Source organism: Scatolibacter rhodanostii (assembly GCF_900197595.1).
Taxonomy (GTDB): domain Bacteria; phylum Bacillota; class Clostridia; order Oscillospirales; family Acutalibacteraceae; genus Scatolibacter; species Scatolibacter rhodanostii.
In genome coordinates, this window is sequence record NZ_FZLO01000001.1 from 922,744 (window position 1) to 980,414 (window position 57,671).

At 38.3% G+C, this 57,671-nt stretch carries 50 protein-coding genes and 1 pseudogene (3 of these 51 cut by a window edge); 13 read left to right on the forward strand and 38 right to left on the reverse strand.

The window, feature by feature from the left end:
- On the forward strand, positions 1-2 hold a 2-nt sliver of the coding sequence (locus CS931_RS04195) for a response regulator transcription factor (RefSeq protein WP_099204481.1). 676 nt of this gene lie to the left of the window's left edge; just 2 of its 678 coding nucleotides fall inside the window; its start codon lies off the left edge, out of view; the stop codon is cut by the window's left edge — 2 of its three bases fall inside, at positions 1-2.
- On the forward strand, positions 1-1,657 hold the 3' portion of the coding sequence (locus tag CS931_RS04200; RefSeq protein WP_099204482.1) for a sensor histidine kinase. 2 nt of this gene lie to the left of the window's left edge; only the last 1,657 of its 1,659 coding nucleotides appear in the window; only part of the start codon is in view: it crosses the left edge, with 1 base visible at position 1; the stop codon is at positions 1,655-1,657. The genes CS931_RS04195 and CS931_RS04200 overlap by 4 nt, the downstream gene beginning before the upstream one ends.
- A gap of 77 nt (positions 1,658-1,734) precedes the next feature.
- Here the strand turns inward: CS931_RS04200 and CS931_RS04205 are convergent, their stop codons facing one another.
- Genes CS931_RS04205 through CS931_RS04220 form a run of 4 tightly spaced genes read right to left on the reverse strand, consistent with a single transcriptional unit; the run spans position 1,735 to position 6,204 of the window.
- Positions 1,735-4,182 (reverse strand): ATP-dependent Clp protease ATP-binding subunit, encoded by a 2,448-nt coding sequence (locus CS931_RS04205; protein ID WP_099204483.1) that lies wholly within the window; start codon positions 4,180-4,182, stop codon positions 1,735-1,737.
- A gap of 7 nt (positions 4,183-4,189) precedes the next feature.
- A complete protein-coding gene (locus tag CS931_RS04210) occupies positions 4,190-5,230 on the reverse strand; it encodes a protein arginine kinase (RefSeq protein ID WP_242964894.1) in 1,041 nt (346 codons plus the stop codon).
- Positions 5,223-5,738, reverse strand: coding sequence for a UvrB/UvrC motif-containing protein (locus tag CS931_RS04215; RefSeq protein WP_099204484.1), 516 nt, complete (start codon positions 5,736-5,738; stop codon positions 5,223-5,225). Before CS931_RS04215 ends, CS931_RS04210 begins: the two co-directional genes overlap by 8 nt.
- A 13-nt stretch (positions 5,739-5,751) precedes the next feature.
- On the reverse strand, positions 5,752-6,204 hold the full coding sequence (locus CS931_RS04220; RefSeq protein ID WP_099204485.1) for a CtsR family transcriptional regulator: 453 nt from the start codon (positions 6,202-6,204) through the stop codon (positions 5,752-5,754).
- A 172-nt stretch (positions 6,205-6,376) separates the two neighbouring features.
- Here CS931_RS04220 and CS931_RS13040 point away from each other — a divergent pair, with 172 nt between their 5' ends.
- Positions 6,377-6,505, forward strand: a complete 129-nt coding sequence (locus CS931_RS13040) for a hypothetical protein (RefSeq protein WP_278277650.1) — start codon at positions 6,377-6,379, stop codon at positions 6,503-6,505.
- Positions 6,506-6,863: 358 nt separating this feature from the next.
- Positions 6,864-6,989: a hypothetical protein gene (locus CS931_RS13045; protein ID WP_278277651.1), complete on the forward strand. Its 126-nt coding sequence runs from the start codon at positions 6,864-6,866 to the stop codon at positions 6,987-6,989.
- Positions 6,990-7,190: 201 nt separating this feature from the next.
- Here the strand turns inward: CS931_RS13045 and CS931_RS04225 are convergent, their stop codons facing one another.
- The 8 genes from CS931_RS04225 to CS931_RS04260 form a co-directional block, all read right to left on the reverse strand.
- Positions 7,191-9,002: a carbohydrate-binding domain-containing protein gene (locus CS931_RS04225; protein WP_099204486.1), complete on the reverse strand. Its 1,812-nt coding sequence runs from the start codon at positions 9,000-9,002 to the stop codon at positions 7,191-7,193.
- An 18-nt stretch (positions 9,003-9,020) separates the two neighbouring features.
- Positions 9,021-9,686: a DUF4956 domain-containing protein gene (locus tag CS931_RS04230; protein ID WP_099204487.1), complete on the reverse strand. Its 666-nt coding sequence runs from the start codon at positions 9,684-9,686 to the stop codon at positions 9,021-9,023.
- Positions 9,679-10,410 (reverse strand): polyphosphate polymerase domain-containing protein, encoded by a 732-nt coding sequence (locus tag CS931_RS04235; RefSeq protein WP_099204488.1) that lies wholly within the window; start codon positions 10,408-10,410, stop codon positions 9,679-9,681. Before CS931_RS04235 ends, CS931_RS04230 begins: the two co-directional genes overlap by 8 nt.
- Before the next feature lie 193 nt (positions 10,411-10,603).
- A complete protein-coding gene (locus CS931_RS04240) occupies positions 10,604-11,845 on the reverse strand; it encodes a sensor histidine kinase (RefSeq protein ID WP_099204489.1) in 1,242 nt (413 codons plus the stop codon).
- Positions 11,842-12,528 (reverse strand): response regulator transcription factor, encoded by a 687-nt coding sequence (locus CS931_RS04245; protein ID WP_099204490.1) that lies wholly within the window; start codon positions 12,526-12,528, stop codon positions 11,842-11,844. The genes CS931_RS04240 and CS931_RS04245 overlap by 4 nt, the downstream gene beginning before the upstream one ends.
- A 235-nt stretch (positions 12,529-12,763) precedes the next feature.
- Positions 12,764-14,422: an FAD-dependent oxidoreductase gene (locus CS931_RS04250; RefSeq protein ID WP_099204491.1), complete on the reverse strand. Its 1,659-nt coding sequence runs from the start codon at positions 14,420-14,422 to the stop codon at positions 12,764-12,766.
- A gap of 4 nt (positions 14,423-14,426) precedes the next feature.
- The gene (locus tag CS931_RS04255) at positions 14,427-14,753 is read right to left on the reverse strand and encodes a rhodanese-like domain-containing protein (RefSeq protein ID WP_099204492.1); all 327 of its coding nucleotides are present in this window, start codon (positions 14,751-14,753) and stop codon (positions 14,427-14,429) included.
- Between the two features lie 272 nt (positions 14,754-15,025).
- Entirely contained in the window at positions 15,026-15,484 is a 459-nt protein-coding gene (locus CS931_RS04260) for an 8-oxo-dGTP diphosphatase (protein ID WP_099204493.1), read from the reverse strand.
- Positions 15,485-15,655: 171 nt separating this feature from the next.
- Between CS931_RS04260 and ybaK the strand changes: the two genes are divergently transcribed.
- The 7 genes from ybaK (at position 15,656) to CS931_RS04295 (ending at position 24,806) form a co-directional block, all read left to right on the forward strand.
- Positions 15,656-16,129: a Cys-tRNA(Pro) deacylase gene (gene ybaK, locus CS931_RS04265; protein ID WP_099204494.1), complete on the forward strand. Its 474-nt coding sequence runs from the start codon at positions 15,656-15,658 to the stop codon at positions 16,127-16,129.
- A gap of 192 nt (positions 16,130-16,321) precedes the next feature.
- The gene (locus CS931_RS04270; protein ID WP_099204495.1) at positions 16,322-18,262 is read left to right on the forward strand and encodes an AraC family transcriptional regulator; all 1,941 of its coding nucleotides are present in this window, start codon (positions 16,322-16,324) and stop codon (positions 18,260-18,262) included.
- 225 nt (positions 18,263-18,487) lie between these two features.
- On the forward strand, positions 18,488-18,952 hold the full coding sequence (locus CS931_RS04275) for a MarR family winged helix-turn-helix transcriptional regulator (RefSeq protein WP_099204496.1): 465 nt from the start codon (positions 18,488-18,490) through the stop codon (positions 18,950-18,952).
- A 75-nt stretch (positions 18,953-19,027) separates the two neighbouring features.
- Entirely contained in the window at positions 19,028-21,259 is a 2,232-nt protein-coding gene (locus CS931_RS04280; RefSeq protein ID WP_099204497.1) for an ABC transporter ATP-binding protein, read from the forward strand.
- A complete protein-coding gene (locus CS931_RS04285; protein ID WP_099204498.1) occupies positions 21,256-23,154 on the forward strand; it encodes an ABC transporter ATP-binding protein in 1,899 nt (632 codons plus the stop codon). The genes CS931_RS04280 and CS931_RS04285 overlap by 4 nt, the downstream gene beginning before the upstream one ends.
- A 173-nt stretch (positions 23,155-23,327) precedes the next feature.
- Complete coding sequence (locus CS931_RS04290) at positions 23,328-24,221, forward strand: diacylglycerol/lipid kinase family protein (protein WP_099204499.1); 894 nt, start codon at positions 23,328-23,330, stop codon at positions 24,219-24,221.
- Positions 24,222-24,266: 45 nt separating this feature from the next.
- Entirely contained in the window at positions 24,267-24,806 is a 540-nt protein-coding gene (locus CS931_RS04295) for a nitroreductase family protein (protein WP_099204500.1), read from the forward strand.
- A gap of 163 nt (positions 24,807-24,969) precedes the next feature.
- Here CS931_RS04295 and leuD read toward each other — a convergent pair whose 3' ends face one another.
- The 10 genes from leuD to CS931_RS04345 all read right to left on the reverse strand — a co-directional run bounded on the left by leuD (position 24,970) and on the right by CS931_RS04345 (position 34,163).
- Complete coding sequence (leuD, locus tag CS931_RS04300; protein ID WP_099204501.1) at positions 24,970-25,458, reverse strand: 3-isopropylmalate dehydratase small subunit; 489 nt, start codon at positions 25,456-25,458, stop codon at positions 24,970-24,972.
- 17 nt (positions 25,459-25,475) lie between these two features.
- Positions 25,476-26,738 (reverse strand): 3-isopropylmalate dehydratase large subunit, encoded by a 1,263-nt coding sequence (gene leuC, locus CS931_RS04305; protein ID WP_099204502.1) that lies wholly within the window; start codon positions 26,736-26,738, stop codon positions 25,476-25,478.
- 27 nt (positions 26,739-26,765) lie between these two features.
- Positions 26,766-27,539 carry a hypothetical protein gene (locus tag CS931_RS04310; protein ID WP_099204503.1) on the reverse strand — a complete coding sequence of 258 codons (774 nt, stop codon included), beginning with the start codon at positions 27,537-27,539 and terminating at the stop codon, positions 26,766-26,768.
- A gap of 459 nt (positions 27,540-27,998) precedes the next feature.
- Positions 27,999-29,198: a MalY/PatB family protein gene (locus CS931_RS04315; RefSeq protein WP_099204504.1), complete on the reverse strand. Its 1,200-nt coding sequence runs from the start codon at positions 29,196-29,198 to the stop codon at positions 27,999-28,001.
- Positions 29,188-29,808 (reverse strand): cytidylate kinase-like family protein, encoded by a 621-nt coding sequence (locus tag CS931_RS04320; protein ID WP_099204505.1) that lies wholly within the window; start codon positions 29,806-29,808, stop codon positions 29,188-29,190. Before CS931_RS04320 ends, CS931_RS04315 begins: the two co-directional genes overlap by 11 nt.
- Positions 29,805-31,013 carry an amidohydrolase gene (locus tag CS931_RS04325; RefSeq protein ID WP_099204506.1) on the reverse strand — a complete coding sequence of 403 codons (1,209 nt, stop codon included), beginning with the start codon at positions 31,011-31,013 and terminating at the stop codon, positions 29,805-29,807. The genes CS931_RS04320 and CS931_RS04325 overlap by 4 nt, the downstream gene beginning before the upstream one ends.
- A gap of 2 nt (positions 31,014-31,015) precedes the next feature.
- Complete coding sequence (locus tag CS931_RS04330) at positions 31,016-31,771, reverse strand: amino acid ABC transporter ATP-binding protein (protein WP_159459736.1); 756 nt, start codon at positions 31,769-31,771, stop codon at positions 31,016-31,018.
- 21 nt (positions 31,772-31,792) lie between these two features.
- Complete coding sequence (locus CS931_RS04335; protein ID WP_099204508.1) at positions 31,793-32,497, reverse strand: amino acid ABC transporter permease; 705 nt, start codon at positions 32,495-32,497, stop codon at positions 31,793-31,795.
- Entirely contained in the window at positions 32,485-33,222 is a 738-nt protein-coding gene (locus tag CS931_RS04340) for an amino acid ABC transporter permease (protein ID WP_099204509.1), read from the reverse strand. Before CS931_RS04340 ends, CS931_RS04335 begins: the two co-directional genes overlap by 13 nt.
- Positions 33,223-33,260: 38 nt before the next feature.
- Positions 33,261-34,163, reverse strand: a complete 903-nt coding sequence (locus CS931_RS04345) for a transporter substrate-binding domain-containing protein (RefSeq protein WP_099204510.1) — start codon at positions 34,161-34,163, stop codon at positions 33,261-33,263.
- Positions 34,164-35,280: 1,117 nt separating this feature from the next.
- Between CS931_RS04345 and CS931_RS04355 the strand changes: the two genes are divergently transcribed.
- The gene (locus tag CS931_RS04355) at positions 35,281-35,823 is read left to right on the forward strand and encodes a hypothetical protein (RefSeq protein WP_370738179.1); all 543 of its coding nucleotides are present in this window, start codon (positions 35,281-35,283) and stop codon (positions 35,821-35,823) included.
- Between the two features lie 756 nt (positions 35,824-36,579).
- Here CS931_RS04355 and CS931_RS04365 read toward each other — a convergent pair.
- Entirely contained in the window at positions 36,580-37,869 is a 1,290-nt protein-coding gene (locus CS931_RS04365) for an RNA-binding domain-containing protein (RefSeq protein WP_099204512.1), read from the reverse strand.
- A 489-nt stretch (positions 37,870-38,358) separates the two neighbouring features.
- On the opposite strand from CS931_RS04365, the gene CS931_RS04370 reads away from it, so the two are divergent.
- Positions 38,359-39,777 (forward strand): site-specific integrase, encoded by a 1,419-nt coding sequence (locus CS931_RS04370; protein WP_099204513.1) that lies wholly within the window; start codon positions 38,359-38,361, stop codon positions 39,775-39,777.
- A gap of 514 nt (positions 39,778-40,291) precedes the next feature.
- Here CS931_RS04370 and CS931_RS04375 read toward each other — a convergent pair.
- The 15 genes and pseudogenes from CS931_RS04375 to CS931_RS04445 form a co-directional block, all read right to left on the reverse strand.
- Entirely contained in the window at positions 40,292-40,918 is a 627-nt protein-coding gene (locus CS931_RS04375) for a hypothetical protein (protein ID WP_099204514.1), read from the reverse strand.
- Positions 40,919-40,951: 33 nt separating this feature from the next.
- Positions 40,952-42,694 carry an ATP-binding protein gene (locus CS931_RS04380; protein WP_099204515.1) on the reverse strand — a complete coding sequence of 581 codons (1,743 nt, stop codon included), beginning with the start codon at positions 42,692-42,694 and terminating at the stop codon, positions 40,952-40,954.
- Positions 42,694-43,719 (reverse strand): SIR2 family protein, encoded by a 1,026-nt coding sequence (locus CS931_RS04385; protein ID WP_099204516.1) that lies wholly within the window; start codon positions 43,717-43,719, stop codon positions 42,694-42,696. The genes CS931_RS04380 and CS931_RS04385 overlap by 1 nt, the downstream gene beginning before the upstream one ends.
- Positions 43,720-43,782: 63 nt before the next feature.
- Positions 43,783-44,442 (reverse strand): MAE_28990/MAE_18760 family HEPN-like nuclease, encoded by a 660-nt coding sequence (locus tag CS931_RS04390; protein WP_099204517.1) that lies wholly within the window; start codon positions 44,440-44,442, stop codon positions 43,783-43,785.
- A complete protein-coding gene (locus tag CS931_RS04395) occupies positions 44,439-45,539 on the reverse strand; it encodes a DUF262 domain-containing protein (protein ID WP_099204518.1) in 1,101 nt (366 codons plus the stop codon). The genes CS931_RS04390 and CS931_RS04395 overlap by 4 nt, the downstream gene beginning before the upstream one ends.
- 10 nt (positions 45,540-45,549) lie before the next feature.
- A complete protein-coding gene (locus tag CS931_RS04400) occupies positions 45,550-47,175 on the reverse strand; it encodes an Eco57I restriction-modification methylase domain-containing protein (RefSeq protein WP_099204519.1) in 1,626 nt (541 codons plus the stop codon).
- 13 nt (positions 47,176-47,188) lie between these two features.
- The gene (locus CS931_RS04405; RefSeq protein ID WP_099204520.1) at positions 47,189-50,179 is read right to left on the reverse strand and encodes an Eco57I restriction-modification methylase domain-containing protein; all 2,991 of its coding nucleotides are present in this window, start codon (positions 50,177-50,179) and stop codon (positions 47,189-47,191) included.
- A complete protein-coding gene (locus CS931_RS04410; protein ID WP_099204521.1) occupies positions 50,166-50,357 on the reverse strand; it encodes a helix-turn-helix domain-containing protein in 192 nt (63 codons plus the stop codon). The genes CS931_RS04405 and CS931_RS04410 overlap by 14 nt, the downstream gene beginning before the upstream one ends.
- A gap of 657 nt (positions 50,358-51,014) precedes the next feature.
- Positions 51,015-51,209: a helix-turn-helix domain-containing protein gene (locus CS931_RS04415; protein WP_099204522.1), complete on the reverse strand. Its 195-nt coding sequence runs from the start codon at positions 51,207-51,209 to the stop codon at positions 51,015-51,017.
- A 263-nt stretch (positions 51,210-51,472) separates the two neighbouring features.
- Entirely contained in the window at positions 51,473-52,987 is a 1,515-nt protein-coding gene (gene lysS / locus CS931_RS04420) for a lysine--tRNA ligase (protein WP_200814934.1), read from the reverse strand.
- 151 nt (positions 52,988-53,138) lie between these two features.
- Positions 53,139-53,636, reverse strand: coding sequence for a transcription elongation factor GreA (gene greA, locus CS931_RS04425; protein WP_242964902.1), 498 nt, complete (start codon positions 53,634-53,636; stop codon positions 53,139-53,141).
- Positions 53,637-53,819: 183 nt separating this feature from the next.
- Positions 53,820-54,737 (reverse strand): permease-like cell division protein FtsX, encoded by a 918-nt coding sequence (gene ftsX / locus CS931_RS04430; RefSeq protein WP_099204524.1) that lies wholly within the window; start codon positions 54,735-54,737, stop codon positions 53,820-53,822.
- 350 nt (positions 54,738-55,087) lie between these two features.
- A pseudogene (gene ftsE, locus CS931_RS12885) lies at positions 55,088-55,741 on the reverse strand (cell division ATP-binding protein FtsE); the annotation flags it as partial.
- Positions 55,742-55,891: 150 nt separating this feature from the next.
- Entirely contained in the window at positions 55,892-56,977 is a 1,086-nt protein-coding gene (locus tag CS931_RS04440) for a PucR family transcriptional regulator (RefSeq protein ID WP_099204526.1), read from the reverse strand.
- Positions 56,978-57,101: 124 nt separating this feature from the next.
- Positions 57,102-57,671, reverse strand: partial view of an FAD-dependent protein gene (locus CS931_RS04445; protein WP_099204527.1) — the end only. Its footprint extends 1,029 nt past the window's final position; 570 of the gene's 1,599 nt are visible here — the last part of the coding sequence; its start codon lies off the right edge, out of view; the stop codon is at positions 57,102-57,104.

Here is a 57,671-nt window from a genome sequence, read left to right on the forward strand (position 1 = left end):
GAAAAAGAAAATCTTTCTCTTTAACTCTTTAATTTGCGCTCTCTCTGCATTTCTTATTACGCTTTTAGCCTCCTTTTTTATTTATTCTCATGACAGCGCTGAACTGAAAAAATCGCTGTCTTCCGAAGCTTCTCACCTAAAAACAGGACTAGAGAGCATAGGCAATTCTTACCTTGACAAAGTGGTTCTACGCAGCGGTCATCGTATCACTCTGATTTCAGCCAAGGGAGATGTGATTTTTGACAGTGAGGTCCTTTCCTCTTTAGAAAGTCACGCTGACCGTCAGGAAGTCAAAGAGGCCACGCAAGACGGCATTGGAGAAGAGCTTCGCTTTTCACAAACAATGGACCGTCGGACCTATTATTTTGCTGTTCGCCTTGAAAATCATGATGTTATTCGCGTGTCTGCTTCTGCCCCCTCAGTGATTCGCTCTTTTGCTTCTTTATGGTGGGTCCTCTGCCTTGGTCTGCTTATATTAATCCCACTGTCTTGGTTCTATGCTCGTGTCCTAACCAAAAAAATTACACAGCCACTGAACGACTTGCAGTTTGAAAATATGGACACGACAGGGCTCTTTGAAGAACTATCTCCCTTTGCCGTTAAAATGCAAAAAGAAAAGAAAGCTGTCCGCAAAAAGCTGAAAAAACTTAAGCACAAGCAAATTGAATTTTCGGCAATCACTGAATATATGCGAGAGGGCTTTTTGGTGCTCGACAAACAAGCCAATATCTTATCTCACAATAAAAGTGCTTTAATTCTCTTAGATTCTGATTTTCCCGATGCAATTAACCGCAGTATTCTTGAATTAAACCGCAGCCAAATGCTAACCAATGCCGTGCGTGATGCGCTGAACGGCAAACCGCAGGAATTCATTTTAGTTGTCGGTGAAAAGCATTGTCAGATTTTTGCCAATCCTGTCTGGTATAAAAACCGCTCTCAGGGTGCTGTGATTGTGATTTTAGATGTCACAGAAAAACAAGAAAGAGAACGCTTCCGCCGAGAATTCACTGCCAATGTTTCTCACGAACTACGCACACCGCTTACCTCCATTTCAGGCTATGCTGAAATTATAGCCAACGGTGTCGCCAAAATAGAAGACACGCCAAAATTTGCTGCCAACATCTACAAAGAAGCGCAGCATATGATTGCTCTCATCGGCGATATTTTGCTTCTTTCTAAGCTTGATGAAAATCATTCTTCGCTTGTCAAAGAAAACGTTGACCTAAAAGCTTTGTGTAAAGAGGTTATTGGGCGGCTGAAAAACAAGGCTGAAAAGAAAAATATTGAAGTCGCCTTTCAAGGAGACGAAGCTTTTCTAAATGGCATTCCGGCTGTTTTGGATGAAATTGTGTTTAACGTTGTCGATAATGCCGTTAAGTATAATGTTGACAACGGAAAAATCAACATTTTGCTAGAGAATTTCACCTCAGAAATTAAACTCACCGTTACTGACACCGGCGTTGGAATCCCCCTAGCTGAACAGGACCGCGTTTTTGAACGCTTCTATCGGGTCGATAAGAGCCGAGAAAGCTCTGCACAAAGTACAGGTTTAGGCCTGTCGATTGTTAAGCATGGTGTTGCTTTACACAACGGAAAAATTGACTTGAAAAGTGACGGCAAAACCGGCACAACCGTTACCATTACCTTTTCTCTATAAGCAATAACACAAAAAACGTCTTTAGCAGTTTTTATGCTGCCAAAGACGTTTTTTATTTTACTAATATAACCTTTATTTTAGGCTTTTTCTTGCATAGAGAATTTATTGTCTGCAAAATCGACAACATATTTTTTGTGGCTCTGCACTTTCTTTTCCAAAATCCCCTCGGAAATTAAATCTTCGATTTCATTCTGGATAATACGTCTGAGCGGACGCGCTCCATAAACAGGGTCATACCCCTTATTGCTTATTGCATCAATGGCGGCATCACTAAACTCGACATGCATTTCCATCTCCTGCATTTTTTTCTGCAGAACTTTCAGCATTCTTTCTGTGATTTGGTGAGTATCTTCTTCCGTCAGTTTGTGGAACATGATAATATCATCAACACGGTTCAAAAACTCTGGTTTAAAAAGATTTTTGAGTTCTTTCATGACAAGATCTTTTGTCTTTTCATAGTCAGTGTGTACTTGTTCCTGACCGATGGTAAATCCCAAGGTTTTCTGACGCTCTGTGATTAGTCTCGCTCCTACGTTAGAAGTCAAAATGATGACCGTATTCTTGAAATCAACCGTCTTGCCTTGTGAATCGGTCACTCTGCCGTCCTCAAGAATTTGCAGAAGAATATTAAAGATATCCGGGTGCGCTTTCTCAATTTCATCAAATAACACAATAGAATAGGGATGTCTTCTCACCGCTTCTGTTAACTGTCCACCCTCATCATAGCCGACATAACCCGGAGGAGAGCCGACTAGACGAGAAACCGTATGCTTCTCCATATATTCTGACATATCAAAGCGCACAATGGCCTTTTCATCGCCAAACATCGCTTCTGCCAAGGCTTTAGAAAGCTCTGTCTTGCCAACACCTGTGGGGCCTAAGAAGATGAAGGAGCCTATCGGTCTGTTCTTGTCTTTCAGTCCAACACGGCCACGGCGAATCGCTTTAGAAATCGCTACAACTGCCTCATTTTGTCCTACCACACGTTTATGCAGAATTTCCTCTAGCTTCAACAAACGTTGGCTTTCTTCTTCTGTTAGCTGTGCAACAGGCACACCCGTCCACATGGACACGATATCCGCGATATCTTCTGCTTTGACAATGCTGTCACTTTTTTCGTTTTTAGCTGCCCATTCATCTTTTGCTTTTTCCATTTCTGATTGGGTTTCTTTTTGTTTATCTCGCAATTTTGCTGCGGTTTCAAAATCTTGGCTGTTGATGGCTTCTGCTTTCTGCACTTCAAAATCTTTGACTTTTTTTTCAAGCTCTAACAAATCTTTTGGTGCGGTATGCGCACGCAGACGAACTCTTGAACCAGCCTCGTCAATTAAATCTATGGCTTTATCCGGCAAAAAGCGGTCGCTGATATATCTGGCTGAAAGAACGACGGCGGCTTCAATCGCTTCATCAGTAATTTCAACTTTGTGGTGCGCCTCATAGCGGTCTTTTAGTCCATGCAGAATCTCAATGGATTCCTCTTCGCTAGGCTCGCCCACCATAACCGGTTGGAAACGTCTCTCTAATGCCGCATCTTTTTCAATATGCTTGCGATATTCATTGATTGTCGTCGCACCGATGACTTGAAAATCACCTCTAGCTAAGGTTGGTTTCAAAATATTGGCGGCATCTGTCGAACCCTCTGAGGAGCCTGCTCCAATAATCGTGTGCAGTTCATCAATGAAAAGAATAATTCTGCCGTCTTTTTTAACTTCATCAATAGCATTCTTAATTCTTTCTTCAAAGTCGCCACGATATTTTGTGCCGGCAATCATCCCTGTTAAATCAAGTGAAACCACTCTCTTATCTTTTAGAATTTCAGGCACTTCTCCAGAAAAAATCTTGAGTGCCAAACCCTCTGCTACGGCTGTTTTACCTACGCCTGGTTCTCCAATAAGCACTGGGTTATTTTTGGTTCTTCTTGACAAAATCTGAATGATACGGTCAATTTCTTTTTGCCGTCCAATAACCGGATCTATTTTGCCATCTGCTGCCATTTCCGTTAAATCCCTGCCAAACTGCTTAAGTGCTTTCCCAATTTTTGGTTTTGGTTCCATACTTGCTGAATTTGGTTGGCCGGCCATGCCCGCACGAAGTGCTCCTGACATTTCAGAAACAATACGCTGTGGTTCGATTCCCAACATTTGCAAAAATCTAGCGGCATAGCTTTGTCCGTCTTCAATAATGGCAATTAAAAGATGCTCTGTGCCAGCCATATTGGAGGAACTTAGCCGCACAGCTGCAACGCCCGCGATTTGCATAATGCGCTTAGAACGGGGTGTTAAATTTTCAACTGTTACTTTTGTAGCGGTACCCTTGCCAATTTTTGCTTCTATCATTTCAGAAATTTTCTCGTCGGTAACACCTAATTTATTCAAAATGGTATAGGCTACGCCCGAACCCTCACGAAGCAGACCAAGCAAGATATGCTCACTGCCAATATAGTCATGGCCAAACTCTCCAGCCGCATCTACAGCTAAATTTAAAGCTTGGTTTGCTTTTCCTGTAAAACCTTCGAATTGATACATTCTTCTTTCACTCCTTTACATTTTCACACTTACTGCGAACAATTTTCGCACGTTCAATATCTCTTTCCTGTGATGTCAAATCTTTTCCGATTTTGGTAAGTAAAGTTGCCGGCTGCACACTAACCCACAAATCGTTAACATCTTCTATGTTGATACCTGTCAGCAAATTCGCCGCTACACCCATTCTTACATAAGATAGACAATTCAGGCATTCTTGGTTACTAATCATTTTGGCACTTTTTAAGATACCTGCTGAACGGCTGATTTTGTCTTGCATCATTAAATTATCTGCCGCTTTGCCTCTTAAATTTCTTTCTTCTGTTATCAGCTGATTGGCAATAGATTGCAGATTCTCTATGGCTTCCTTTTCACTAAGTCCAAGTGTAATTCGATTGGAAAGCTGATACATACCCCCAGTAACCTGTGTACCTTCTCCATAAGAACCCCGAATGGTAATTCCTAATTTGGAGAGGTTACCTGACAGCCGCTGCATCGCACCAAATTCTGTCAGTACAGGTAGATGAAGCATTAAAGAAGCACGCATTCCTGTTCCCAAATTGGTCGGACAATGTGTCAGATATCCCAATTGGTCATCAAAAGCAAAAGTCAGTCTTTCAGAAAGCAAGGTGTCAATTTTGTCTGCCATTTCATAGGCTTCATGCAGGGCCAACCCTTCACGAATGACCTGAATACGGATATGATCTTCTTCGTTGACCATAATGGATATGCTTTCATCATGAGAAAGTATAATCTCTCGACCCTCTATGTTTGAAATAAATTCAGGACTGACTACGTGGCGTTCTACCAGCGAAACAAGTTCTTCCTGTTTCATGTTTTCAAGCGGAATAGCAGAGAAAGTATCTTTCATCAAGCTACTGCCTGACAAGACTGCCTCTTTCACTTTTTCGGCAATTTCTTTTTTCTGTGCTATCGTGTTTTTAGCCGCAAAAGGGTAATCTTTTAAATTTCGTGCCAAACGAATTCTTGTGCTGCAAACAACATCACTCTCTGCACCGGCTTTTTCATACCATTTCATCACCTTATCCATTCTGCTCAATCTCCTTTATTTCATCTCGCAGAACCGCGGCTCTTTCAAAATCTTGCTCTTCAATTGCTTTTTTTAGTTTCAATTTTTTGGCATCTAGTATGCCCGTTTCAGAAACAACCATTTGTCGATTCGGTTCAGGAATACGAAGTGCAGAACCTCCTGGTCTTTTGCCTTTATGTTTTGCTTCTCCATGTATTCTCTGAATCATTGGCAAAAGCTCCTCGCGGAACTTATCATAGCAGTGAGCGCAGCCGATTTTTCCTTTTGCTGTAATGTCGGCAAAACTGGAGCCACAATGTTCGCACCGCTCAATCTGATGTGGGTTGGAAAGCCCCCCTAAAAAACCACCTAAAAGATTGCCGAAATCATTTTCAAAGTTAACGAAAACATTTCCATATCCTTTTTCTTTGGCACAATCTGCACAGAGATAATATTCTGCCAGTTGACCATTCACAATTGTTTTTATATGCACAGTAGCATTTTTCTCTTTACATTCTTGACAAATCATTGAGATTACCTCCCTATTCTTTCGTCGCCAACAGAGTAGTTTTAAAAATAGACGCCCGCACCTCATCACGCCACTCTTTCGGTAGCGGTGAAAGTGCCCTGTCACTAATGGCTGCTTTGATAAGGCCGCCCTCTTCCGCTGTAACCAGTTGATTTTGATAGAGATTATCTATCATAGCACGAGCCGTACCAGCATCTAGGCGATCTCCTATTGAATTAATTATATGCATAACAAAGTCAGATTTGCACAAACGCCGTCTTGAAATCCGAATGTATCCGCCACCACCTCGTCTGCTTTCCACACTATATCCTTGCTCTGGTGTAAAGCGTGACGTGATAACATAGTTAATCTGACTTGGCACACAACCAAACTGATTGGCTAAATCATTTCGCTGAATTTCAGCAATACCATCTGCTTCATTTAACAACTCATTAATATATTGCGCCAAAATGTCACTCATCCTCATTTGATTAATCCTCCTTTTTAAAGTTAAATTTGACTTTGACTTTCTTTGACTTTTATTATATCTTCTCAAAATTTAGCTGTCAAGACTTTTTTTAGATTTTTTTTAATTTTGATGAACACTTTTTTTGTTTTCCCATAAGATAGAGTGTAATTCAAAAAGGAGGCAATACATTATGTGTAATAACAACAACATGCTTTTAATTCTTGTTCTTCTTCTGTTCTGCGGTGGTTTCGGTAATAGCTGTGGATGCAATAACGGCTGTGGCAACAACAACTGTGGATGCAACGATTGCGGCTGCTGATCAAAAAAAATTCTGAGATAAGACGCAAGTCAGTTGTAAGTTCTGCATGCAGGGGCGGCACTGAAAAGTGCCGCTTTTCCTTTTTAGAATTGAAAAACCAAATTCATATCCGACTATTTAAAAATTAATCGTACTACCTGCGTGGTAGAAATTTTTTCAAGCCGATAATCCATTTTGAATATTCCAACTCGTTAAAACGATTTTAACACTACTGCTTAGAAATGGCTGGTGCCGCGTGCGGCAGGAAGGCTTTTCAAGCCGACAATCCATTTCTGAATGTTTCAACTCGTTGAAACGATTTTAACACATTTACTTCTCTGACATATAATATGATATCACTGAAAAGGAGGCACTTTATATGTTTGGTAATAATTGGCTTATCCTTATTTTACTGCTTTGCGGCGGCTTCGGCAACAACTGCGGCGGCTGTGGATGCAACTCTAACAACAACTGCAACAACAATTGTGGATGCAATAGATGCTAATCAAAATGATTCAATTTGGTAGCAAAATATCAAAATAGGTATGTCTATTGCTTCAATTCATAGCATCACCTTAATAGCATTAGTCTAATGCTGGCTAAACAGAAAAAACATGCCCTGGCTAAACAATAGTCAAGACATGTTTTTTCTTTGTTGTCTAATCCACAGTTTATCTGCGTCTATTACTTGTAGAGAATGATTGTTTTATCTTGTTGGCTGTGCCCCAGACTGGCGACCCATTCCTTGCTGCCCGTTACTTGTTACTACAGACGAAAGCGTAACTTCATTTGTTTGCTCTCCGCTGACTAATGTATAAACAGCATCTTTTGTCAACTCAGGTGCGCTGATTACCACAGACTGATAGTCTTTGGTCGGTGTAAAAGATACCACTACTGCGCCGGTTGAATCTTTTAAGATAACCTCTGTCCCGGCTGTGCTAACTGAACTTAAACTATATAATAAAGAATATTGCGTTGAACTATCTGAAAAACCTTGTGCCATACCCGAACTGCCTGCAACAAGCACTTTACCTCCTGTAACTTCTGCTGTGCCGTTATAATCTAAAGCACCGTCAGCGCCACTAGTAGGACCGTTAACAGATAAAGTGCCTCCCGTAACATACAAGTTGCCATTGCTGTCAATGCCATCACCTGATGCATCAACGGTTGTGTTTCCACCAGCAATTAAGATATAGCAGTTGGTATCAACCTCATCCATTCCCCCGCCAAATCCGTTTCCAAAATTACCGAAATTTTGTCTTTCTTCACCGTCGTTCTCCGGCATCGTTCCATCGGGAACAAAATCACCGTCTTCAAAATTAGGTCTTTCGCCCGAGGGCGGTTCAGGCATTTCTCCACCATTTTCGTCTATGCCACCCGTCCCCCACGGAGGATTGTCCCCTTCTTCTATAACAGTGCTGCTATCAGAGATTGTTCCGGCTTCCTGATTCCCAACAGGTTGCTGATTCTCACCTTGCTCAAAAGGATTCATTCCTTCGACACCCATGGCTTGCTCTGTTGTATCATCATTGCTTCCTCTTGCCGCATTGATTCCATCATCTGCCGCCTTAATATCAATTGTTCCATTTTCTACGATAACAGCTGTACCCTCAAGACCCTCTTCACATTTTGGTATTGTAATCGTACCACCCGCAATATAGACATATCCCTTGGTCGTATCATCGGCATTTTTTGACTGGATACCATTGCCTGTTTCAGCACTCAAGTTTAGAATACCATCTTTTATCTTGACAGCATCTTTGCCATTAATCGCATCTTTAACTGCTGTAATAGTATAGGTCCCTCCGGTAATCACAATATCATCTTTCGATACAATCCCGTGCTTATAGGAGCCTGTTATATTCAGCGTTCCTTTTCCGTTAAAGGTGACATCTGCTTTACTGAATATTACACCGTCTATGTTGTTGTCATCTGTTTGTACATATTCTGTACCGTCAGTAAAAGTATTCACTGAACCTTCTTTTAGCGTGATAAATACTTTATCAGCACTCTTGATATAGAGAGGTGCAGACGTTTCTGCATGAAGGGTAACACCATCTAAAACCAGTTGTACTTTTTCAGTATCTGCCACATCAATGACAATCTGGCCATCGCTTAGTGTGCCGCTGATCACATAAGTACCCTCACTGCTGATGGTCACTACATTCCCACTAACGGCCGCCCCATTGCCACTCACTGTTGTCGCATTATCTGCTAAAACGACGGATGTCGCTGTGCTTTCCTCATAACCGATTTCTAAATCTCTTGCCGTAAATTCTGTATCTACTACTATTTCAGATTCAACCCCGAGAGTGGTGAGTAAAGCACTTATTGCACTCGTGCTTTCTGTCTCAGAGGAGACTCCTGTTTCTGAAATCGTTGTACTTGCTGTTTCTGTATCTATCTTACTACTTTGATTACCGCTTTCTACTGTAGTTGTAGCCGATTGATTACTGCACCCAGTGACAGACATAATAAGTATTGTCCAAGCCAATAAAGAGCAAATTATTTTTTTCATCTGATTATTTCCTTTCTGCTATAGCTCTTCTGTACCAAAAGCTACTTTTGCCAGTGTTATTTCAAGATTCCCATTACGGCAGCGCAGCTCGTCCATAAATTCTTTTGCTTGCGCTGAATCTTTTAATCCGATACGATAATTCAATTTATAAAGACTGCCCATGTTGGCTGTTTTGACCATAATTAATTCTGCTTTTGTCGTATACTTTGCAAACAGATCATCAAATATGCCCATATAATCTAAGCTTTCAGGAATCGTGATATTTAAATCTCTATCGATGCGTTTTGGTTCACCGAATTTAGTTTTATTGTAGATGAAATTGAGCCCCACAATCAGAACCGTGAATATCACTGCCACTGCTAAATAACCAGTGCCGGCTGCAAGACCAATGGCCATGGCCATGAATATACTGGTAATTTCTTTGGCGTTTCCCGGAATAGAGCGAAAACGAACCAAACTGAAAGCTCCCATAACCGCCACGCCTGTTCCCAAATTGCCATTCACTAACATAATAACCATTTGTACAATGACAGGCAGCAATGCTATTGTTAAAACAAAACCTTTACTGCTATCATTACATTTGCTATGTGCCCATGCTACAACTGCCCCCAAAATAACGGAGCAAGCCATACAAAATAAAAAGATTTCTATCGTTAGCGTTCCTGTCAAAATTGAATTAAGCATATTTTCTTTCTCCTAATTTCTTATTTCTTTCTTGTTCTGCCATTTGTTGATACCCATTTCCATACTTAGAAAATGATATAGGGAAAATTTGCAGTTCATCTAATATATGTGAGAGCCAAAGCGGCATGGCCCCCGGAATTTTCACTTCCATCAATCGGCTGCCTTCTGGCAATAAGGGGCTGCCAAATGCTCCTGATTCTAACCACAGTTCTTCTTCTCTCCAAAGAATGTTACTGTCAAAGGTCACGCGTACCTCAGAATCTTCAAGACCATACATGGCTACTCTTTCGTAAGAAATGTACATAGCAGGAACCAAGTCTCTGTAAAAGCGTAGAAACCAATCAATTTCACCTGTAATTTGCGTTTTATCCAGAAGGGGTTTCCGTTTATAGAGATACTCTTCGGCTTGCAGCAGTTCAAACTTCTCTCTTCTTTTATAAACAACACCTTTGAATTTCTTCTTTACTTCTACAAACACAGTGTCTCCTTGTGTCGGTGTGCCATAGCTGCGGAGTCTTAGTTTTTCTTTATAAACCGGTTTTTCCATTGATGTGCGAATCAACTGAAAATTCGGTGTATCAAAATAGATATTACAGATTGTTGTTTGCCCATAATCATCCACTTTAAGTCTATCTTTTAATTGCTCTCGCAACAGCCAATACTTTGCTTCGCTTAATAAATACTTTTTTTCATATCTTTTGAACGTTCCTTGAAATTGGCTCATCGTGCATTTCCTCCTCTTTTTGTTTTACTAAGGTCATTGTAAACGGCTAACTTAAAATTAACTTTAAATTATCAGGTTTTTTACTTTAAATTGAAAAATAAGTAAATAGGTCGCATAAAGCTTTCCTAAAAAAGAAACAGCATGGTATCAATAACCATGCTGTTTCTCTTTATTGCTTCACTTTAACGGTACCTTACCCTATCACGACCTGAAACCAAATACCATTTTCTTCATGCCTTGCTTCTATCTTTCCATGATGTGCTTCTACAATTGATTTTGCTATAGAAAGCCCAATTCCATAGCCCCCTGTATCTCTTGAACGAGAAAAATCCGCGCGATAAAATCGGTCAAACAGTTTCTCCAAGTTTTCTTTCGACAACGCTTCTTGATCTAAATCTGTTGTGTTAAACACTTCCAATTTAATTCCCTTTTTATGACGCATGAGGTTTATTTTGATAGTTCCCTTATCGTTAGAATATTTGAGTGCATTATCAACCAGTGTTGAAACCAGTTGTTGAATACTACTTTCATCGCCCACAATCTGCAAGTTTTCTTGTATTTCCGTCACAAAAGTTTTATTTTGCATTTCAGCTACTGCCTTAAAAGAAAGTGCTGTCTCTTCTACACATTCGCTGATGTCAAACGATGTGAAAGTGAGCTTTCCGCTGCCTTCATCCATTTTAGAAAGCATCAGTAGGTTCTGAACCAGTTTGTCCAATCGAACAATTTGATTTCTAATACTTGTAATCCATTCATTTTTTTCATTGGTAAGTTCTAAAACATCGGCATTGGCAGAAATAATGGCGAGCGGTGTTTTAATTTCATGCCCTGCATCGGTGATAAATTGCCTTTGCTTTTCTAAACTTTTTGCAATAGGAGCAATTGCTCTTTTTGAAAATATCACAATTAATACAAACAGAAATGGTGTAATCCCAATCGCCACCACACTGGAAATTAGCAGGAATACCGTAGCAGACTGAATGTCTTTTCGGCTATCCATAAAAATGAGCATATAGCCGTCATCTTGCTCGACAACGGTATATTTGTAAATGCTTTTGAACCCAGTCGTTCTGCCACTTTGAAATATTTTCTCTGCATATTCCTTGGCATCAGAAGAAGAAACTGCTTGTATATGACTGGTATCAATTTCTTTTGTGTTTCCTTCTGAATCAAGATTCACGATGAAATATCGGGTTTCAAACGGAGTTTCTTCATTCAACTGAAAGCCAAATTCGCCCTTCTCCCTGGGTGGTTTTCCTTTTTCAAATTCAGGAAACGCCCCTTCATGCTGAGATAAAATTCTAAGAACATCTTCAAGTCTATGATTCATTTGATAAATATTGATTATGTTAATCGCGCTAATCAGCAAAAACAGAATAAAGAACACCGAAGCCGTCGTGATTCTAACAAATTTCTTTTGCAGTTTTTTAATCACAACTCTTCCTCCTCATGAAGCTCTAATTGATAGCCAACGCCTCTTACCGCTTTTATCTTTGCTTTTGCCCCGAGAGAATCAAGCTTTTTGCGCAGATAAGAGATATAGACCCACACCACATTAATTTCTGCCTGAGCATCATATCCCCAAATGCGCTCCATGAATTGCTCGGTTGAGATTAAATGTTTTGGATTTACCATGAGCATTTCTAACATTTGATATTCTTTATTCCCCAATCTAATAGATTCTGTTCCATTAGAAAGCTCATAACTCTCTTTATTTAATGAAATATTTCCAACTGAGATAATATTCGGGACAAATTCAGATTTTCTCCTACCCATCGCCCGAATTCTGGCTAACAGCTCTCCCATAGCAAACGGCTTGCTCAAATAATCATCTGCACCCAAATCTAACCCTTGTATGCGGTCTTCTATTTCAGATTTTGCTGTAAGCATAAGAATTGGTGTTTGCATTCCTTTTTCTCTTAGTTTTTGCAAAACCTCCAACCCATTCAGTTTAGGCATCATAATATCCAATATGATAATGTCATAGTTAGAGGATAGTCCGTAATCCAACGCATCTTCACCATGATAGACTGCATCTACTGAATAATTGTTGTGTTTCAAGATAGCCACTAATGCATTGGAAAGTTCCTTTTCATCTTCTGCTAATAATATCCTCATCTGGTATCTTTACCCTTTCAACTCAAGTTATCGTTCCTGTTTTATCATTTTAAATATCTATTTATTCATCATTATTTTACTATACAAACCTTAAATCTACTTAAATCATATTGACTCTTTATTTGTATTTTACTGATTATACACCGCTATTGCAACCTCGTCATACCAATAAATAATAATAATTCTGGCAAATAGAAAGCACCTCCTGTAAAACAGAAGGTGCCTTTTTATTCTATTAGTATTGCAAATCACTGGTAACAGTATCATAAAAGCTATAACCACCGGCTAAGTTGAAGCAGCGAAAGCCTTTTTGTGACAATATTCGGCAAGCAACATAACTACGTAATCCGCTTTGGCAATGCACATAAATTGTTTTTGATGAGTCCAATTCTTCTATTCTATTTCGCAAAAGATGAAGAGGTATATGCAGAGAACCTTCAATATGCCCCATTTGATATTCTTCCTCGGTACGAACATCTAGCAGCAATGCATTTTCATCATGAACAACACTATCAGCGTCATTCCAATGGAACTGTTCTACTTTTCCCTTTAATATATTCTCTATCATAAATCCTGCCATATTGACAGGATCTTTCGCAGAGGAAAAAGGCGGAGCATAGCACAATTCTAATTCAGTTAAATCAAAAGCTGTCATGCCAGCACGAATAGCCGTTGCTAACACATCAATCCGCTTCTCTGCTCCCTCAAAGCCAAGTGTTTGCGCCCCTAAAATCCGACCTGTTTCTTTTTCGAAAACTACTTTCATGGTTAAAGAAGAGGCACCAGGATAATAGGTTGCATGAGAGAAAGGATAAAGGCAAACTTTATCAAATGCTAGATTGCTTTCAGCAGCCTGTTTTTCATTTAGTCCTGTAGTGGCAATGGTTAAGTCAAACAATTTCAAAACAGATGAACCTTGTGTTCCGCTATACTTGCTTGTTAGGCCTGCAATGTGATCAGCAGCAATTCTGCCTTGTTTGTTAGCCGGCCCTGCTAGCGGCACATAAGATGGCAATTGGGTGACAAAATTGCGAACCTCAACCGCGTCGCCCACCGCATAGATATGAGGAGAAGAGGTTTGCATAAATTCATCAACTAAAATAGCACCTCGCTCATTCATAGCAAGTGATGCTGTTTTAGCAAGCTGCGTGTCTGGTCTTACCCCAATGGCAAGCAAAACAAGGTCGGTTTTAATCTCTCTGTCGTTGCTTAAATGTACGGTTAAATTACCTAGGTGAGATGAAAGGGATTTAACAGATTGCTTTAGATAGAGAGAAAGGCCTTTCTCTCGTAAATAATGATGAACGTGTGCTGCCATATCATAATCTAACGGCGCTAAAATATGATCAGAGGCTTCTACCAGTGATACGGAAAGACCTGCCTTAGTCAAATTCTCTGCCATTTCCAATCCAATGAATCCACCGCCAATGATAACCGCTGTTTTGGGAGAATGAGCTTCAATATAGTCATGAATGCGAAATGTATCAGGAATAGTACGCAAGGTGAATATTCTGTCATCCTCAATTTTTGCAAAAGCTGGGTACACCGGCTCAGCACCGGGCGAAAGAATAAGATTGTCATAGCTTTCTGTATAAATCGTGTCATCCATTAGATTATGAATGGTGACAACTTGTTTTTCTGCATCGATTAAAACAGCTTCATTCTCAATGCGTACGTCTACGGCGAATCGTGCGTTAAAACTTTGGGGTGTTTGCAGTGTCAAAGCCTTTTTGTCAGTGATTTCCCCGCCAATAAAATAAGGCAACCCACAGTTGGCATATGATATATATTTCCCTCGCTCCAACAAAATGATTTCTGCTTCTTCATCTAAACGTCTAAGCCGTGCTGCTGCAGAAGCTCCCCCTGCAACGCCTCCAATAATAATTGTTTTCATGGCATTAGCCCCTCTCTATCTTTCCCTTCCACTGTATAATACCACCAATGTTTGTCACATTACGGTATCCTATCTTCATTAGCTTTTCGCAAGCCTGCTGACTTCTGGCACCACTATGACAATAGACATAAATCTTGCTGTTCTTGTCGGCAACTTGTGATGTGATATTATCAATTTGATTGAGCGGTAAATTTTTGCTATTGGGAAGTCTTGCTTCGCGATACTCTTCTCTCGTGCGCACATCAAGTAAAACAATGGATGAATCTTCTGCTAACTTTTGAGCGGCTTGAATGCTAGGTAGAACCGGCACTGCTGTTTTAAATAGAAACATATTATCTCCTCCGATAAATAAAGTTAAGAATCATTTATTTAAATAATTATATTAGTAATTATTAATATACTAATATAATATGCAATTGTCAAGTCAAAATTGTAAAGATTTTAAAATAAAAATATATTTTGTTTTATCTTTCACTTATTTTTGGTGGCGCTTGTTGTCTTAATGTGTTTTGTCATAAAACCCAAGCCTTTGTTTTTTCAGGGAATCAAAAACAGGAATCTAAAATTAGATTCCTGTTTTTTGATTTTCTTTTATTATTTACGTTATCTTAGCACCCATTCAAACTGATTGGCCGTATCTAGCGGCTCGTAAATCATTTCGTTTAGATTTTCTTCATCGCATATTTTTAACATCTCAAAGAAACTGGTAGCTACTTTACACTCATGAAGCTTTTCACGCTCTACCCAAATCATTTCGCCTTCATCAGAAGACACTATTTCACCTTCAAATTCATTTGTCTTAAATAGCACAACGATATAACGTTCATTGTTCTCAATTTGAAATTGTTTAATTCCACAAATGCGAGGATTATGTATGGTCAGACCGGTTTCTTCAAAAACTTCTCTCTTAATTCCTACCACAAAAGACTCTTCTTTTTCAATATGCCCACCGGGGAAGGTAAGACCGCGCCAACTTGGTTTTACTCTGTCTTGCAACAAGATTTTGTTCTCTTGATAAATCATGCACGATGCTGTAACTGTTACCATTTCACTTCTAGACACATCCGTTCACTCCTCTTAAACATCCTAAGTTCTTTAAAATAATTCTATCATGTTCATGTTGCCAATGCAAATCAAATCTGAAATAAAGGACCTGTTCTTGACTCGCAATTTATATCGCTATATAATCAAAATATCGATCACAATTTTTTATATAAACAAAGGATATACACAATGGAATATAAAACCAATGTCATGAGATTGCTCGAAAAAAACAAGATTCCTTACCAACCACACAGTTATGCTGATACAGATGCTATCAGTGGAATTGAAGTAGCCAACATCTTAAACCAAAACCCCGAACAAGTTTTTAAGACACTTGTTACACGGGCACCTTCACGCAAATATTATGTTTTTATGGTACCGGTGGCCTCTGAGCTAGATTTAAAAAAAGCCGCCTCTTCTGTAAAAGAAAAGTCCATTGAAATGATAAAAGCCAAGGAACTCCTCCCTTTAACCGGTTATATTCATGGCGGCTGTTCACCAATCGGCATGAAAAAACAATTCCAAACTGTTATTGACTGTACAGCAGAAAATTTTGAAACCATTTTGTTCAGTGCCGGAAAAATTGGTTATCAAGTTGAAGCTAATTTAGAAAATCTTAAAGGTCTTTTTCCTTATTATTTTGCTGATGTGATTACACGCTAACAACTAAGAATTAAAACAGATACTGTCCTGATTTTATCACTCTATGTTTTTTAGCAAACCAAGATAGCCGCCTAACTGTCAAAAGCCAATTTCTGTATCTGCAAATTCTTTCTGTACAACCTCAAGCGATTATGCTATGATTTTATAGTTAGAATCATCTAACTACGATTTAACACTAAAGAGGTAAAACAGATGAACCCTGATCGTGAAAAAAGCTTTATATGGGAGGAGAATACCCTAAATGACAACATCAGACTTTGGAATATGGCCTCTATTTCTCTTTTTGATATCCGCCACGATTTAATCTCCCCTCATAATGCATTAACCAATTATCGTATGCCTACCAGCGCCTTTATCTATACATCAGGAAAAGATGCCAAGATAACATTAGGGAATACCCCTTATCATATGCAGCATTATGGTGTATTTCATAGCGGAAAAGGAAGCCACCTTTCAATTGAACCCACAAAGGATTGGCTAGAATACTATATTATTTTTTACAGAGCAGGCGAACCTACTTTCCATAAACGCGAATTTGAGACCCTTTTAAAATTCACGAATCCTTTCTGTCAACAATTTGGTTTCACACCTCAAAACCCACTTTTCTTTGCCTATGAATTACAAAAAATATATGAGCATTGGAAATTATCGGATTCATTGAACCTATTTTACAGTAAATCTGCATTTTATCAGCTTGTCTATCAAGTTTATGAGGAAATTCATAAAGGCCATATACAAGTTTTCGAACCCGATATCATCGCAATTGCTCAAGATTATCTGGACAAACATTATCGTGAACCTATTTCTATTCAAGAAATGTGCCGCTTATTAGACATCAGCTACAGTCATTTTCATCGCACTTTCAAGCAAAAAAATCATAAAAGCCCACAAGAATATCTCATCACCGCGCGTTTGAATGCGGCGAAAGATTTTTTGCAAAATAGCAATGCTAAGCTTCACGAAATTTCAGCTTATTGTGGTTTTCCCGACGAATCAAACTTTTATCGATTGTTTGTCAAAAACGTAGGCATGGCCCCCGGTGTATTTCGAGAGAAATCACAGTTAGGCATGAGAGATAATGCAATTGCAACAAAGACTCCTTTTCTTTATAATGAACAAAGTTCAGTTAGTTTGAGCAAACCCAAAGAAGAAGGAGCCTTCCCCATGTTTAAATTATTAAAAAACAAAGCTGTTTTGGCATCTGCTATGTCGCTTGTTCTGATGCTTTCTGCTTGTGCACCGGCAGCTAACACAAACAATTCTGAATCCACCCCTAGTTCTTCTGTCAGCAGTCAAGCTTCCGAAATTGCTTCTGAAGCACCCGACAGCAGCGAAACCAGAACCATTAGCACCATAAAAGGTGATGTAGAAGTTCCCGCCAATCCTCAGCGAGTTATCGCTACCTATGGCATGGGAGATGTGATTGCTCTTGGCATTACCCCGGTAGCCACCTACGACGCAGCCGGCTCTGCTTATGCAGAAAAAGTAGCAAGCCTCCCCGTTTGGAATGAGTTTGAGTCAGAGGAAATCATGTCTTATGAGCCTGACTTAATTCTAGTCATTAGTGATAAAGAATATGACGAAGCATCCAAAATTGCACCCACTGTTTTTGTTCCTTTTACTGAACTTTCTATGGACGAAAGAATTGCCTTTTTAGGAGAAATTCTGAATAAAGAAGACGAAGCAAAAAAATTGCTGGCCGATTTTAATGAAAAAATTACCAGCTCAAAAAAACAGCTTGAAGAAAAAGGTATTCTCTCTAAAACATTTAGTATCTTTGAGAGCAGCAGCAACGGAAGTATCTGGGTATTTGGTGATAAATGGGGACGCGGTGGCGACTTAGTATATAGTCATCTAGGCTTATCTGCTCCTAAAGTTATTGAAGACGAAATTATTGCTGCAGACCAGTATCGCGAGTTATCTATGGAAGTCGTAGGTGATTATGCTGGTGATTATATCATTTTTAGCGGTGAGTTGGGCGATTTAGAAACCAACCCTGTTTGGAACTCAATCCCTGCTGTTGAAGCAGGACATATTATTCCCATCGATTTCACGCTTTTCTATGATATTGATATCTACTCTTCAAATGTGCAGTTAGATTATTTAATGGACGCACTTATGAAAATCGGATAATAAATTATACATACGAGAAAAAACAAAAAACCTTGCCGGTTATTGGCAAGGTTTTTTGTTTTTTCTCTAACTAAATAATTCTACGTATTCATATTTAGTTTTAAAAGAATTAACAAACTTCTCGTTGTATTTATAGCTTTTAAGGGATATACTATTAAGCACTTAACTATTTATGTAATTTTATATCGTATAAAATTATTGCCAATGTGCTGAAAGGACAACAGCATGAATGATAATTTAATCGACCAATATATAAAGGCTCTATTTCGCTTTAGAAAATCGGGACTTGGCTTTCCTAAAATACCTACTATCAATATGACCGAATTTATGATTATGGAAAAAATCAGTCATACGGATTTTAATCACGCAGAGGGCAGTCCTATTGCAGACATTCAAGACTGCCTGCACATTACAAAACCAGCTATTTCACAGGTATTTACTTCTCTTGAAAAAAGAGAGTTTATTATCAGAGAAATTGATAAAACAAATCGCCGAAGAATTAAAATTAGCCTCACAGAGGAAGGTAAGCAAAATCTTAAAATAGCAAAGAAAATGGTTTCTCAAACACTACAAAAACTTTTTTCTAGTTTTGGAGAAGAAAAGACATGGCAGCTCATCTCCCTTTTGCAAGAATTATCTGATATTTCGGATACTGTCAGGGACGAAATGATATCTGATAATTCTTCATAACAAGTCGTATGAGACATTCTATTATTTTGACACAATAGTCGCAAGATGGCGATTTTCTGAAAGGGGCATATCAATTTGATTAAACTGCGAAAGTATCTAAAACCCTTCTTTACCGGGTTAGTAATAACCATAGCCTTATTATTTCTACAGGCTCTCAGTGAACTAAATTTGCCGAATCTAATGTCTGATATCGTCAATGTGGGCATTCAGCAGAGTGGTATTGAAAACGCTGCACCCGATGCTATCAGCGAAACTGGCATGAATTTTATAACCACCTTTATGGACGAAAACGAACGAGAGATGGTTGAAAGTCATTATACCCTAGTCAGCAATACCGATAAAAATCAAAACGGAAAGCTGTATCAGCAAATTTATCCAAACTCTGAATCCAACTTGTACATCAAGAATGAAATCAATGAAGAAGTCAGCAATCAGCTTAACCGCACCTTTGGTTTGTCTACCTGGACATTCATTAATGCCATGAAAGAAGTTGCTGAACAATCTGGTCAAACTAATTTGACAAGTTCATCCGATATTCATGATATTGATATGAAAGATTTATATAAAACCTTACCCCTTTTTGAAATGATGTCTGAAGATACCATGAAAGCAGCACATGACAACGCTTTATCCAATGACGATTCTATGCTAATGCAAAGTGGAATCGCCTTTGCAAAATCTTTTTACCGCGAGCTTGGCACTGACTTAAATCATGTGCAAACTAGCTATATTGTCAAAATCGGTCTTTTTATGTTACTAATTGCTCTACTGGGCGGCGTAGCTAACGTTTTAGTCAATCTGTTTTCCTCTAAAATTGCTGCCGGTGTTTCTCGTAATTTGCGTAAAGACGTATTCGAAAAAATTGAAAACTTTAGCAATAATGAATTTGACAAGTTTTCAACCGCCTCTCTGATTACGAGATGCACCAACGATATCACACAGATACAGCAATTGTTGATTATGGGCATTCGAATGATTTGTTATGCCCCCATCATGGGTATTGGCGGCATTATCATGGCTATCAGCAAAACCGCTTCCCTCAGTTGGATTATCGCCATCGCCGTGGTTGTCATTTTGGGTATCATCATGATTATCATGTCAATTGCTTTGCCGAAATTTAAGCTGATTCAAAAATTGGTTGATAAACTGAATCTTGTGTCTCGTGAAAACCTCAGCGGACTCATGGTCGTGCGTGCTTTTGGCACACAGGCACATGAACAAAACCGGTTTGACCAAGCCAATACTGACTTAACTAAAACCAATCTTTTTGTCAACCGTGTCATGGTATTTATGATGCCTGTTATGACTCTGATTATGAATGGCTTAACTTTGCTGATTGTTTGGAGTGGCGGACATCAAATTGCTGATTCAACCATGCAAATTGGTGACATGATGGCCTTTATGCAATATGCCATGCAAGTAATCATGTCTTTTATTATGATTTCTGTCATGTTTATTATGGTACCACGTGCGGCAGTGTCTGCTTCACGTATTGCTGAAGTTCTTGAAACAGAGCTAACTATCACAGACCCCAAAAATCCAAAACCTTTTTTAGCTAGCAAAAAGGGCTTTGTAGAATTCAAAGATATTTCTTTCCGCTATCAAGGTGCCGACGAAGACGCTCTTAGTCATATTAACTTTACCGCCAAACCGGGCGAAACCACTGCTATTATAGGCTCAACCGGTTCGGGAAAATCAACAATAGCCAATTTGCTACTGCGTTTTTATGACGTTACAGAAGGTGAAATTTTAGTAGACGGTGTTGACATTCGTGAGGTGAAACAAAAAGATTTACGTGATATAATTGGTTATGTACCACAAAAAGGGATTCTACTTTCGGGAACAATAGAGTCCAATCTAAAATACGGCAACAAAGAAGCCTCTGCTGATGAAATTAGAACGGCTGCCACTGTAGCACAGGCGATAGATTTTATCACAGAAAAAGACGACCAGTTCAATTCTCCTATTTCACAAGGCGGCACTAATGTTTCAGGCGGACAAAAGCAGCGATTGTCAATTGCCAGAGCACTTGCCAAAAAGCCGGAAATCTTTGTGTTTGATGACAGCTTTTCAGCACTGGATTTTAAAACAGATGCCACGCTAAGAAAGGCATTGAAAGAACACACCAGTGACAGTACATTGATTGTTGTTGCGCAACGAGTTGGTACTATCATGCATGCAGAACAGATTATTGTACTAGATGAAGGCAAAATTGCAGGCATAGGCACACACCAAGAACTTTTAAGAAGCTGTACTGCTTATTATGAAATTGCTTCATCACAGCTGTCAAAGGAGGGATTGTCATGAGTAATCAACCAAGAAGTACTTCATCACCTCAACCACATGGTCCTCGAGGTGGGCCCGGTGGTCCAATTGGTCTTACTGGTCCTAAAGCAAAAGATTTTAAAGGCACAATCAAAAAACTAATTCAATATCTTGGTTCCTATAAATGGAGTATTCTATTTGTTTGGCTGTTGGCTATTATTTCAACTGTCTTTACCATCGTCGGCCCAAAAATTTTGGGCAACGCCACCAATGAGCTAGTCAATGGTTTTATGAACCAAATAGCAGGAACTGGCGGCATTGACTTTCAAAAAATAGGAGAAATCATTTTATTTCTTGCCGTTTTATATTTGGTTAGTGCTCTCTTTTCGTATTTCCAGGGTTATGTTATGTCTGGCATCACGATGAAAATCACTTATACCATGAGAAATGACATTAGTGCCAAAACACATAAACTGCCTTTAGGCTATTATGATAAAACGACTCACGGCGAGGTATTATCCCGCATCACAAATGATGTTGATACAATTAGTCAAACCCTAAATCAAAGTTTAACGCAGATCATCACCTCCATAACTAGTTTAATCGGCATTTTAATTATGATGCTCAGCATTAGCTGGCAAATGACCTTGGTAACTCTCTGTATTTTGCCTTTAACACTGATTATCACTATTTTCATTGTTCAGAAGTCTCAAAAACATTTCAAGAGTCAACAAGAATATTTGGGAAATGTAAATGGTCATGTTGAAGAAATGCTTAGCAGCCACATTATTGTAAAAGCCTTTAATGGAGAAGAAGATTCTACTAAAATTTTGGGCGAATACAATGATTCTCTCTATAATTCAGCCTGGAAAGCAAACTTTCTTTCCGGTCTTATGATGCCTATTATGACTTTTATAGGAAATATCGGTTACGTGGCTATTTGCATTATCGGAGGATTCTTTACCGCTAACGGTAAAATGACTATCGGCGGCATACAAGCTTTCATTCAATATGCACGCCAATTTAATCAGCCTATTTCTCAAATCGCCAATATTTCTAATGTATTTCAGCAAACAGCAGCGGCCGCTGAGCGTGTCTTTGAATTCTTAGGCGAACCTGAAGAAACACCTGAAGCCGCTCATGCACTTGTTGTCAACGAAGATAAAAAAGCTTCAAACCCTGCTGCATTTGTACCAATCGAGGGTAATGTTACCTTCCAAAATGTTGAATTTGGTTACAATCCGGATAAAGTTATTATCCATAATTTCAGTGCAGCCGTGAAAAGAGGACAAAAAATTGCTATTGTCGGCCCCACAGGCGCTGGAAAAACTACCATTGTGAAACTCTTGATGCGTTTTTACGATATCAATAAGGGCAGCATTATGATAGATGGCCATGATATCAAAGACTTTAAGCGTGACGAACTCCGCTCTCTCTTTGGAATGGTCTTGCAAGATACTTGGCTCTTTAATGGAACTATTCGGGAAAACATTCGTTATGGCAAACTAACTGCTACTGATGAAGAAGTAAAAGAAGCAGCCAAAGCTGCTCAGGTTGATCATTTCGTTCGTACCTTGCCTGATGGCTACAATATGATTTTAAATGAAGAAGCGAGCAATATTTCACAAGGGCAAAAACAATTGCTGACTATTGCAAGAGCTATTCTGGCCAATCCCAATATATTAATTTTGGATGAAGCGACTTCCAGTGTTGATACCCGTACAGAAATCTTAATTCAAAAGGCAATGGACAATTTGATGCGAGGCCGCACTAGTTTTATTATCGCACACCGCCTCTCTACCATTCGAAATGCCGATTTGATTCTTTGCATGAAAGATGGAGACATTGTAGAACAAGGTTCACATGATGATTTGATTGAAAAAGATGGATTCTATGCGAACCTATATAACAGTCAATTCGATACAGAAAGTGCTTAATTGCCACAAAACAATCAGTAAAAATGGCCGTGTACACAAAATGCGCTAATATCTTCGGGTTATTAATCGGCATATTTTTCTTACAAACAACACATTATTTTATAACGGAAAAATCATACGAAGCGCCGGTGTCTGCACTGCCATTTTGATTCGTTAAAAGAAAGGCCTTTTATATGGAGAAACAAAATACACTCTTGATTATAAATCCGATTGCTGGCAGAAAAAAAGCCAGAACAATCTTATATAAAGTTGTAGATTCACTTTGCCGAAATAATCATAAAATCACGATTTTCACTACTACTTCTAAAGGGGAAGCTACTCAAATTATCAGAGAATATGCTTCTGATATGCAAAAAATTATTTGCTGTGGCGGCGATGGGACTTTAAATGAAGTTCTAAGCGGGTTATCTAGAGAGAATCTCCAAATTCCAGTGGGTTATATTCCCACCGGCACAACAAACGATTTGGCTCACGCTCTTGGACTATCTGTCAATGTTAAAAAAGCAATTAATGTCACATTGGATGGCAATATTAGAAAACACGACATCGGTTCTTTCAATGAAAATCAATATTTTTCTTATATTGCCTCCTTTGGCGCTTTTACCAAAGTATCTTATACAACCCCGCAGTGGATAAAAAACCTGATTGGCCATACTGCTTATATTTTGTATGGAATCTTTAATTTAAATGACATTCATTCTCATCGAGTAAAGGTTGTCGCTGACGGCAACGAAATCAGCGGAGATTTCATTTTTGGCAGCGTTTCTAACTCTACCGTGATCGGAGGAATCGTTAAACTGGCAAAATCAGATATTCATTTTGATGACGGAAAATTTGAAGTCATGCTAATCAGAACTCCCAAAAATGCTAAAGAACTGAAAAAGATTATACAAGGTCTTGTGCACCGCCGCTACGACTCACGTCATGTCTATTTCTTTAAAGCAAGTGACCTCTCTTTTCATTTCGAGGAAAGCGTAAAATGGACAATAGATGGCGAATATGCCGGTACAGCAAACGAAGTGGAAATTAAAAATCATATGGGTCTAGCGCACATTATGGGGCCTTAACTATAATATAATCTTATATTTTCTTAGAAAAGAGGCAACTCTATTATGCTAGAGGCCATTAAAAACAGGAGAAGTACTCGCAAATATCAAAACAGAAAAGTGGAAAGAGAAAAGATAGAACAACTATTTGAAAGCGTCCGATTAGCTCCGTCGGGAAGCAATACTCAGCCGTGGCGCTTTATTGTCGTTGAATCTGCAGAGACAAAAGAAAAATTGACAGCTGCCGATAACCATCAAAAATGGATGTTGGCAGCCCCACTTTTCATTGTATGTGTAGCTGACTCTCAATGCCGCATGGGCAATCATGCAGTAATCAAACTCGATGAGAACAGTGCAAATCCAGAATTAAAACAAATTATTCGTGACACTGCCATTGCAATTGATCATTTACTCTTAGAGGCAGAAAACTTAGGATTGTCCACCTGTTGGACAGCGTGGTTTGAACAAAACGCGGTCAAACCTATCTTGCATATTCCAGAAGACAAATATGTCTGTGGTATCATTACGCTAGGATACGGTGATGAGATGCCTAAGCAACGTCCCAGAAAACCATTAAATGAAATCGTCCGATATGAAAAATGGTGAGAAATATTTGCCTATCAAAAAATACTTATCTTATAAAAGTGAAAGATTTTTGCTTTTTCTACTGCCTAATAAAAAAAGTTCTGTTAGAGAGATTTACTACTCTATCAGAACTTTTTTTATTTTCTCTACATTGAAGCTTCGTGAGAATCCCACTTTCTTTCACTTACTTCGCATTCATGATGGATTTAAGCAATCCACCGCTTGCAAAGATATTTTTCATGAAATCGGGAAAAGGTTGTGCTTGATAGGTTTTCCCTGATGTATGATTCGTAATCACGCCAGTGTCAAAGTCGACAGAAAGTTCATCGCCTGCCTTAGTTTCGGTTGCTGCTTCGGGACATTCTAAAATGGGGAATCCGATATTAATAGAATTCCGGTAGAATATACGAGCAAAAGAACAGGCAATAACACAAGACACACCTGAAGCCTGCAAAGCAATTGGTGCGTGCTCACGAGAAGAACCACAGCCAAAATTCTTTTCAGCTACAACAATATCACCTTGCTTGACATTTTTAACGAAGTCTTTGTCTATGTCTTCCATACAGTGCGCAGCCAGCTCACTATGAGAAGAGGTGTTCAGATAGCGAGCGGGAATAATAACATCTGTATCAACATTGTCAAAATATTTATGTACTCTGCCTTTTGGTTCCATCTTTTTTACCGCCTTTCTCAATCTAAATCGTTCGGGTCTGTAATCACACCTGTCAAAGCACTAGCAGCGGCAACTGCCACTGATGACAAGATAATTTCTGAATCGGTATGTCCCATTCTGCCGACAAAGTTACGGTTCGTGGTAGAAACAGCTCTTTCGCCCTCTGCCAAAATGCCCATATGGCCACCCATACAAGGGCCACAGGTGGGAACACTAAAAACGGCTCCGGCTTCAACAAATATTTGAGCCAAACCTTCTTTCAGGCATTGCAGATAAATGTCTTGTGTCGCCGGAATCACGATACAACGCACTCCCTCTGCTACTCTCTTGCCTTTTAGAATTTGGGCTGCCAAGCGCATATCACTGATTCGCCCGTTTGTGCAAGAACCAATCACGGATTGGTCAATCTTGAGGCCTTTTGCCTCCTGTACTGTTTTAGTGTTTTCGGGCAAATGCGGCAAGGCAACGGTTGGTTTTAAGGCCGCCAAATCAATCTCGATTACACGAGTGTATTCAGCATCGGCATCCGCTTCAAATACTTGCAAATCGCCTTGATAACGGTCTTTGCAATATTCAAGTGTTTTTTCATCTACCGGGAAAATTCCATTTTTAGCACCGGCTTCAATCGCCATGTTGGCAATGGTAAAGCGGTCATCCATAGAAAGCGCTGCTACACCGTCACCGGTATATTCAATGGATTGATACAAAGCACCATCCACTCCAATTTTACCGATTAAATGCAGAATGACATCTTTTCCGCCGACATAAGGATTTGGCTTGTTCTTTAAAATAACTTTTATAGCAGTTGGTACTTTGAACCAAGCTTTTCCCGTAATCATGCCAGCCGCCATATCCGTTGAACCGACGCCTGTTGAGAAAGCACCGAGTGCACCGTATGTGCAAGTGTGTGAATCAGCACCAATGATGCAGTCTCCTGGGCCAACTAAACCTTGCTCCGGTAAAAGAGCATGTTCAATACCTACTGTGCCAACATCGTAAAAATGAGAAATGCCATATTGATTGGCGAAATCACGGCTTCTTTTACATTGTTGTGCTGATTTAATATCTTTATTTGGTGTAAAATGATCCATCACTAAGATAATTTTTTCTTTGCTGAAAACAGAATTTGCTCCGCATTTTTCAAACTCATTAATGGCAACAGGTGTGGTGATATCATTTCCCAAAACAATATCTAAGTTGGCATTGATAAGCTGACCGGCTTCCACAAAATCTAATCCGGCATGTGCCGCCAATATCTTCTGTGTCATTGTCATTCCCATAAGTACCCTCCCAATCTATCATCAATTTTATTGATTTGCTTCTTTTTGAACTTTTTCATTTGTGAGCAGACGCTGAAGAAGTTTATCTGATTCCTCATACCGTTCAACTGTTTCTGCTTTTTTCTGGATACTTTCGCTCTCACTGCGGAAAGAAATTCGATAGCGCTGCAAAAGCTTTAGAACGTCTTCTTCGCTAATATCTTCATCTTTTAAGCTTACCGGATGAAAATCTGCCAAAGCCGGCACGTCATTCCATTCAAGCATAGCATTTTCGTAGTCTGTTTTATCTTCGGGCATTGGCGTTCCATCTTTATAACGGAAAAAACCTTCAAAACCAGCTTGAGTTAAATAATCAAATGTTTTTTCATCGTGCAAAAAAATAAAGCTTTCATTTGAACTGATATCTGCGGTAAAACGTACCTGCGCGGCTTGAAATGTATTGGGATCAACTGACGGATCATTAACGGGATCACCAATGACATAATCATTAATTCTAAGCAATACTTCGCCGTCACCATTCACATCTTCTGCATATTCTTCCAAATAATTCTCAAGTTCTTCTTTTAAATCAGTAGGAAGGCTTACCGAAGTGAGCAGTGCCACATAATAGTCTGGTTTCTCTTTTGATACAATTGAGTAAATAAAACTGATTACCAAAGCAATCGCAACTAAAATGACAAAAATGATTGTTTTGTGGTAATGCCACCAATTTTTTCGAATATCTTTTTTGTCTGTTAGAACAATTTGGTTCGAGTGTATCGTATCTTCTTCTGAATCTACCAGATATCGTTCTCTCGCCATCTTCACACCTTCTTATCCATTAGTTGGGCCCGTTATCTTGTTAGGATAAAAGCATCCACTTGATTATACTTAACCGCACTTAACCGCTGCCATCTAAACGATATAATTTTTCCCGTTGTATTTCAACAGGATATTTTGCAACCGCATTTATTATGTATAATCATGCACAAAATTAAGAAATTTAATATTTATACTATTTTACTCATTTTTAAAGGATAAGTCAAGGCATTGCAAGTAAAACGCTCTCTATCTTTTGTAAAATTTATGTGTATGCTATGTATTGTAAAAATTCACTTGTGTGCAAATATACAGTATTCGACATTTCTTAAAACTACTTTCATCAATAGAAAAACAGGTGCAAATCCCGCTCATTCAATAGGCTTTGCACCTGTCTGCTATTTTTTCTTACACTAAGCTTTGCTTTTAATGTAAAGCAATCAAACTTTTTTGAGGAGTAGTTTAAATTTGAAACGCAAATTCATCAAGTCTGCGCAAAGCTTCTTGCAATTGTGCAAAAGGCAAGGCAAGGTTCATGCGTATGCTGTCGGGTGTATGAAAAGGCCTTCCATCTTGCCAAATTACACCACAGCGATAACCTCGGTGAAGCAGCGTATCCAATGTCTCTCCTGTTTCTTTGCACCATTCACTGCAATCTAAGTATAGCATGTAGGTTCCCTCCGGTTTTGCCAGCGAAACCCCTTTCCAATGACTTTGAATGTGATTACAGGCATATGCAATATTGTGAGTCAATATCTCTTTCAAAGCATCTGTCCACTGTGCCCCTTTCTCACTGTATGCCCCTAACAGCGCATACATAGACAGTACATTCATGTGATTATAGTGGGTTGCACTTGCGTGCTTACGCATACGATCTTGCAAGTGCTTGCTATAAACAATACTATACGAGCCAATTAATCCCGCCAAATTGAATGTTTTTGACGGCGCATAAACTGCTAATGTTCGCCTTTTTGCATCTGGTGAAACGCTTTGTGTGGGGATATGATGGTACCCTGTCAATGTTAAATCCGACCATATTTCATCTGAAAAAACAAGACAATTATTTTCTTTGTAAATCTGCATAGCCTTTTCAATTTCTTCTTTTTCCCATACTCGCCCACTGGGGTTGTGGGGAGAACAAAACACCGCAAAATGGATATTTTCTGCTTTTAACTTTGCATCCATATCGGCATAATCCATCCGGTAAACACCATTTTGATCTTGTACTAAAGGGCTGAGAATGCTTTTTCTGCCATTGTCTTCAAGACAGTGAGTAAAACCAATATAAGTCGGCGAATGAAGCAAAACTCCTTCACCAGGGGAGGTAAATACATTTAGTGCTGTCGCCAAGCAACCTAAAACACCGTTTTCATAACTGATGTCTTCTCGCTGTAGCCCTACAACACCATTACGTGTTGCTTGCCAGTCTAAAATAGCTTGATAATATTCCTCTCTTGCTTCAAAATATCCAAAAGCCGGATGTTTTGCACGTCGAATGATTTCTTCTGTAATGCTAGGAGCAGTCTCAAAACTCATATCTGCCACCCACATGGGAATAGGGGTAATTCCTATTTCTGGCTGCACTGGCAACCTAGGAATAATATCCAAAGCAATGGCATCTCTGCCTGCTCTGTCCATCATAGTTGTAAAATCAAATTCCAATTTTTTCTGCCTCCGTCTTTTTATATGCCGTTTCTACAACGCTTGCCAAAAATTTTGCAGTCCCTTCTACTCCTAAAAAAGCGGAATTCACCATAATATCCATATGATCTGGATCCGCTGGGGCATATTTTGCATATCGCATGTGATAGGCCATGCGGGCATTATCAATTTCGGCGAGCATCTTCTTGGCTTGTTTTGGCGTCATACCCAACTCGTTTACACAGTTAATAACCCTGTCTTCATACGGTGCATAAATATAAACACTAATATGATTTTCAAAATCCTCCAACACGCTGTCAGAACAGCGGCCAACTATAATACAGCTTTCCTTTTCCGCAATTTCTCGTATCAATTGAGATTGAATGGTAAAGATTCGATCTTGTATTTCTCTATTCCCACTACCCAACGGTTCTTTCATTTTGGCCCATCCTGTAGCAGCTGTTTCCTCTAAACCGCTAATCACTTCTACGGGCAAGTTCAATTTCTTAGAGACCATTTCAACAATATCTCGGTCATAATATTCTACCCCTAATAGCTCAGATAAAATTCTGGCTACGGGTCTACCCAAGCTGCCAAACTGCCGAGAGATTGACATGCAAAACTTTTTCATGATGTTTCCCCTCCCTTTTCCATATACGAAACTGCATAAAGTGCCGTTGCCGCAACCCCAAGCTGTAAAACATTTTCATCTACGTCAAAATATTCGTTATGATGCTCCGCACCGCTTCCGTAGTCGGCGTTTTGAATCCCCAAAAAGGCAAAAACTCCTGGAAATTCCTGCAAATAACGAGCAAAAGATTCTGATGCATACCAGGGGGGGCATTTACATATGGTATCTGCTGGCAGATATTTGCTAAGTATATCGTCTGCCAGTGCGGCGCAAACTACATCATTGATCACTGGGCCACCAAATATTTCTGTTTCAGGCAAATTCACTGTGCAGTGGTGCATTTTTGCTGTATACTCTGCGACCTCTCGCACTATTTTTGCTGCCTTTTGCCCTGCTTGTTGGTTAAAAAATCGCATTGTGCCAATGATAGTAGCCGTATCAGGAATGATATTGCCAACGCCGCCGCCTGCAATACCTGTTACACCATAGGTCACCGCATCTTCGGGATTCATTTGCGCCAAAAGCGCACCCGGAATATTCGTTACAATATCGGCCGCTGTGTAAACAGGGTTTCGAGATTTGTCTGGACGAGAAGCATGCCCGCCTTGTCCGTTGACTTGAATATTAAGAATTGCACCACCAGCCATTCTTGGACCTGCATCTACACTGATTTTCCCAGACGCAAGCCCTGCATAAACATGCATAGCCCAAACCGTGTCTGGTTTTAGCCTCTGAAGTTTTTCAATCATCTGATTCACACTTTTCCCGCATTCTTCTCCTGCTTCAAAACAGAAATAAAATATTCCACAAAGTGATGATTTAAGAGAATGCAGCAGGGTAATACTGGCAAGCAGCATAGCTGTGTGTGCATCGTGTCCGCAAGCATGACAGGTATCTGCCTGAGAAGACATACAAGTGCGATCACCTTTTAGATTCTGTGGATTTTCAACCATGGGCAAAGCATCCATATCGGCTCGAAGCGCTACTCGTTTTCCAGGTTTTCCGGTATCCCATATGCCAATCAGCGCGGTTTCTGTAACGTCTATGTGAGGAATTCCGAGAGAGTCTAATCTATCACACACAAGCTGACGTGTTTGGTATTCTTTTCCTGCTATTTCAGCATAACCATGTATAATTCTCCGTAGCTGTATAACTTCCTCGGATAAATCAGCAGCACCTTTTTTTATCTGCTCATATATGTTCATGGTTACGCCTCCTTTCCACTAGATCCATTGGTAATCCTATTTAGGAAAGCTTTTGTTCGTTCTTCTTTGGGATTATCAAAAATTTCGTGTGGTTCGCCTTGTTCCACAATCACACCATCTGCCATAAAAACAACCTTGTTGGCAACCTCTCTGGCAAAACCCATCTCATGAGTAACCACCACCATAGTTGTTCCACTCTTAGCAAACTCTTTCATTACATTTAAAACATCGCCAACTAATTCTGGGTCAAGTGCTGAGGTGGGTTCATCAAACAGTACAACCTCTGGATTGACGGCCATAGCTCTGGCTATACCAACTCGCTGCTGCATACCACCGGAAAGCTGTGCTGGATAGTAGTCATATTTTCCAGTTAATCCCACTCGATCCAGCAAGTCGCGTCCGTCCTTTTCAGCTTCCTCTTTTTTCACTTTGCGCGCTAGAGTGAGGCCAAGTGTTACATTCTGTAAAACTGTTTTATTGACAAATAAATTATAATTTTGAAATACGAATGAAGTTTTTCGGCGGATTTCAAGCTTCTCTTTACCTGTTACTTTTTTTAAGTTATAGTCTTTTCCGCAAAGATTCATTTCGCCGTCATTGGGTGTTTCCAGTAAGTTTAGACATCGAAGAAGGGTTGTTTTGCCCGAACCACTGGGGCCAAGTATTACAATGACATCCCCTTTGCTTACTTGCATATCCACAGATTTTAATATTACATTCTCTCCAAAAACTTTTCTCAGGTTTTTAACCTCTAACACAGGCATATATTTCCCTCCTTTTTAAGCAAGCTGTTTTACACTTCTGGAGAAGTGTATTTCTACTTTTCTACTTGCGATTTCAATGATGATTCCCAGCACCCAAAAAACCAACGCCGCGGCAACATAGGCCTCTATGTAAGAATAGTAGGTATTCGCAGCAACAATAGCACCGTTCATAATATCCATCACACCAATTACGCTGACCAACGAGGTCGCTTTAACCAAACTTAAAATACTATTGGTCAAAGGAGGAATAACCGCACGAATGGTTTGAGGCAGAATAATATGAAAAAATGTTTGACCAGCTGTCAGTCCTACGGTGTATCCGGCTTCATACTGCCCCTTACCAACGGATAGCAAACCTGCCCGAATCACTTCAGATACTCCTGCTAAGCTACTGATACTCAAAGCAGCGATTGCCACATAAACCATATCCACATTTTGAATATTTGCTTTGACACCAAGAAAGGCCATAATTGGTGAAAAAGTAATAGTAAACACTAAATATACAATGAGCAACACCAAGTTTTGAGGTAAAGCTTTGAGCAGTGCCAGCAAAAAATCACAGATTGGCTTTATCACCGGCACCTGATATACACGAGCCATAGCCGCTAAAGTGCCAAGCACACAGCAAATCAAGAGTGTCATCAAACTCATAAACAGATTTTGCGGAATATAAGAAACCGCTGCTTTTAAACTGTCTAAAAAATAGCCTAAATTGAGCATGATACTTCCACCTCCTTGACCACTTCTTTTTCTACTCTTTTTTTCATTCTTTTATTGTCAAAATCTAGGTGTCTGCTAATTCGCATAAACACTTGCTCCAAAACAATGCTGATAACAGCAAAGACAATTGCACAAGCGATGTAGCCTTCTAACGGATGACCGGTGCGGTTGCCCAGAGACGCCGCCTTTCCCATCATATCCACTACACCCACCATATAAGCAAGAGCCGTCGCCTGAAATAAAGAAACAAAGGTAGTTCCCAACATAGGCAGAGCAATGCGAAATGCCTGAGGAGCTGTAATTTGCCATAGTGTCTGCAAGCCTGTCAATCCGCAAGCCTGCCCTGCTTCAACCTGACCTACTGGCACAGCCAGCACCGATGAGCGAATGGTTTCTCCAATAAATCCACTCATGTTTAGCCCATATGCCACCAGTACATACACAACACTATCAATTTCTGAAGTATCTATCCCTATAGCTCCCAGCAAAACTGGCGTGCCAAAATAAATCACAAACATTTGGCAAATAACAGGTGTGCATCTTATGTATGAAAGAAACACTGCTACCACTTGACTAAGCACCGGAATTTTCTTGATTCGGATGGCTGCCAACAAACATCCTAAAAGCAATCCTGTTCCAAAAGCGACCAGTACAATCCTAAGGGTTACCGGAAATTTTGCCATAATATCCGGAAAATACTCCCACAACCTTTCCCAACTGAACATACCCTCTCACCTCTTTATATTCTTTTATGAAATATAGTTTAGGCATTTGGATTTTCTGTGTAGTCTGCACCCAACCAAGTCTCACTTAAAGCTTTCAATGTACCATCTTCTCTTAGTTCTACCAGTGCAGCATCAATATCTTGCTGCATTGCATCAGAGCCCTTGCTGTATACAAAATAGGCCCCGCAGTCATAATCGGAAGTTGTCACATTATAGTCACTATACTTCATAAAACCATCGTACTGCTCACTGAGCGTATCCAAATCATATTGGCTACCCACAAAAGCATCATATAGGCCACTGGTGATTCCCTGATAGACAACTGTGTTGTCTTTGATGTATTGTAGTTTCACCGCTTGGTCTGGATTTTCTTCATTCCATTTTAATAAGAGTGATTCTGACATAGAACCGCTGGTGGTAGCAATTGTTTTACCAGCTGCACTAGCAAGATCTGTGATGTCCGTTCTGTCTTTAGAAAAACCGATGCGGAAATTGCCAAAATACATATCTGCTTCTTTAGCATAAAGGTAGTTTTCTGCACGTTCTGCCGTATAACCGAAGTGGTGTACCGCAACATCATATTTTCCTGTATCTAAACCAATCAGCAAATTGCTGAAGTCATCGGGAGTCACAACAAATTCATACTTATCTCCCAGCTTTTCTGATATTGCCATCATAACATCGTAGTCATAACCGGTAGGCTGATCATCGTCATCCAAATAACAGAAAGGGGTGAACATATTGCCGATTCCTACTTTTAACTTTGTTTTCTCACCGGCAGCTACCTTTGTTGCGCTCGCTTCACTTGATTGTGACGAAGAAGATTTTGATTCAGCAGAGCTGTTTGTGTTTTTGCTACCACATGATGCAAGCAATGTCAAAATCATTGTCAACACAAGGGCCAGGCTTCCTGCTTTTCTGAATTGGAATTTGTTTTTCATAATCAATGCCTCCTATGACAGTGTAAGTTTATTCAAAGACAGAAAACAAAAAGCGCCAATCCCTAAACACGGGATTGACGCCGTTGTCAAAAAAAGCGTCAACCCTCTGTAAAGAGAATTGACGCCATTGTCTACTTTTTTTGCTTAACTGCTCTGAATTTAGACCTATAATAGCACTGCTGTTTCTATCTGTCAAGAATTTTTTTGCGCAGTTTTTAACTTTGAGATTCAGCTAAATTAAAAGCATATATTTTCACCAAAAAAATATAAAATTGTATAAATAAACTATCTATTCAGCATTTTATACAATTTAATCATTTTTCATGTTTGTTTAAAATATTGGAATCCGTTAATCGCTAAGTAAACTTCATCTAGCTAATAGACTTGGCTATCACTCTAATCCTTGATTCTGTAGCAAAAAAAGACCTTGAAAGATTAGAAAAGTAACTTACATTACCTCATTTAATCCTATCAAAGTCTTTAAACTGCAGAATTATTTTCAAATTTTATCAATAATTATTTATCCGCCAAAGGTCTCATCGTGGGGACTTGCGGTTGGGGCATTTTATATGCTTTCATCCCGCTTCGTCCTATTCCAAAAGTCTTGATATTACTAAGTTTTTGAAACCTCATATAGTCCATAGAGCTTCGTCCTTTTCCGTCATTTGCCGCGGCAAAAGTTGTAAAAAACTTGTAGTAAGTTGTAATAGCCACCAAGTTCCCAAACAACCTATTTGCAACTTGATATACAAATAAGTATAACATACGCATAACGGAGATTCAAGTCAACCGTTTTGTATGAACGGTTGATACATTTTATATTAAGGAGGCACTATGCCAGAATATTAATTAGAAATTAAACAAGTTGTGACCTATCCACGCTGCCGGATTTATCGGCAACTTATTCAAAGTCTGATGAAAGACCGGAGCATTCGCGTAAAAGGAGGCTCCGGTCTTTTCTATTATCGGATGCCTGCTGGGAAATGCATTTATCCCGCACGCGAGGCGTGACTACGATCCGCATAGGGCTGACCATCCTTTGGGGCACTAATAAGCCGGTCGCAACTTTTGAACTGACACTCTCCCCCTACCGGGAGAATTCCACAAGGAGGGTTAAATGATGAAAAAGAAAGATCAAATAATTAATATTACTGAAAATCCGCTGTATCATGACACATGGAAATTACTGAAAAAATACCGTGATGTGGTTTGGAGTCTGGAACTATCCGTTCAGCAGGTCCGCAGCAAGTTTGAAATCGAGTACGGCAGCTCCATCGAAGAATTTTTAGATTCTATCTACCTCGCCGGTGCCGATCTAGCCGGTTCGGAAATCGAACATCATGCCAAGTGCATTGAGCGCAGTTATCAGATGCTGAAACTGCTGGATACGGCCATTGATTTGCTCCGCAATAAACATAAAAACGGTGAATCCTATTACTGGCTGTTGCACTACTCTTTTCTCTCTCCTCAGCAGATGCGGAATGTGGAAGAAATCATCGAAAAGCTGCGACTTCATATCCGTGACATCTCTTTTCGCACCTACTACCGCAGGCGGAGGGAAGCCATCGATGCCTTGAGTTCTGTCCTGTGGGGCTACACTTCCAAGGATAGCATGGAGATTTTGGAGCAGTTTTTCCCTGTTGATAGGGGTAGCAAATAATTAGCGCAAGGCAGGAATGAAATTGGCACGGTTTTTCTCTTTCGGCGTAAATCCTTATGTGTTAAACTGAATACGCTCAAATTTATACCCAAAACCGAATACGGGCGGCAAGCCGGCACTTTTTTAAGCAGGGTGCTTTTTTTCTGCCCCAAAGGCTAACGACCTGAAAGACCATACCCTCATTGGATGTGGTCTTTTTCATTTCTTTGAGCAAAAAATACAGAAGGTGTGCAAATTGAAAAAAATGATGTTTCCCAAATCCCAGAAGCAGTCGGAACCTAAGATTCGGCTACGCCCCCATTCCTATCGGCAGGATTGCTTATACCGCTTCTCTATGCATGATGTTCTGCCAGCCGGCTTTTGCTGCCACCGATGTCTGGATCAAGGCCAAAGAAGTCATGCAGGATGTCTACAACCAAATTCTGTTGATTTCAACGGAGCCGATTTTTCGGCTATTGTTCACACAAAGAGTGTGAATCGTGGCCATCCTCGCTATATAAATAGGAAAATCCCTAAAAAAATCAGTAGAAAAGTGGCCCTACGGGCGCAATTATCCTACTGACATTTGACTACAAACGAAACGACGTGTGCAATGCGAGTTTTGTCCCTGTACTATCTCAAAAAATAATAGATTCCAAGGAGCCACGCACAAAAATCAAATACAGTTTAACATTATCACTACATATAGTATTTTTCAATTATTCCATCACCAACCATATGCGTATAAAATATAGGTATATGATAATCTAATTGCATTTATTTCAACATATACTTTCTGTTTTTACTGTTTCCAACTGGTATAAGGGCCCCTTGCTCTACTAGTTTTTTTAGTATACGCCCAGACATAGTTTGAGATACTTTCAAAAGCTCCTCCACATCTTTTCGTGTGACTTCTGTTTTGTTCTCGACCAACCCAATTACAGCCTGTTCCTGCTCTGACAATAAACCTCTTTCTTGTAATATATTTTTATTAGGAAGCGTAATTTTAAAGGCATTTTCAGAGATTTCAAACTTAGGCTGTAGAGGAAAACTCTGGTAGCTTTTTAAAATCTTTGGGATTCCCGTTCCATATGCCTCTATCAGTGTAAGCCGATAGAAAATGTGTGCAAGATTTTCATTGCGAGTTATAGAAACGCCAAGCATGATATCATCAGCCGAAATACCTCTGACGAGCCCACCCACTGATATAAATTCGATTCTATCATCAAATATACTAATCAATGTGCTCGCACTATAGGAATAATCCCGGTGGACTAAAGAATTCAGCAACGCTTCTCTTAATGCATCTTCCGGATAATCCCTCTTGTCTATCCGGTGAAGCCCTTCAAATTCTGCCCGAGTGCGATTGTACTTGGAAATGTATTCGTATACCTCGTTCAGCTGCTGCAACAGTGAACCATTGAATTCACGCCGATCCTTAAATACCGATTTGTCAGTTCCTTCAAATACGGCTGCCTTGACGGTATGCACACACTGATCGGAAAGCAGATAAGCCAGGTTTGTATAGATTCCATCTGCATTAACAAGTTTCAATGTTTTGTATTGTGCCATGCCAAAAGGAACTTTTCGAGAAGAGAATTCCCTTTGAGCAGCCTCGAAGGTGATTTCTTGATTTAGAGAACGCATATCCTCGTAGCTGTCTCCATCTGTCTCCTTAATCATTTTTCGAATGGCACTTTCCGATGCCGGTACCGTGGAAGCGCCCTGGCGAACAAATACGCCTTCAGGACGCAGCCCTTTTCCTATCAGATAATAGGGACTCTCTGTCCCTCTTTGTACTATAATTTTAATAATTCTCTTATTCTCCAACTCTTCTGTCTCGTATGAAGTAAACAGGGCAATATCCGGTTTGACTGAATCACGTATCATATTGGATAATTTTAAAATTTCATTATCTGTATTCTCTATTCCAACGATCTCTCCAGAATCTTCAATCCCAACATAAACAATTCCTCCATCTGTATTGGCAAAGGCTATTACTGTTTTACGAATATCATCGACCACCTGTCGCTTTAATTCCAGATTTAATCCTTCTATAAACCTCATATTCAGACCTCCTTTTTCCTAACACACATTCTAACACATTCTAACCATTCTCGTCAACGAAATGTGTTAGCATTTTTCGACCACATTTGTCAGTCAAATGCAGATTATTCTTTCACAATTACTGCAAACCCACGCGCCAGCACAACATGATGTGCTTTATATCTTGATATCCCTCTTTGTATAGCGGTATACTTCCAAGGATAGTATAGATGTACTAGAATAGTTTTTCCCCAAGAACAGCACTCCATAATACTTAAGTTTTGTCAACTCTTCTTTATTTACAATCGTACTTCATAAATTTCAAACTTGAAGTACGATTGTAATTTCATTTAAAACAGCTTTAGAAATTAAACTTGTAAATACAAACTTTTCGCCACTATTTGCAGAAAAAATATATATTCATACTATTTTATTTACAAGCTAATGTACAAATTTATTTCTCATTGACAACACTATATATAATTTATTTACTCTAAGGAGGTCCAAGAAATGGCAAAAATTAGAAAAGACCACGAAGGTCACATTCTTCAAAAAGGTGAGTGTCAACGCAAAGACGGAAGTTATGTCTACTTCTATACGTGTAACGGGAAACGTAAATATCTCTATGACACGGATTTGTTATGTTTAAGAACTAAGGAAAATAAGATTACAAAAGATATCAAGGATGCCATTAAAGAGCACCCCGTAATAGGTAAAGGCAGAAAAGACCGCAAAGGTCGCAATCTTCATAAAGGTGAGTGCCAACGTAAAGATGGATATTATGTCTACTTCTATACGTGTAACGGAAAACGCAAATATGTCTATGACAAGGATTTGGCGAGTTTGAGAATTAAAGAAAAACAAATAATAAAAGATTTAGAAGATGGAATTCGAACACAAGAGAGCATGGGTATCACCTTGAATGATATGTTCCATACTTACATGCAAACAAAAACAAGCCTGAAAGAATCAACCCGTGCCAATTATATGTATCTATGGCAGCAGTACATCCAACATGCTCCTTTCGCAAATTGTCCGCTTCCATCAATCCGCAAAAGCGATATTCTGCTTTTTTATTCTAAGCTATTAGAAACCGGGTTTGCTATCAATTCGCTTGAAGGCATAAACAATTTAATTCACCCCACCCTTGAATTAGCAGTTGATGATGATTTAATTCGAAAAAATCCAAGCCAAGGTGTATACCACAGCTTTAGTAGAAATAATACAACTCCTCCTCGTATTGCACTCACACTTGATCAGGAGCAAAAATTTTTAGAATTTATAAAAGGAAGCCCCACTTATAGACATTGGCTACCCGTTTTTGTTACACTTCTTGGTACTGGCATGAGAGTATCCGAATGTACTGGCCTTACCTGGAGTGATGTGGATTTTGAAGCAAACACGCTATCCGTCAACCACAGCTTGATTTATCGAGTCATTGATGGACATGCAGGCTTTCATATTTCTACTCCTAAAACTAAAAACAGCACTCGTATTATACCTTTAATTCCTAAAGTTGCAAAAGCTCTTCATTTATTACATGAAGAACTCAGCCGTGTATCCACTGATTCCGAACTTTCTTTAGCAGGGTATCATGGGTTTGTTTTCCGAAACCGTTTCGGCTCGTTCCTTGGAGCACATGCAATCAATCGGGCAATTGACCCAATCTGCAAGGAAATTAATTTAGAGGAAACCGAGCAAGCAAAAACGGAGAAGCGAAAACCTCGGCTACTGCCACATTTCAGTGTTCATAATCTCCGGCATACATTTTGTACAAGACTATGTGAAACCACCACGGATATAGCTGTTATTCAACAAATCATGGGGCATGCGGATATTGCGACAACACTTGAACAATATAATCATGTCTCACAGGAACATATTAAAATTATCATGGGGAATATAATCAACGATCTATCCCTCATGTAAGATTTGTTCCTTACAACGAAGCAACCAGTCAAAGCAGCTACTATATATTTTCTTTTTCTATTACAATCTGCAGATATCTGTGCTTACTAAGTGAGGCCAACATTTAAAGCTGTTTTACCGTAAACTTATGTAAAATCACAGAATCATTCTGATATCATAGCCAGATGACTACCGGCTACCTAACAGCTAAAATACAATTTGCAAAAAAATCTTGACACTATCAAATCACCCTGTCCAGTTTCGAATTGACAGGGGCAGCTAACCTTTTTGTTCTTTATATTGGCCTCTTCACAGAGCCTGTGGTTTTGTCATATTAAAGCAGAAAAAAGCGCAAAGGCATCTCGCCCTTGCGTACTGATTTTTTTACTCTCTCTTAATCTGTACTTTTTTCACTCATCTTTCCGCTGCAACAGGACAATGGACTCGCAGTGTCTTGTTCGGCCAATAATAATGCGTTGTAAAGCTGGTTGTGCCTTTGAGTAACAATACCTCTAATAATAAGCCTATTCAATATTCAAAAGTTTTCTTTATAGTCAAATTGTATTCGATGCGATGTCTGCTCGGAGCATACCCAAATATATTCACTATTAACAACATCACGAATAAGATGCATATTTCCAATGGGCTTTGATTTACAAAACGGGCATTTTTTTGACTTCACTAGAAATACTTTCCCGTCAATATTTTTGTAAACTTTTCCAACACTTCTTATGTTACTTTTAACTTCATCGAATTTAAATTGGTTTATTATCGTATTAACCATATCTTTCTTGGAAACAAATTCAATAAACTTCCCGTTTCTTTTTAACTTAAAAATATGTACTAAGTCTATTGTAAATGCTACAATTAAAAGAAATGCACCAATAGCACATAAAAGTAACACCCCTAATAAAATTAAATGTACGTTTAATTGCAAGTCGATACTTTGACTAGATGACAAATACCTTCCTAACCCCGATGCTATAAGTGCAAGTATTCCACCAATCATTGCCTCTACTATCTTTTCGATTAGTATTTTTTTAATAGAAATTTCTTCTTTTTCTACAAGTGTATCTTTGTAATATTGTTCACCTGAGTTTAGAACAACTGTAGTGCTTTTATCATAGATTGTGCCATTATTATCTCCGTTAATATCTCTCATGTAATCTTCCTTAAAATATACTCTTCATTTGCTCTATAACCTGCTTTGCTTACGCAAAAATTCAACTGCTTGTTGTACAGCATCATTATCTGGTTTGAATTGATCCCAATCATCCCAAAAGTCTTTTGTAGCACTTACTGGCCTGTGACTCACTTCAGGTTTATCAAGTAAAATCTTACTTGGGAGAAGAATTGCATCTCCTACTATTAAAGCTTCCCCCACATCCAGTAACGGCAAGAAATCAATTGTACTTTTCAGAGAATCCGGCAATAGATTCTTTATTACCCCCTTATCCCTTTCATTTGTTAAGCGAAGAACAACAAAATTACTACACTGACTTAGAATTGTCTTACTAACATCTGATGGGCGTTGGCTTACAGGCAATAAAGAAACGCCATACTTTCTGCCCTCTTTTGCTATACGCTCAAAATTATATAATGCTTGCTTTTGTACTGAATCTGCTTCATCTTTAGTTGGTAAATATAGATGTGCTTCATCACAAACAAGCGTAAATGGTGTCCTTTTATCTGCCTCCATCCAAAATTGGACATCATATAGTAATCTTGCTAATGTTCCTGTTACAACCGGCAGAACATCTGATGGAACTTCTGAAAAATCGACTATTTTAATTCCTTTTTGAGAATCATTATAACCTAAAAGATTACATAACATTTCGGCAAGCCAAGTATAGTTTCTTGTACCAACATGTGGTTGGAACATAAACCCATACGTTTTATCTGCGATCTTGGTTTCCAATCGAGAAATAAATCGTGTTAATTTGCCTTCCCAATCACCTTTTACTGGAGCATTATTTTTTCCAACCCCTTTTCGAGTATCATCATCTTGTAGTTTTTCTATAAGCGATTTCATATCGAAAGGAATTGGCGAATCAACCGTAAACGTCTTGGCGATATCATGCTTATTTTCTTTACTCAAAGTTTCCAATTTTAAATCACGAATGTGCAAAGTAAAACGAGATGCTTGATTGGGAGCATTTGAATCGCTCCGATCAAGTATCATTGACAACATTTCTTCTCTGTTTAATAGCCAGTAGGGTAAAAATAATATGTTCTTTTGATTTTTCTCCAGATCACCTGGTCCAGCAATTTTATAAGATTCCGCTATCTTATCTTTCCCTTCGGTCAAGGAGCCATATTCTCCGTGCATATCAAGTACGATAATATTGGCATATTTTAACTCGCTTGCCTTTTCCAAGATATTGGCTACGCACCAACTTTTTCCGGAACCCGTGCTTCCCAAAATTGCTGCATGTCTTTGAAAAAATTTGTTACCATCAAGTACCGCTTTAGCATTGTTATCCATCATAAAGGTGCCAAGTTTTAATTGTTTTTCAGATTGAATTGAATTGCTGAGCAAGTTCATAAAACTTTGCAAATTGGCTCCTGAAATGCAATAACATTTGCTTTCAATCTGTGGAAATAGATCTACGCCTCTCTTGAAAATATTCTTTTGTTCTCCTAATACCATATGATAAGTTCCGATTATATTAACTTTAACATAATCTGCAGAAGATACCATGATATCAGTTTCCTCCGTGGTTTCATCTTCAAAATCTTCTATATACTTTCTTGTTACTTTGTCAATTAACGAAATGAGTAGCTGATGTTTCTTTCCTGTTTCAATAGCAACCAAATTACCCACACTAATCTGACCCATAATATTAGAGTTTTCTATTTCAACAATAATTTGTGCTGTATCAACATAAGTAACACTACCCAATAATTCATTTTCAGCGAATGATATTTGACTACTCATTAGAATACCTCCTTAATCATCTCTCTAATATCCCATAAATTTACATCTGGAAAGAAGCTTTCTCCGTCTTTATTTATAACTAAAGTTCCATTATCTCGATTACAAATTCCTATAACATTTTTACACCCTTTTACTACTTTCACTGCCTTATCAGATAATGAATAAGTAAGAATTAACGCAGGTTTATTTGAATTTAATTGACGCATTAAATGAGTCTCCAGATGATCATCTCCAAATCCATAACCAATAATTATGTATCTCAAAGCAGTGTCTATTGCCGCGTTGGCTCGTGCACGATGTGTATCAAACGGTTCATTATATCCTTCTCTGTATTTATTGATACCCGGAGTAATAATTAAGCAATTGTTTTTTTCTAAATGAGGAACTGAACATGCACAGCCATTAATGTGATACCAACTTAAACATCCATGGGGTTTTAAAACCGTTACTTTGGGTGAATATTCAACTCGACTTTGTCCTTTTAGTTTATAAATACTTTTACAAAAAGAATATTTACTTTCATCGGGAGAGAACTGACAAATAAATTTTCCAACAAATAATGTGTCTACTCTGATTTCATTCATTTCGCAGCTATATTCAACAAGTCTATCATAATTGGTGGTTATAACGGTTAATCCATTGTTCCTTATGTTAAATTTTTGTAAATAGTCGGAAAGTCGAAATTGTTTAGCCCCCGACAAAACATTATTTAAAGCCTCATTTTCAGCAGACCGAATAAATGCCGCCGTAGTTTCTCTTATTTTTTCTTCTACAATACTTGTTGGTTTTTGACTATGAAGTGCTTCTTCAAGGCCTTCACCTACTTTTAATCTATCTGATATAGCCTTCCAATTGTCCACGTCAGCTTTTTCACTGATTTTATCTGGTAGCTTGTCCTGCAATTCTATTGATAAAGATCCCATCCCGGGTATTCCCTCAGCTACTGATAAGCCTGAACCAATAATGGTAACTGTGTTTTCTTGAAAAAAATCTTGGATAATAGTCTTTACATCATTCAAGTCCAAACTAAGGTTCACCCCTCTCTCTATCAAAGCCTAGATATTTTTTTATAATTACTTTGAAATTTTCTATTGTTGTACTTTTACAAGATATTTTTCTAACACTGCTGCATTAGAAACCTGAGTTGCAAACATGTTCATTAATAATAGAATTTTATCATGAATTTCATTATATCGTTCCTCATCGAGACTTAAAGTTTCAATTCGTTCCCCATGAGCTATTTTATTTCTCATGTTCAGAAGAACCTCGTCAATCAAATTATAAGAACTTTCATATTGCGTACAATCCAAACCAATGGTTGCCATTATTTCTATGAAAATTTGAGAGTTTAGGTTGCTATTTGTTTTAATGATTCCTTCTTGAGGAATGCAAGACCTTTTATCAAAACTTTCAAATATTTCATTAACAATACACGTCTGCAAAGTTGTTTTTCCGGTTTCCTCAAATTGTTTTAATCTCTCTTTTATAGAAACCGCAAGAAAGTTATTCGTTAATTTGTTATACGGCAAAGACAAGTTTGATACATAAGACAAATAATAGCCAGCAATATTTTTTATTGAACCTTCCCAATGAGCATAAAGTAATGCAATGCCAGATCGGAGAGCAGTATCCTTAGCAAATAACCTAGCCTGACTGATATTAGCTTTAATTGCAGTCAATTCACGTTTTCTCCATGCCATCTCTCTATCAATTGCATCTTGTAATTCACTAATTGTTCTGATTTTCATGGCTTAAAGTATTCTACTCCAAATAAAGATAGCTCCTTGTATCTCGGAATAGCTTTAACACCGGGGATAGTGTTTTTCAAAAATACCTCTTCCGAATAAAATTCTTGAATTTTATTTTTTAGCCATGATCCGCTATTTTCCAATGCTATGATATTCGATATATTTAAGAACACACCAACGGCTATACCTTGAAACGCAGAAATTAAAAACGGCCCAGAATGCTTTGTGCCATTATATTTCTTAAAAGTATCCTCACCTAAAACACCATATAACAAATTAAAAGTTCCATTAAAGTGTTCTGAGAACTGTTTATAATCTATATCAATTTCACAAAGCCTCAATGTTTCTTTATCGAGCAATTCTGAGAATTCTGAATATTGTCCTATGCTATCCCAATCAATATATCTTGCTACCATTAATCGTAATACTAATTCCATTCTGAATTGCTCATCAGCTTTTCTGTCTGTTATTGGTATACAGTTTCTATAGGATTCCAATTGCTCAAGACCTAATGTAAACTCATAAAATGATTTCTTAGTCATAATCATCAAACAATTTCGCACTTCTTGATCACTGAGCTTAGTACCTCCTGTATTTAACCGTTGGAATAATTCATATTTTGTGTTCGGGTCACTTTCCTTTTTCATAATAACGATATCTATTCTAGCACGCTTAAAAAACAGCTGCTGCTCTTTTGTAAACGATAGCTCAGGAATAGTGTTTGTCCATTCCACCCCTGCAAAAGATGGCAGGTAATCCGTCTTTTGTAGAACTAAGGCTGGCAATTGCTCACCTTCTTCATCTTTAAATATACCAACGAACTGAAAAATAGTAGAAAGTCTTTGAACTCCGTCAATAATATCCCATACACCATCTTCATTTTGATTAACAAATATGGAGGGGATGGGTATATTAAGCATAATAGATTCAATAAGTTTGGTTTTTTGATAGTCATTCCACCTAAAGACACGTTGAAATTCGGGATGAATATCCATTTCACCATCACGATAAAGATTTATTAATTCTCCAATTGACATCTGATAAGAATCTCTAAATATTTTGCCTGATTTCTCTTCTATTTCATCTTGTAATGACATGATAATCCTCCTATCCTCTTCCTAGTCTTCTACTCTGCAGCTTTTTCCAGATATTTCTGCAGGATATACACAATTCTCTATCTAACCCCATATGTTCAATAAGAACTACCTCATCGACTAAATCCAATGCTTCCTCGATGTTCCCGTCTGCACGGACAACAGTATCTATCTTGTCAAGTAATTCTCTTTTTTTATTAGTTGGAAATTCTTTAATAACAGGCAACATGATATTTCCCATTTCACCCGGCAGAACTTCAAGAACTCCTCCGCCATAGCTTCTTCCGCATATTTCAGTAAATGCAAATGAAATGCTATTATAATATGATAAAAGTAATATCTCATCATCTACATCTTCATTAAGTTTCATACGATGCATTGTATCTGTGGAAATCGCTCCACATCGATTTAATACGAATTTAGGATACAAATTATTACGTCTTAAGAAAAATGCATCAGGAATCCATATTGATGGAACCACGTACCACTGATCCCTAATAGAACACTTATACCCTTTATTCACATCGTTTTTTTCACCAAGTTTTATATACTTTGTATGTTTTGCTGGATAATCTTTTATTTCCTTAGAAGGGAAAACTACTAATCTAGCTTTTTTTCCTTCTTCAACATTTTTAATCCAATCTTCATTTGTAAAGTAAATTCCATGTGCATGCGAACTTCTCCCGATCAATGGAAGGGTTACTTTATCAAGTTCATATTTCTTACAAATCTCTTTATCGACTGAAAAATAATCATTATGCCCAGTCGTAACTCCTATATTTATCGTGCCAAAGTTTGAAAAAGGCGCGAATCTGACATCCTTTTTAATTGTTTGGATAACTTTAATTTCCTCAGAAGTCGTAAAATATTTAGTCCACTTTTCTTTTACATGCTGCATTTTTTGATAGCCATTAGAATGAAGATCAAGTGTAGAAAATCCACTTAAATCACTCATCTCTATGATACGAATACCTTTTTCTTCTCCACCCTTTTCGCCTATAAACAATATGACCTCTTGTTCAATTTCCGGAAAAACCAATTTCTCAAATGTTATAAGTGTAATTCTTGAAAACTTATTTGAAAGGAATAACCTTAGATCTTCTGCATAAGCAACCTGCAATATTTCAGCTGGTACAACAAAAGCAATTCGGCCAGTGTCATTAAGCATTTGTGTACAAGCCACCAGAAAACCCACCCAAGCGTTAATAAGTTTATTCGCTTTCATTCCATGTGATGTAAGTATTGCAGATAAAATATCACGTTGTGAATCTGTTAAATATTGATATCGAATATATGGCGGATTCCCAAGTATCAAGTCATATTGATCATTAGCTACATTTTGATCATAGAAATTGAAAAAATCATCATTAACAACTTCAACATTATTTAATGATTGGTATTTATATTTTACCTTCTCAGCTTCTACTGCGTCCAATTCAACCGCTGTGAATATACCCACTTTTTCTAATAGATGTTGTTCATGCATACTATCAAGAAAAACTCCATCACCACAACTTGGTTCTAAAACCTTATTGATATTTTCGGCAGCAAAAAGCTCCACCATAGCATTAGCTAATTGCGATGGCGTATAATATGCTCCTCTTAATTTTTGCTCTGTGCTGTCTTTTTTTAATTTCATGCGGTACCGTCCTTTAATATTCAAGCCTATATATCTTATCTATTTTTGATTCAATTGACCTTATAAGTCTATCTTTTTCTTTTTGTAGAACACTTGCGACCCTTTTTTCAGGTTCCTCTTTCAATTGATTATTAATACTGTATATTTCTCGTGTCTCTGCAACAACTGTATCATACAATACTTTTTGACTAGTAATGTTAAAATCAAGATCTACAATTGTGAGTGTCTTTAATACATCCATACCCCTTGCATAAAAACCACCTTCAAAATCACTTCCAATTATTTGAAGGATGCGTTCTGTATGTGAATTTGTAAGCCATGCCTGAATATACTCCAATTCATACTTGCTATCCTCTTTTTTACTTATGGCACAATACCCCGCTGTTCCTCCAACTGAAATCAACATGTCATTAGTATCATACGCATACATTGGGGACTGACTCATAATACCAACTATTAATTTGGTTCGATTTGAAAACGAAGATAAATGCTGACTTCTTCCATAGTGATACCAAGTATCAGCCGTAGCATGCGGTACATTCCGCTTTCCTTGTGGCGCAATTCCTGATGGAACAAGCTCATCATAGTTATCCAGCAAATACTGATATGTGCCATTATACTTATCTATCATTTCCTGTTGTTGTATCAAATGTCCTTCTGTATCGTAAGGAAATATAATCCACTTATCTGTTGTCAATATGCTATAAGAATTCAATCCCTTTTCAGCTTTTTTTACAGGCTTAAAATATGGTTTTAGAATTGTTTTTTCAATAACATATTTTTTACCATCCCTTTTAAAAGTAAAGGTTTTTTCGCTCTCATCTACAATTTCGGAAGATGAGAACCAGTATGTTTTTTTAGTTTCAGCACTAGTTTGTATACCTCCAAATATATCTACATATTTTGTAATTGGTACTGAAACTCCATCAAGTTTTTTTAAAAGATTCAAAAAAATGAAATCATCACTTAATCTCCAAGGCAACTCGTTTAAAATTGCACTTTGAAGCGTTACCGAATAGCTTTCTTCTCCTGACCATAGCGCTGCTGCAGTTTTAACTTTTGCATACTGAAATTGAGGATGGGTATGCTTTTGTAATAACAAGATGGAACTATATATGGTTTTATCCGAAAAAAGTTGCGCATCTCCAAAGTCATCTAATGAAATCAAATACTTATTTGAAGATATAAGCTCTCTTAATTTTTGGCCTGCACCAATTTTAAAAAATTTATTCGGAATTATATAACATACATAACCGTCATCTTTTACTTTTTGTAATGCTCTCTCAACAAACAAGAAATATTTATCAAACTGTTTATACGTTGTTTGATAGTATTTCTTATATAAAGTAAACTCCTTAGCGGGCAACAATCCATGTAATCCTTCTGTATTAACATATGGGGGATTTCCTATAATCGCATCAAACAGATATCCATCATTGACTACTTTCCAGTCTAAAGGTGCAATTTCAATTAATTCCTCCGTATTAGGAGAATAATATGAAACTTCTTGATTACTTACAAGAGAATTTCCGTGTATAATATTTTTATCTAAATTAAGTAAGATTGGATTAGATGCTTCTACTGACGGACTGGTTTCATCTTCAATCAACTTTATAAGCAAAGAAAACTTAGCAACTTCTACTGCATGAATATCTATGTCAATTCCAAATATACATGATGACAAAATATTCTTCTTATCTTCTAATGGTAATTTTTTACGACCTCCACTTATTTCTATCAAATAACCTGGCTGATAAATTTGATACCAGTTAACACAATACTGAATTAAGAAATTGTATGCCTCTTCTAAAAATATACCCGATCCACAAGCAATATCCGCAATTCTTAACTGCCTAATTTCATCTGGAGTTCTACCTTCACATAGTTCATTTAGTGTTTTAGCCGTCATATATTTAACTATCTCTGTTGGAGTCGTAACAACAGATCTATTAATACATTCTTTTTTCTTAGAGAGTTCGATTTCTCCTTCATCAGATACAGACAATTGCTCTGTAAGGAATACTTCATATATTTTTCCAAGTAAATTTGGTTCAATGATGTTGAACAAATATGGACTTTGCGGATAATATAAACTTTCAATTATATCTATTATAATTTGATTATTTAAGTCAAAAATAAGATTTTCGCCCTCAAACATCCCGGAATTATATCTTCTATCAGCAGCGCGAAAAAGCTCTTCTAATTTTTCTTTAATAAGAGCCTCATTATTTATTGTGTCTTTAAGTTTATGGTACAATGGTAGATTCTTATCTTCACATATTCTTAAAAACACAATCTGATTTATGAATTCCTGAACCACATCATTTAGTTTTCCAATAGAACGATATTTCTCCGCGGTCTTATACAAAAAATTACTTAAAGACAATCTCCATTGATTGATTTGTCCCAAAAATAAATCATCAACTTGTTGTTTATGTGCTGTTCCTTCTGGAAAGTTTTTACCACAAAACTGATCGAAATTCCCATTGTATACATTATCACGGTCGAGAACTTCTCGTATCTCATCAAACTTTGTTATGTATTCTTTGTAATGGAATTGACGAAATCTCGCAACAGACGTTGACTCCACATCCTTAGGAACGTAAGTTGTGTTATAAATAACTAAATATTCAAAGTTAGTCAACACAACTATCTTATGCTTTGCATTCCAGCCATATTTTCTAGCTTGAAAAACCGAGGCACTATCATTTAAAATGTCAACTGCTGGCTTTTTTGCTTCAATAAAAAATTTAGATACCCCTTTTAATGTCATCGAATAGTCTGGACGATCTGTTTGGGTAGAGTAATCTTCTGCAATAACCTCTCTATATTGGGGCGATAATGCCTTTTCATTAGACACATCCCAACCTAACAATTTGAGAAATGGATCAATATATTCAATTCTACAAGAATGTTCGTTATAATGTTTTCTGTTGTCATGGTAGTAATCTAGATTTTCTTCAAATTTCGCAATCAGAGTTTGTAACTCTTTAATCTTGTCCATCACTACCTCCAGCTTTGTATTTTCTGCCATCTTCTGGCTTCTCTGCATCCTTGGGAATCACCCACAGATTAGCCATTTTTATTGCACCATCTATTCGTCCATTGGAGCAAAGGATCTGTACTCTTCTACGAGTTATTCCCCATTTATCTGCTGCTTCTTGCGCTGTAATATATTCCATTTTGCACCTTCCTTGATAACATACCCCTGACTTTAATCATATATAATTATATTCCATATATCGAACAATTACAATTAATATTTTTGTACAAAAAAAGAACAAATGGAAACCGCCAAAATTAAAGCCCTCAGATTATCTGAGAGCTTTAATTTTAACAATTCCATACACAGAAGTAGGGAAAACTGCCCCGCTCCTACTCTATTTTTTACTCATTACAAGCAACCCTCCGGACATAACTGTCAGCCACCTTTTGTCTCTGTACCAATTTGAGCTTTTTCAACTTCTGCTCCCGGATTCCTGATGCTATCTCCTGTTACTGTTCCTCAAAATCTTCCATTGCCGCTTCTTGCTTGGCATGTTTTTCAATCAGAAGAACCATGCAACCTTGCAGCGTTTCAATCTGTTTATCATACTGGGTTAGTACATTTTTGGGGAGTACTTGCCGATGACTCGGATGGCATTTTTCAGAAGGCTCCTCTACTTTTAAAACAATCTGAAACGATACTTCACAAACAGCATTGTCAGAATATAATCTTTATAACGTGCGGGATCAACACCGCCGCAAATTTATCACATGCAGCCCATATCTGGCTGTAAATCTCACTCTTTTTGATAGCTATAAAGTAATCCCTCTCAGTACTTTTGTGTTTTCAATTCCTATAATAACATAGGCTTCACATGTTTTTTCTCACATAAATCCGTCAATATGGCTATTGCAAGCTGATTAGGCGTCACATGACCAATTTCCCATCGGTTAACAGTAGAAAGACTAACATGAAGTTTTTCAGCAAATTTTTTCTGGGATAGTCCCAAATCCTTTCGGATTATTTTTATCAAAACATTAATTTCCATTGTAAAGCGCATCTTCCACAACTAGAAGTATAGTATATGCGATATTTGGGGGCAAGAAAATCGACATTTATGTGAAACCCTGCACACGAAAAATCATACGAAAAAGACGAGCCAACTGATATTTTTACAATCAACTGGCTCATCTCTATTTTGTATTTTCAGTTTCTCAAATGCATATTTTTTTCATTTGTTGCAAAAAAGTTGTAGTATACCTTTTCCCAATTTCAGCAAACCCAGTATTTATGCGGTTTTGCAGGCATTTCTTATTCCCTCGTTTTCATCGTCGGGAATAAAAGCACATCACGAATTGAGGCTGAGTTTGTCAACAGCATCACCAAACGATCAATACCCATACCCATACCACCTGTTGGGGGCATAGCATATTCCAGAGCAGTCAAGAAATCTTCATCTACGTCACAGGCTTCTTCGTCACCGGCAGCCTTAAGAGCGGCCTGTGCTTCAAATCTACCGCGCTGATCAATCGGGTCATTCAGCTCACTAAACGCGTTGGCGTGCTCTCTGCCCACCACAAACAATTCAAATCGCTCTGTGTATTCAGGGTCGCTCGGATTCTTTTTAGCCAGTGGTGAAATATCTACCGGATGGCCGATTAAGAAAGTAGGCTGAATCAATTTCTCTTCGCAATAGGTTTCAAAGAAAAGATTGAGAATATCACCTTTTTTGTGTCTTTCTTCATACTGAATATGATGTTCGTCTGCCAATCTTCTAGCCTCATCTAATGTAGAAATGGTCTTAAAATCAACATTCGCATATTTTTTGACCGCATCCACCATGGTAATTCTTTCAAATGGTTTATCCAAATCGATCTCAATATCGCCGTACTGAATCAGGCCAGTTCCCATTACTTTATGCGCCACAAAACGAACCATTTCTTCTGTCAAATTCATCATGCCTTCAAAGTCAGTATAAGCTTGGTACAGCTCAAGCATGGTGAATTCAGGGTTATGACGAGTGTCCATTCCCTCATTACGGAATGTTCTGCCAATTTCGTAGACTTTATCAAAGCCACCAACAATCAATCTCTTTAAGTGCAGCTCCAATGCAATGCGCAGGTAGAGTTCCATATCCAGTGTGTTATGATGTGTAATGAAAGGTCTGGCAGCCGCCCCGCCAGCCTGTGTATGCAGCACCGGTGTTTCCACTGGAATAAATTCTCTATTCTCCAAATATTCACGAATAGCAGAAATAATTTTAGAACGCTTGATGAAAGTCTCTTTCACTTCCGGATTCATAATTAAATCCAGATAGCGCTGACGATAGCGAGCATCTGTATCTTTTAAGCCATGATATTTTTCTGGTAATGGAAGCAAAGATTTAGAAAGTATTTGAACAGAAGAAACTTTCACAGAAATTTCGCCACGTCTGGTACGGAAAGCTTCACCTTCAGCGCCAACAATATCACCAATATCCAGAAAAGAAAGCAGCTTTTGAAAGTTTTCTTCTCCTAAAATATCAATTTTAGCATACAATTGAATTTTACCAGACACATCACGTAGATCCATAAAAATGGCTTTACCCATGCCGCGTCGGCTCATTACTCTGCCGGCAACCTTCACAATTTGTCCTTCAAATTTATCTTCAAATCCGTCTATAACTTCTTGCGCTTTATGCTGAACATCAAAGGAAGTGACCGCAAAAGGATCTTCACCGTTTTCACGCATTTTAGACAATTTATCACGGCGAATCATCAAAAGTTCTTTTATAATTTGCTCTTCCTCTTGCTCATTCAAGATGGGTTCTACCTTATTTTCTGCCATTTTAAAGTTCCTTTCTATATTAACAATCATCAGATTTGTTCCGTTTTAGAGAATATAAGCTGTATCTATTTATCATAGCATATTTTTTCAAATTCGGCTAGAGATAAATGACGAATTAATTGAAAAAAAGGGAGCTAAATGCTCCCCTTTTTTATCGAGAAATACTAATCACAATATATTCTGAAAGTCCACCAGGTGTTTCAACCTTGATATGCTCTCCGATTGTGGTATTAATCAGCGCTTTGCCGACTGCAGATTCATCTGAAATTTTTCCTTTTCGAGGGTTTGCTTCATTAGAGCCCACTATCTTAAACTCACGCATTGATTTTTCTCCTGTGGGAGAAATAATTTCGATTTCGACCTTTGAACCAATATGAACTTTTTCATCAGTCAATTCGCTTTCATCAATCACTACGGTGCTTTTTAGCATAATCTCTAAGTCAGCAATTCTGGCTTCTACAATGGCTTGATCATTCTTGGCCTCATCATATTCGCTGTTCTCAGATAAATCACCAAAAGAAAGTGCCACTTTGATTTTTTCAGCGACTTCTTTTCTTTTCACGGTCTTTAGATACTCTAATTCTTCTTCTAACGCCTGAAGACCTTCTTCAGTAACAAAATATTGTTTTTCTGCCATTAAAATTCCCATCCTTTTCAAAGTGACAATCCTCCGAATCATCCTTTGGATTGCCTCATAATTTAAGTAAACACCTACCGCATTTCACTTTTCAAGTAGTTTCTCTGAGCATTATTTCTCAGAAGAAAACATTTTATGCAGCAGGTATTTAATCTTATGCATTTAAACTATTTTAAGACCTAAATTACAAAATTTTTAAGAAGCAACAGAATTTTCGCCTTGCTTTCTCAGATATTTACCAATTGAAATGCCACCGCCTAAAAGGCCAAATAGCATACCTATCAGAATATAAGCAACATAAATCAATTCTCTATAAGGGTCAAGGTTCAACACGGTAATAAAAGAAGCTATCGTGCCTATAATTGATGAAATTTGATGATAAGCGAGTACTAAAAGAGTCGCTGCCAAAGCACCCGATAGAATGCCGATCATAACACCTTCTACGATAAAGGGAATTCGTACAAACCCATTTGTCGCCCCTACTGATTTCATGATACTGATTTCCATTCTGCGCGAAAACATAGTGACTTTAATGGTATTTGAAATAATGAACAGTGATACAACACCCAATATTAAGACAATTCCTATACTGGCATATCGAATCAACCTCTCCAAACGACTCAGCTTTTGTGCTGTTTCTCGATAGGAATCACTCACCTTGTAAACGCCATCCAACGACTTAATCTGTTCAATCGTCTCATCATAGCGGCTAATATCTTTCAAGGTCACCACATAAGCATCTGGTAGAAAGTTGTCTGTCCCTTCAAGACCTTGTAAAAGTTTACCCTCATCATCCAGCATTCCTTTAACGGATTCTAAGCCATCTTCTTTGGGAAGAAATTCATAAGAATCAATATTATCAATGTTTTTAAATTCTTCAGCAAACTTAATAGTTGAAAGCCTTGACATCGAGGTATTGAGCGAAACCATCACGCTATTATCGCTTTCAGCCGAATACATGATAGCTGATATATTAAGCGACAAAACTGCTGCAATACCGGTTAGAAGCAAACAAGAAATCAAAACACCAATAGAGGCAATACTCATCGTTCTATTTTTCCAAAGGCCCTTAATGCCTTCTTTAAATAAATATCCCAAACTATGCAATTTCATTCGTCACTCACCTCACTTGGCACTTGTCCTAGGAAAGGATTCTCATCCAAACGCTGATCAGCATGACTTAGTGGAATATCTCCCCCATTTTCAGGCTCTACATCATAATCTTCGTATTCCTCATGAGCCGGCTCTGCAAACCCATAATCTTCGGCATCGTCATATTGGTTGCCATATTCCAGCGGTTCAGCATATTTAGTCTGACCGTCCTCATAGGCAAGTGTATATTCCCCGTCATCAGAAAAATCTTCTGTGAAATCCTCTTGAGTTTCTTGCTGAGGCGGAATTTCTGCAGGCTGTGGCGGCAATTCTCTCACTGGTTCAGGCGGCGGTGCTTGCATTTCAGCTGTGTCGGCTACCACTTCACCGCTATGAATCTGAATAATACGTTTATGGAAATGTTTGACCAATGAATGCTCATGCGTAACCATCAATATTGTCGTGCCTCGACGATTAATCTCATTAAGCAAATCCACGATTTCAAAAGACAATGCGGGGTCAATATTACCGGTCGGTTCATCAGCAACAATCATGGCCGGGTTATTCACCAAGGCACGAGCTAGGCCAACACGCTGTTGTTCACCGCCTGAAAGCTCTGACGGAAAATGTTTTGCTTTATGCTGTAAACCAACTAAGCCTAAAATGTAAGGTACACGCTTTTTAACGGCTCGTTCTGTTGTGCCCACAGCACGCATTGCAAAGGCAACGTTGTCATAAACCGTCATATGGTCAATTAAGCGGAAGTCTTGAAAAACAATGCCCATTTTACGGCGAACATAGGGAATTTTACGTTTTTTAATTTTGGAAACATCCTGGTCATCTAGAATAATCTGACCTGAGCTAGGGCGCTCTTCGCACATAATCAACTTCAAAAATGTACTTTTACCCGCGCCGGATGAACCAACGATAAATACGAATTCGCCCTTTTCAATCTTAAGATTTACTTCATGCAGGGCTTCTGTTCCATTATTATAGACTTTCGACACATTACGAAATTCAATCAAAATGTATCCCTCCTAAATCAAATTGCAGCCGTTCCGTGAGCTGTTATCATAACAACATCACCCATCGACATTGTTCAAACTGCCAATGGGTGCTTATCTATTCATTCTGAAAAGTGTAAGGAACGGTGCGGAATTTAAATGGAAAGTTTATCAAAATTTTGCCGGATTGTTGGAAAGATATTTTTTGACCATGAGTGCTACTTTGAAGATAATAGCATCTTCAAATTCTCTTAAGTCAAGACCCGTGATTTTTTTGATTTTTTCCAGTCTGTACACCAACGTATTACGATGTACAAACAGTTTTCTTGATGTTTCAGAAACGTTCAGATTGTTCTCAAAGAAACGTTGTATGGTAAACAGTGTTTCATGGTCTAATGAATCAATTGGTCCGCGTTTAAAAACTTCTTTTAAGAACATTTCACAAAGAGTTGTTGGCAGTTGATAAATCAATCTGGCAATACCTAAATTATTATAATTGCTGATTGATTTTTCTGTATCAAACACTTTGCCGACTTCTAAAGCAACCTGTGCTTCTTTAAAAGATCTTGCCAAGTCTTTGATATTATCAACAACGGTACCAATACCCACTGTGCAGTGTGTATAGAATTCACTCGATAGCGTGTCTACAATAGAGCTAGCCAGTTTAGCGATATCTTTTTCATCAATATTGGACTTGATTTCTTTGACAAGTGCAATATCATTTTCATTGATATTCACGATAAAATCTTTATTTTTGTCAGGGAAGAGATTTTGCAGAACATCATAAGCTGAAATATCGTTTTTGTTGGTAATCTTAATGAGCATACAAACTCTGGAAACATCCGAATCAAAATGAAGCTCATGGCTTTTAAGATAGATATCTCCCGGCAAAATATTATCTAAAATAACATTTTTAATGAAGTTACCTCTATCATATTTTTCATCGTAATATTGTTTGATATTATCCAAAGATACTGCCAAGATTTTGGCATACTTTGCTGCATCTTCATCAGTACCTGCCACAAAAACGGCATATTCTGCTTTGGGTCTGCTGCCAAAAGCTTTAAACGTATAATCGCTTGCTGTGAAAAGTTCTGTTGAGCTGACATTCGCCAAACGGACAAATTCATTGACCTCTCCAATTTTACCCAATTCACTACAAGCAATAATCACAGAAGATTCATCAACAACACCAATCGTTCTTTCAATGGTATCTCTCATTTGATGAACAATTCCTTGAAACAGTCTATTAGACATCTTTTTTCCTCCCGCATATTTAATCGTTGTGTCCCTTTTATCATGAACTATATCTTAAAAATTCCTGTTCACAAAATCATACAATAATAGACAGTACATATTTTACATAATTATGACCGAAAATTCAACCTTTTTCCAAAATTTTTTCTGCGCAGCGAATTCCGTCAACCGCTGCCGATGTGATTCCTCCGGCATATCCTGCCCCTTCACCACAAGGATAAATTCCCTCGACGCTCAAAGACTGCATCATTTCATTTCGCAAAATGCGAACAGGTGAAGAACTTCTGGTTTCTGGAGCGATCAGCAAAGCATCGCCGCTGTCAAACCCTTTCAGTCGCCTTGCCATATAAGGAATAGCAAGACGCATGGCTTCTGTCACAAAATTCGGCAAACAGCGACTGATATCAGCTTCTACTACACCCGGCTGATAAGTCGGTACTACCGCTGAATTTTTAAAACTACCTGCGGTTTTTCTTTTCAGAAAATCTCCCACACGCTGTGCCGGAGCGGAATAATCAGAACCTGCCAGCTGAAAAGCTTTTCGTTCAATTTCTCGTTGAAAAGCAATGCCGTCAAGAGGGGAATGACCGAAGTCATCCGGCGTAACGCCCACCAATAAGGCAGAGTTGCCGTTTGCGCCGTCGCGGGCAAATTCGCTCATACCGTTGGTCACCACCATGCCTTCTTCTGAGGC

Excerpts from the sequence above, each read along its gene's own strand:
- CS931_RS04335 (WP_099204508.1), bottom strand. The coding sequence starts at position 32,497 with ATGCTCAATTTAGGCTATTTTTTAGACAGTTTAAAAGCAGCGGTTTCT.
- CS931_RS04415 (WP_099204522.1), bottom strand. The coding sequence starts at position 51,209 with ATGGAAATTAATGTTTTGATAAAAATAATCCGAAAGGATTTGGGACTA.
- CS931_RS04230 (WP_099204487.1), bottom strand. The coding sequence starts at position 9,686 with ATGCTTAATTCAATTTTGACAGGAACGCTAACGATAGAAATCTTTTTA.
- CS931_RS04310 (WP_099204503.1), bottom strand. The coding sequence starts at position 27,539 with ATGGCGAGAGAACGATATCTGGTAGATTCAGAAGAAGATACGATACAC.
- CS931_RS04250 (WP_099204491.1), bottom strand. The coding sequence starts at position 14,422 with ATGAAAACAATTATTATTGGAGGCGTTGCAGGGGGAGCTTCTGCAGCA.
- CS931_RS04375 (WP_099204514.1), bottom strand. The coding sequence starts at position 40,918 with ATGAGAGATATTAACGGAGATAATAATGGCACAATCTATGATAAAAGC.
- CS931_RS04215 (WP_099204484.1), bottom strand. The coding sequence starts at position 5,738 with ATGATTTGTCAAGAATGTAAAGAGAAAAATGCTACTGTGCATATAAAA.
- leuD (WP_099204501.1), bottom strand. The coding sequence starts at position 25,458 with ATGGAACCAAAAGGCAGAGTACATAAATATTTTGACAATGTTGATACA.
- CS931_RS04345 (WP_099204510.1), bottom strand. The coding sequence starts at position 34,163 with ATGAAAAACAAATTCCAATTCAGAAAAGCAGGAAGCCTGGCCCTTGTG.
- CS931_RS04220 (WP_099204485.1), bottom strand. The coding sequence starts at position 6,204 with ATGAGGATGAGTGACATTTTGGCGCAATATATTAATGAGTTGTTAAAT.
- CS931_RS04290 (WP_099204499.1), top strand. The coding sequence starts at position 23,328 with ATGGAGAAACAAAATACACTCTTGATTATAAATCCGATTGCTGGCAGA.
- ybaK (WP_099204494.1), top strand. The coding sequence starts at position 15,656 with ATGGAATATAAAACCAATGTCATGAGATTGCTCGAAAAAAACAAGATT.
- CS931_RS04380 (WP_099204515.1), bottom strand. The coding sequence starts at position 42,694 with ATGAGTAGTCAAATATCATTCGCTGAAAATGAATTATTGGGTAGTGTT.
- CS931_RS04320 (WP_099204505.1), bottom strand. The coding sequence starts at position 29,808 with ATGAAAAAGTTTTGCATGTCAATCTCTCGGCAGTTTGGCAGCTTGGGT.
- CS931_RS04395 (WP_099204518.1), bottom strand. The coding sequence starts at position 45,539 with ATGTCATTACAAGATGAAATAGAAGAGAAATCAGGCAAAATATTTAGA.
- CS931_RS04255 (WP_099204492.1), bottom strand. The coding sequence starts at position 14,753 with ATGTTTCTATTTAAAACAGCAGTGCCGGTTCTACCTAGCATTCAAGCC.
- CS931_RS04295 (WP_099204500.1), top strand. The coding sequence starts at position 24,267 with ATGCTAGAGGCCATTAAAAACAGGAGAAGTACTCGCAAATATCAAAAC.
- leuC (WP_099204502.1), bottom strand. The coding sequence starts at position 26,738 with ATGGGAATGACAATGACACAGAAGATATTGGCGGCACATGCCGGATTA.
- CS931_RS04400 (WP_099204519.1), bottom strand. The coding sequence starts at position 47,175 with ATGAAATTAAAAAAAGACAGCACAGAGCAAAAATTAAGAGGAGCATAT.
- CS931_RS04275 (WP_099204496.1), top strand. The coding sequence starts at position 18,488 with ATGAATGATAATTTAATCGACCAATATATAAAGGCTCTATTTCGCTTT.
- CS931_RS04285 (WP_099204498.1), top strand. The coding sequence starts at position 21,256 with ATGAGTAATCAACCAAGAAGTACTTCATCACCTCAACCACATGGTCCT.
- CS931_RS04270 (WP_099204495.1), top strand. The coding sequence starts at position 16,322 with ATGAACCCTGATCGTGAAAAAAGCTTTATATGGGAGGAGAATACCCTA.
- CS931_RS04405 (WP_099204520.1), bottom strand. The coding sequence starts at position 50,179 with ATGGACAAGATTAAAGAGTTACAAACTCTGATTGCGAAATTTGAAGAA.
- ftsX (WP_099204524.1), bottom strand. The coding sequence starts at position 54,737 with ATGAAATTGCATAGTTTGGGATATTTATTTAAAGAAGGCATTAAGGGC.
- CS931_RS13040 (WP_278277650.1), top strand. The coding sequence starts at position 6,377 with ATGTGTAATAACAACAACATGCTTTTAATTCTTGTTCTTCTTCTGTTC.
- CS931_RS04205 (WP_099204483.1), bottom strand. The coding sequence starts at position 4,182 with ATGTATCAATTCGAAGGTTTTACAGGAAAAGCAAACCAAGCTTTAAAT.
- CS931_RS04355 (WP_370738179.1), top strand. The coding sequence starts at position 35,281 with ATGATGAAAAAGAAAGATCAAATAATTAATATTACTGAAAATCCGCTG.
- CS931_RS04440 (WP_099204526.1), bottom strand. The coding sequence starts at position 56,977 with ATGTCTAATAGACTGTTTCAAGGAATTGTTCATCAAATGAGAGATACC.
- CS931_RS04370 (WP_099204513.1), top strand. The coding sequence starts at position 38,359 with ATGGCAAAAATTAGAAAAGACCACGAAGGTCACATTCTTCAAAAAGGT.
- CS931_RS04245 (WP_099204490.1), bottom strand. The coding sequence starts at position 12,528 with ATGAGGATATTATTAGCAGAAGATGAAAAGGAACTTTCCAATGCATTA.
- CS931_RS13045 (WP_278277651.1), top strand. The coding sequence starts at position 6,864 with ATGTTTGGTAATAATTGGCTTATCCTTATTTTACTGCTTTGCGGCGGC.
- CS931_RS04365 (WP_099204512.1), bottom strand. The coding sequence starts at position 37,869 with ATGAGGTTTATAGAAGGATTAAATCTGGAATTAAAGCGACAGGTGGTC.
- CS931_RS04225 (WP_099204486.1), bottom strand. The coding sequence starts at position 9,002 with ATGAAAAAAATAATTTGCTCTTTATTGGCTTGGACAATACTTATTATG.
- CS931_RS04325 (WP_099204506.1), bottom strand. The coding sequence starts at position 31,013 with ATGAACATATATGAGCAGATAAAAAAAGGTGCTGCTGATTTATCCGAG.
- CS931_RS04340 (WP_099204509.1), bottom strand. The coding sequence starts at position 33,222 with ATGTTCAGTTGGGAAAGGTTGTGGGAGTATTTTCCGGATATTATGGCA.
- lysS (WP_200814934.1), bottom strand. The coding sequence starts at position 52,987 with ATGGCAGAAAATAAGGTAGAACCCATCTTGAATGAGCAAGAGGAAGAG.
- CS931_RS04235 (WP_099204488.1), bottom strand. The coding sequence starts at position 10,410 with ATGAGCCAATTTCAAGGAACGTTCAAAAGATATGAAAAAAAGTATTTA.
- CS931_RS04390 (WP_099204517.1), bottom strand. The coding sequence starts at position 44,442 with ATGAAAATCAGAACAATTAGTGAATTACAAGATGCAATTGATAGAGAG.
- greA (WP_242964902.1), bottom strand. The coding sequence starts at position 53,636 with ATGGGAATTTTAATGGCAGAAAAACAATATTTTGTTACTGAAGAAGGT.
- CS931_RS04410 (WP_099204521.1), bottom strand. The coding sequence starts at position 50,357 with ATGGAATATATTACAGCGCAAGAAGCAGCAGATAAATGGGGAATAACT.
- CS931_RS04210 (WP_242964894.1), bottom strand. The coding sequence starts at position 5,230 with ATGGATAAGGTGATGAAATGGTATGAAAAAGCCGGTGCAGAGAGTGAT.